Annotated in this window: 53 protein-coding genes and 1 pseudogene; 31 read left to right on the top strand and 23 right to left on the bottom strand. The window is 51.3% G+C overall.

Going from position 1 to position 56,605, the window contains the following annotated elements; genetic code table 11:
- The first annotated feature begins 327 nt into the window (after positions 1–327).
- Together BM231_RS00275 and recQ are read left to right on the top strand one after the other, a co-directional pair.
- Positions 328–798, top strand: a complete 471-nt coding sequence (locus tag BM231_RS00275) for a DM13 domain-containing protein (RefSeq protein ID WP_093515894.1) — start codon at positions 328–330, stop codon at positions 796–798.
- 113 nt (positions 799–911) lie between these two features.
- Complete coding sequence (gene recQ / locus BM231_RS00270) at positions 912–2,738, top strand: DNA helicase RecQ (protein ID WP_208859954.1); 1,827 nt, start codon at positions 912–914, stop codon at positions 2,736–2,738.
- A 71-nt stretch (positions 2,739–2,809) separates the two neighbouring features.
- Here the strand turns inward: recQ and BM231_RS00265 are convergent, their stop codons facing one another.
- Together BM231_RS00265 and BM231_RS00260 are read right to left on the bottom strand one after the other, a co-directional pair.
- Entirely contained in the window at positions 2,810–3,346 is a 537-nt protein-coding gene (locus tag BM231_RS00265) for a hypothetical protein (RefSeq protein ID WP_139226323.1), read from the bottom strand.
- A gap of 246 nt (positions 3,347–3,592) precedes the next feature.
- Positions 3,593–4,507: a permease gene (locus BM231_RS00260; RefSeq protein WP_093515888.1), complete on the bottom strand. Its 915-nt coding sequence runs from the start codon at positions 4,505–4,507 to the stop codon at positions 3,593–3,595.
- Positions 4,508–4,620: 113 nt separating this feature from the next.
- Here BM231_RS00260 and BM231_RS00255 point away from each other — a divergent pair, with 113 nt between their 5' ends.
- From BM231_RS00255 to BM231_RS00240, 4 genes are all read left to right on the top strand, one after another.
- On the top strand, positions 4,621–4,953 hold the full coding sequence (locus BM231_RS00255) for an ArsR/SmtB family transcription factor (RefSeq protein ID WP_063308881.1): 333 nt from the start codon (positions 4,621–4,623) through the stop codon (positions 4,951–4,953).
- A gap of 91 nt (positions 4,954–5,044) precedes the next feature.
- Positions 5,045–5,539 carry a GAF domain-containing protein gene (locus tag BM231_RS00250; protein WP_208859953.1) on the top strand — a complete coding sequence of 165 codons (495 nt, stop codon included), beginning with the start codon at positions 5,045–5,047 and terminating at the stop codon, positions 5,537–5,539.
- Between the two features lie 183 nt (positions 5,540–5,722).
- Entirely contained in the window at positions 5,723–6,085 is a 363-nt protein-coding gene (locus BM231_RS00245; RefSeq protein WP_063308811.1) for a hypothetical protein, read from the top strand.
- On the top strand, positions 6,078–7,310 hold the full coding sequence (locus BM231_RS00240) for an HlyD family secretion protein (RefSeq protein WP_063308810.1): 1,233 nt from the start codon (positions 6,078–6,080) through the stop codon (positions 7,308–7,310). Before BM231_RS00245 ends, BM231_RS00240 begins: the two co-directional genes overlap by 8 nt.
- 13 nt (positions 7,311–7,323) lie before the next feature.
- Here the strand turns inward: BM231_RS00240 and BM231_RS00235 are convergent, their stop codons facing one another.
- The 6 genes from BM231_RS00235 to BM231_RS00205 all read right to left on the bottom strand — a co-directional run bounded on the left by BM231_RS00235 (position 7,324) and on the right by BM231_RS00205 (position 13,342).
- Positions 7,324–7,767, bottom strand: a complete 444-nt coding sequence (locus BM231_RS00235; RefSeq protein ID WP_093515884.1) for a hypothetical protein — start codon at positions 7,765–7,767, stop codon at positions 7,324–7,326.
- On the bottom strand, positions 7,757–8,284 hold the full coding sequence (locus BM231_RS00230; protein WP_208859952.1) for a Panacea domain-containing protein: 528 nt from the start codon (positions 8,282–8,284) through the stop codon (positions 7,757–7,759). Before BM231_RS00230 ends, BM231_RS00235 begins: the two co-directional genes overlap by 11 nt.
- A 177-nt stretch (positions 8,285–8,461) precedes the next feature.
- Complete coding sequence (locus tag BM231_RS00225) at positions 8,462–8,812, bottom strand: hypothetical protein (protein ID WP_093515882.1); 351 nt, start codon at positions 8,810–8,812, stop codon at positions 8,462–8,464.
- Between the two features lie 134 nt (positions 8,813–8,946).
- Complete coding sequence (locus BM231_RS00220) at positions 8,947–9,729, bottom strand: Bax inhibitor-1/YccA family protein (protein WP_093515880.1); 783 nt, start codon at positions 9,727–9,729, stop codon at positions 8,947–8,949.
- A 335-nt stretch (positions 9,730–10,064) separates the two neighbouring features.
- Positions 10,065–12,638, bottom strand: a complete 2,574-nt coding sequence (locus BM231_RS00210) for an ABC transporter permease (protein ID WP_093515876.1) — start codon at positions 12,636–12,638, stop codon at positions 10,065–10,067.
- Complete coding sequence (locus tag BM231_RS00205; RefSeq protein ID WP_093515874.1) at positions 12,635–13,342, bottom strand: ABC transporter ATP-binding protein; 708 nt, start codon at positions 13,340–13,342, stop codon at positions 12,635–12,637. The genes BM231_RS00210 and BM231_RS00205 overlap by 4 nt, the downstream gene beginning before the upstream one ends.
- A 151-nt stretch (positions 13,343–13,493) precedes the next feature.
- On the opposite strand from BM231_RS00205, the gene BM231_RS00200 reads away from it, so the two are divergent.
- The 3 genes from BM231_RS00200 (at position 13,494) to thpR (ending at position 16,230) form a co-directional block, all read left to right on the top strand.
- Positions 13,494–14,174, top strand: coding sequence for an arylesterase (locus tag BM231_RS00200; RefSeq protein ID WP_093515872.1), 681 nt, complete (start codon positions 13,494–13,496; stop codon positions 14,172–14,174).
- A 279-nt stretch (positions 14,175–14,453) separates the two neighbouring features.
- Complete coding sequence (locus tag BM231_RS00195; protein WP_063294454.1) at positions 14,454–15,506, top strand: aldo/keto reductase; 1,053 nt, start codon at positions 14,454–14,456, stop codon at positions 15,504–15,506.
- Positions 15,507–15,693: 187 nt separating this feature from the next.
- Positions 15,694–16,230, top strand: coding sequence for an RNA 2',3'-cyclic phosphodiesterase (gene thpR, locus BM231_RS00190; protein WP_093515870.1), 537 nt, complete (start codon positions 15,694–15,696; stop codon positions 16,228–16,230).
- 61 nt (positions 16,231–16,291) lie between these two features.
- On the opposite strand, the gene BM231_RS00185 is transcribed toward thpR, so the two are convergent.
- On the bottom strand, positions 16,292–16,789 hold the full coding sequence (locus BM231_RS00185) for a hypothetical protein (protein ID WP_093515868.1): 498 nt from the start codon (positions 16,787–16,789) through the stop codon (positions 16,292–16,294).
- Between the two features lie 134 nt (positions 16,790–16,923).
- On the opposite strand from BM231_RS00185, the gene BM231_RS00180 reads away from it, so the two are divergent.
- Positions 16,924–17,337, top strand: a complete 414-nt coding sequence (locus BM231_RS00180) for a DnaJ family domain-containing protein (protein WP_208859951.1) — start codon at positions 16,924–16,926, stop codon at positions 17,335–17,337.
- Positions 17,338–17,368: 31 nt separating this feature from the next.
- On the opposite strand, the gene BM231_RS00175 is transcribed toward BM231_RS00180, so the two are convergent.
- Complete coding sequence (locus BM231_RS00175) at positions 17,369–19,054, bottom strand: acyl-CoA dehydrogenase family protein (protein ID WP_244527127.1); 1,686 nt, start codon at positions 19,052–19,054, stop codon at positions 17,369–17,371.
- A gap of 163 nt (positions 19,055–19,217) precedes the next feature.
- Between BM231_RS00175 and BM231_RS00170 the strand changes: the two genes are divergently transcribed.
- Positions 19,218–20,102, top strand: a complete 885-nt coding sequence (locus tag BM231_RS00170; protein ID WP_093515866.1) for a YihY/virulence factor BrkB family protein — start codon at positions 19,218–19,220, stop codon at positions 20,100–20,102.
- Between the two features lie 2 nt (positions 20,103–20,104).
- On the opposite strand, the gene BM231_RS00165 is transcribed toward BM231_RS00170, so the two are convergent.
- Positions 20,105–20,977 carry a DMT family transporter gene (locus tag BM231_RS00165; protein ID WP_208859950.1) on the bottom strand — a complete coding sequence of 291 codons (873 nt, stop codon included), beginning with the start codon at positions 20,975–20,977 and terminating at the stop codon, positions 20,105–20,107.
- 165 nt (positions 20,978–21,142) lie between these two features.
- Between BM231_RS00165 and BM231_RS00160 the strand changes: the two genes are divergently transcribed.
- Together BM231_RS00160 and BM231_RS00155 are read left to right on the top strand one after the other, a co-directional pair.
- Positions 21,143–23,173 (top strand): methyl-accepting chemotaxis protein, encoded by a 2,031-nt coding sequence (locus tag BM231_RS00160; protein WP_093515864.1) that lies wholly within the window; start codon positions 21,143–21,145, stop codon positions 23,171–23,173.
- A 178-nt stretch (positions 23,174–23,351) separates the two neighbouring features.
- Positions 23,352–24,551, top strand: coding sequence for an NAD(P)/FAD-dependent oxidoreductase (locus BM231_RS00155; RefSeq protein ID WP_093515862.1), 1,200 nt, complete (start codon positions 23,352–23,354; stop codon positions 24,549–24,551).
- 82 nt (positions 24,552–24,633) lie between these two features.
- Here the strand turns inward: BM231_RS00155 and BM231_RS00150 are convergent, their stop codons facing one another.
- A complete protein-coding gene (locus tag BM231_RS00150; RefSeq protein WP_093515860.1) occupies positions 24,634–25,416 on the bottom strand; it encodes an alpha/beta fold hydrolase in 783 nt (260 codons plus the stop codon).
- A gap of 349 nt (positions 25,417–25,765) precedes the next feature.
- Here BM231_RS00150 and BM231_RS00145 point away from each other — a divergent pair, with 349 nt between their 5' ends.
- On the top strand, positions 25,766–26,377 hold the full coding sequence (locus BM231_RS00145) for a L,D-transpeptidase (RefSeq protein WP_093515858.1): 612 nt from the start codon (positions 25,766–25,768) through the stop codon (positions 26,375–26,377).
- Between the two features lie 71 nt (positions 26,378–26,448).
- On the opposite strand, the gene BM231_RS00140 is transcribed toward BM231_RS00145, so the two are convergent.
- The 5 genes from BM231_RS00140 to secA form a co-directional block, all read right to left on the bottom strand.
- On the bottom strand, positions 26,449–27,210 hold the full coding sequence (locus BM231_RS00140) for an SH3 domain-containing protein (RefSeq protein ID WP_093515856.1): 762 nt from the start codon (positions 27,208–27,210) through the stop codon (positions 26,449–26,451).
- Between the two features lie 182 nt (positions 27,211–27,392).
- Positions 27,393–27,998, bottom strand: a complete 606-nt coding sequence (locus BM231_RS00135; RefSeq protein ID WP_093515854.1) for a GyrI-like domain-containing protein — start codon at positions 27,996–27,998, stop codon at positions 27,393–27,395.
- Between the two features lie 10 nt (positions 27,999–28,008).
- On the bottom strand, positions 28,009–28,551 hold the full coding sequence (locus BM231_RS00130) for a PadR family transcriptional regulator (protein ID WP_093515852.1): 543 nt from the start codon (positions 28,549–28,551) through the stop codon (positions 28,009–28,011).
- Positions 28,552–28,649: 98 nt separating this feature from the next.
- Positions 28,650–29,417, bottom strand: a complete 768-nt coding sequence (locus tag BM231_RS00125; protein WP_208859949.1) for a class I SAM-dependent methyltransferase — start codon at positions 29,415–29,417, stop codon at positions 28,650–28,652.
- Between the two features lie 172 nt (positions 29,418–29,589).
- Positions 29,590–32,376 (bottom strand): preprotein translocase subunit SecA, encoded by a 2,787-nt coding sequence (gene secA, locus BM231_RS00120; protein ID WP_093515850.1) that lies wholly within the window; start codon positions 32,374–32,376, stop codon positions 29,590–29,592.
- Between the two features lie 265 nt (positions 32,377–32,641).
- On the opposite strand from secA, the gene BM231_RS00115 reads away from it, so the two are divergent.
- The 5 genes from BM231_RS00115 (at position 32,642) to BM231_RS00095 (ending at position 36,407) form a co-directional block, all read left to right on the top strand.
- A complete protein-coding gene (locus BM231_RS00115; RefSeq protein ID WP_093515848.1) occupies positions 32,642–33,511 on the top strand; it encodes a peptidylprolyl isomerase in 870 nt (289 codons plus the stop codon).
- A gap of 127 nt (positions 33,512–33,638) precedes the next feature.
- Positions 33,639–34,871: a bifunctional glutamate N-acetyltransferase/amino-acid acetyltransferase ArgJ gene (argJ, locus tag BM231_RS00110; RefSeq protein ID WP_093515846.1), complete on the top strand. Its 1,233-nt coding sequence runs from the start codon at positions 33,639–33,641 to the stop codon at positions 34,869–34,871.
- Positions 34,852–35,673: a GNAT family N-acetyltransferase gene (locus BM231_RS00105; protein WP_093515844.1), complete on the top strand. Its 822-nt coding sequence runs from the start codon at positions 34,852–34,854 to the stop codon at positions 35,671–35,673. The genes argJ and BM231_RS00105 overlap by 20 nt, the downstream gene beginning before the upstream one ends.
- 84 nt (positions 35,674–35,757) lie before the next feature.
- Positions 35,758–36,162, top strand: coding sequence for an 8-oxo-dGTP diphosphatase MutT (gene mutT, locus BM231_RS00100; protein WP_093515842.1), 405 nt, complete (start codon positions 35,758–35,760; stop codon positions 36,160–36,162).
- A 29-nt stretch (positions 36,163–36,191) separates the two neighbouring features.
- The gene (locus tag BM231_RS00095) at positions 36,192–36,407 is read left to right on the top strand and encodes a Flp family type IVb pilin (protein ID WP_244527126.1); all 216 of its coding nucleotides are present in this window, start codon (positions 36,192–36,194) and stop codon (positions 36,405–36,407) included.
- Here the strand turns inward: BM231_RS00095 and BM231_RS00090 are convergent, their stop codons facing one another.
- A complete protein-coding gene (locus BM231_RS00090; protein ID WP_093516941.1) occupies positions 36,408–37,292 on the bottom strand; it encodes a methyltransferase domain-containing protein in 885 nt (294 codons plus the stop codon). It lies immediately after the preceding gene.
- Between the two features lie 128 nt (positions 37,293–37,420).
- Between BM231_RS00090 and BM231_RS27315 the strand changes: the two are divergent.
- The 5 genes and pseudogenes from BM231_RS27315 to BM231_RS00070 form a co-directional block, all read left to right on the top strand.
- Positions 37,421–37,678: pseudogene (locus BM231_RS27315) on the top strand (double zinc ribbon domain-containing protein); the annotation flags it as partial.
- 168 nt (positions 37,679–37,846) lie between these two features.
- Positions 37,847–38,266, top strand: a complete 420-nt coding sequence (locus tag BM231_RS27105; protein WP_208859948.1) for a ComF family protein — start codon at positions 37,847–37,849, stop codon at positions 38,264–38,266.
- Between the two features lie 156 nt (positions 38,267–38,422).
- Entirely contained in the window at positions 38,423–38,686 is a 264-nt protein-coding gene (gene grxC / locus BM231_RS00080) for a glutaredoxin 3 (protein ID WP_057463560.1), read from the top strand.
- Positions 38,687–38,734: 48 nt separating this feature from the next.
- A complete protein-coding gene (locus tag BM231_RS00075; RefSeq protein WP_093515838.1) occupies positions 38,735–39,589 on the top strand; it encodes a carbon-nitrogen hydrolase family protein in 855 nt (284 codons plus the stop codon).
- Complete coding sequence (locus BM231_RS00070) at positions 39,586–40,155, top strand: DUF1178 family protein (RefSeq protein ID WP_093515836.1); 570 nt, start codon at positions 39,586–39,588, stop codon at positions 40,153–40,155. Before BM231_RS00075 ends, BM231_RS00070 begins: the two co-directional genes overlap by 4 nt.
- A gap of 75 nt (positions 40,156–40,230) precedes the next feature.
- Here the strand turns inward: BM231_RS00070 and BM231_RS00065 are convergent, their stop codons facing one another.
- From BM231_RS00065 to ubiG, 3 genes are all read right to left on the bottom strand, one after another.
- Entirely contained in the window at positions 40,231–40,800 is a 570-nt protein-coding gene (locus BM231_RS00065) for a phasin family protein (protein ID WP_093515834.1), read from the bottom strand.
- A gap of 221 nt (positions 40,801–41,021) precedes the next feature.
- Positions 41,022–41,735 (bottom strand): alpha/beta fold hydrolase, encoded by a 714-nt coding sequence (locus tag BM231_RS00055; RefSeq protein WP_093515832.1) that lies wholly within the window; start codon positions 41,733–41,735, stop codon positions 41,022–41,024.
- A 26-nt stretch (positions 41,736–41,761) separates the two neighbouring features.
- Positions 41,762–42,538 carry a bifunctional 2-polyprenyl-6-hydroxyphenol methylase/3-demethylubiquinol 3-O-methyltransferase UbiG gene (gene ubiG, locus BM231_RS00050; protein WP_093515830.1) on the bottom strand — a complete coding sequence of 259 codons (777 nt, stop codon included), beginning with the start codon at positions 42,536–42,538 and terminating at the stop codon, positions 41,762–41,764.
- A gap of 156 nt (positions 42,539–42,694) precedes the next feature.
- Here ubiG and BM231_RS00045 point away from each other — a divergent pair, with 156 nt between their 5' ends.
- From BM231_RS00045 to BM231_RS00025, 5 genes are all read left to right on the top strand, one after another.
- Entirely contained in the window at positions 42,695–43,945 is a 1,251-nt protein-coding gene (locus BM231_RS00045; RefSeq protein WP_057463461.1) for an aspartate kinase, read from the top strand.
- A gap of 96 nt (positions 43,946–44,041) precedes the next feature.
- The gene (gene ptsP, locus BM231_RS00040; RefSeq protein WP_093515828.1) at positions 44,042–46,306 is read left to right on the top strand and encodes a phosphoenolpyruvate--protein phosphotransferase; all 2,265 of its coding nucleotides are present in this window, start codon (positions 44,042–44,044) and stop codon (positions 46,304–46,306) included.
- An 84-nt stretch (positions 46,307–46,390) separates the two neighbouring features.
- The gene (gene prfA, locus BM231_RS00035; protein ID WP_057463460.1) at positions 46,391–47,464 is read left to right on the top strand and encodes a peptide chain release factor 1; all 1,074 of its coding nucleotides are present in this window, start codon (positions 46,391–46,393) and stop codon (positions 47,462–47,464) included.
- A complete protein-coding gene (gene prmC / locus BM231_RS00030) occupies positions 47,464–48,348 on the top strand; it encodes a peptide chain release factor N(5)-glutamine methyltransferase (protein WP_093515826.1) in 885 nt (294 codons plus the stop codon). The genes prfA and prmC overlap by 1 nt, the downstream gene beginning before the upstream one ends.
- 409 nt (positions 48,349–48,757) lie before the next feature.
- A complete protein-coding gene (locus BM231_RS00025) occupies positions 48,758–49,489 on the top strand; it encodes a DUF4167 domain-containing protein (RefSeq protein ID WP_093515824.1) in 732 nt (243 codons plus the stop codon).
- Between the two features lie 118 nt (positions 49,490–49,607).
- Here BM231_RS00025 and BM231_RS00020 read toward each other — a convergent pair whose 3' ends face one another.
- The gene (locus BM231_RS00020) at positions 49,608–50,378 is read right to left on the bottom strand and encodes an MOSC domain-containing protein (RefSeq protein WP_093515822.1); all 771 of its coding nucleotides are present in this window, start codon (positions 50,376–50,378) and stop codon (positions 49,608–49,610) included.
- A gap of 207 nt (positions 50,379–50,585) precedes the next feature.
- Between BM231_RS00020 and clpB the strand changes: the two genes are divergently transcribed.
- Together clpB and BM231_RS00010 are read left to right on the top strand one after the other, a co-directional pair.
- Positions 50,586–53,165, top strand: coding sequence for an ATP-dependent chaperone ClpB (gene clpB, locus BM231_RS00015; protein ID WP_093515820.1), 2,580 nt, complete (start codon positions 50,586–50,588; stop codon positions 53,163–53,165).
- A 146-nt stretch (positions 53,166–53,311) separates the two neighbouring features.
- Complete coding sequence (locus tag BM231_RS00010) at positions 53,312–53,911, top strand: DUF998 domain-containing protein (RefSeq protein WP_093515818.1); 600 nt, start codon at positions 53,312–53,314, stop codon at positions 53,909–53,911.
- 44 nt (positions 53,912–53,955) lie between these two features.
- On the opposite strand, the gene BM231_RS00005 is transcribed toward BM231_RS00010, so the two are convergent.
- A complete protein-coding gene (locus BM231_RS00005; protein WP_093515816.1) occupies positions 53,956–55,914 on the bottom strand; it encodes a M23 family metallopeptidase in 1,959 nt (652 codons plus the stop codon).
- Positions 55,915–56,605: the final 691 nt, after the last annotated feature.

The following is a 56,605-nucleotide window of genomic DNA, read 5'->3' as shown; positions in this document are numbered from 1 at the left end:
CAGCATTTAGGTAAATCTACTTGATGAATGTTAAGTCTGTATATTTCATGGATAAACAGGCTAAGGCCTCTGATCTGGATAAGTTGGATAGCTTTAAGCTGTTGAAACTGATTGTGTTTTGTGTGTGGAGGTAGAGTTTTTTGAGGTGAAATAGGCCTTGCTCGGGAAACAATGGGGTCTTCACAGTATTTCACAGTGTTTTGAGATTTTGAGATTGATTACAATGAGGTAGCTTTGTTGCCATCCTCATGTGTGGTTGCTAGACACTTTGATGTGATCGCTTTTATGATCATAATGATTTTGACCTTGTAGACTGAGAGAACTCTTATGATCCGTTTTGTTGCATTGCTTGTTTCGCACACCGTGGTGCTTGTTGTTGGCTTTGCGCTTGGGATCTACTTTCTGCCTATCCTGACTGCGCCGGACTCTCCTGAAACTGCCGTACTGGAGCAGAAGGCTCAAAATGCGCAGTACACTGCGGAGTTCAACCGCGACCAGCGTGGCAGTGACTTCCTACATTGGGGTGAGGGCAAGGTGAGTATCTCTCCGACCATGATTGTTCATCAGGGCCGTCTTGCACCGGGGCCGGATTACAAGGTTTACTTGGTCCCTGAGTTCGTTGAGCACGAAGATGAGTTTCTGCCGGTCAAAGACAACTCTGTGCTGATTGGTGATGTGAAAACCTTCGATGGCTTCCTGCTGGACGTGCCTGAGGGCGTTGATATCGAGAAGTACAACACCGTGCTGGTCTGGTGTGAAACCTTTGGTGAGTTCATCTCCGCAGCGAAGTATCGGTGATCGTCTCTCCGAAGTTTATGTGCCTCGGCAGCAGATAGGGCTTGCGCACTAGGGCCAGACGGGTAGAGGTTAGCGAGTGCCTCTCAATTCCCTTTAAGTAAGTGCTGCTGCTCATGACACCCACGCAAGATATTGTTGCCTCGCCGAATGATGTTCTGAAAAAAGTATTTGGCTACGACGCGTTTCGCGGCAACCAGCAGGTTGTGATTGATAGTGTGATGGCTGGCGAGAGCTGCTGTGTTTTGATGCCGACAGGGGCGGGGAAGTCTCTGTGTTATCAGGTGCCTGCTTTATGTCGCCGTGGAGTGGGCATTGTTGTTTCTCCGCTGATTGCGCTTATGCAGGATCAGATTGCGACATTGCGAGAGCTTGGCGTGCGGGCGACGTCCATCAACTCAGCGCTTTCTCGTGAGGAGGTTCAAGTCGCTTATCGGGATTTGCGGGCTGGGGAGCTGGATCTGCTTTATGTGGCGCCGGAACGGCTGGTGCGGCCTGAGTTTGTTGGTTTGCTGGAAGAGCTGAATCAACGCGGGTTGATTGCGCTGCTGGCGATTGATGAAGCGCACTGTATCAGCCAGTGGGGCCATGACTTCCGCCCTGAGTACCGTGAGCTGACCAATGTACGGGCAAAGCTTGAAGGTGTGCCTTGTCTGGCAGTGACCGCAACGGCGGATGAGCCGACGCGCAAGGACATTCAAGAACGCCTCAATCTGCCGCGCCTGATTTCCTCTGGGTTTGACCGGCCCAACATCACCTACACCGTTGGCATCAAGAGTAATCCGAAGCAGCAGTTGCGGCGTTTCCTGAAGGACCGGCCAGCTGGTGAGAGTGGCATCATTTATTGCCTGTCGCGCAAGAAGGTGGAGGAGACGGCTGCTTGGCTGGTTGATGAGGGCTTTGATGCGCTGCCTTATCATGCGGGCTTTGATAGCTCTGTGCGCGAGGCCAATCAGGATCGCTTCATCAAAGAAGAAGGCATGATCATGGTTGCCACAGTCGCGTTTGGTATGGGCATTGATAAGCCCAACGTGCGGTTTGTGGCACATCTGGACCTTCCCAAGAACATTGAGGCTTATTATCAGGAGACGGGCCGCGCTGGGCGTGATGGCCTGCCGTCTGAGGCGTGGCTGGTCTATGGCATGCAGGATGTTGTGTTCCTGAACCAGATGATTGACCGCAGTGAAGCGCCAGAGAGCCAGAAGCAGATTGAACGGCAGAAGCTGCGATCTTTCCTCGCTTACTGTGAAACGGCGACTTGCCGGCGCTCCGTTCTGCTGCGCTACTTTGGTGATGAGTGTGAGCCTTGTGGCAATTGCGATACCTGTTTGAACCCGCCGAAGACTATGGATGGGACTATTGCCGCGCAGAAGCTGCTCTCCTGCATTTTGCGCACTGGGCAGAGCTTTGGTGCGAACTATGTGATTGATGTTCTGCTTGGCAATGCGAGTGAGCGGATCATCTCACGTGGGCATGACCAGCTGTCGACGTTCAACATTGGCGGTGAGTTCGACAAGATCAAGTGGAACGCCATTGCCCGGCAACTATTGGCTGCCGGTCTGATCTACGCTGATCATGATGCGCATGGGGCTTTGAAGATGACAGCGCTGGGTATGGAGTTCTTGAAGGAACGCCGTACTATTGAGCTGAAGGTGGACCAGCTTGCCAACTCTGCGAAGATGGAACGCCGGGCTAAAACGCCAGCTAGGGCTCAGATTGAGGACATTGCGGATCAGGAGCTGTTCGAGAAACTCCGTGCGCGGCGGATGGAGTTGGCGCGAGAGCGGAATGTTCCGCCATATGTGATCTTCAATGATAAGACCCTGATTGAAATGGCAGTAGAACGCCCGCAGCGGCTTGAGGAGATGTTGGAGATTTCTGGTGTTGGCGAGTCCAAACTGGAACGCTTCGGCCCAGACTTCCTGGAGATCATTCGAGATTAGCAAACAGCCCCTACTAACTTGAATGTTAGTAGGGGCTGAATTGCGTGAGTTGTAGCGTTTCCGGTGTTTTCTTAATCAGTAGATTGAGAAGTTGCTGGACAAGAAAACTCATAGACTGACTTCTCGAAGCCTTTCTTTTTGAATTTTACAAGCCATCCAATATCTGGCGCCCACCAGCTCTCTTGGCTGGTTTGAAGTACGACCTCATTGCGCTTTTTTGAGAAGATTTCTCTTTCAGTTTTCACGCGAAACGCTTCCATGTTGTCAAGGCGAGGCATCTTCTCGGTACCGACAACTGTAAACTTCAATGTTCCCTTTCCCAAAGGATTATCGAAGTTCGCTTCAACTACCTTGCCTGCTTCCAGCGGAAAGAGTTTGTGCAGAGTTGGTCTCAGTTTTGGGTGGAAGCAATCGCCTCCACAGAACGGAGCGAAGATTTTGATAGTCGAAGGTTTGTCTTTTCGCCAAAATTTCAAAGCTGGGAAGGTGTCTGGACCATGAGAACGTGCAGTTTCTCTATAGTTGTCTGTCCCTTCCCACTCGAAAGTACATCCATCAGGTGCAACATGGATTGGCCATTTGAGACTATCATCAAGACCTTTGAGCATTAGTTTTGCAAAGGGATCAAGCTTGAGCTCATTTGTTTCTGCATTGACACTAGAAGTGGCTCCAATGAGGAAAATTGCAGTGATGAGGCAGGATATCTGGTGTTTAATTTTCATAGGTGACAGTACAAGTTGTTAGAGTTGTTCAAGTCTTAAAACCGACTGTCTCATGGGGGGCTTGTCTGGCACTTTCGCTACGCTGCAACACCGAGCAGCTCATGTTGCAGCGTAGACTACTTATGGCAAAACTTAGAAAATCAGCGAGTACAGCACCCCTGCGCTCACTGCCATGCCCAGGATGACGACCAGGAAAGCGGCGATCATCTGGTTTTTGAAGAGGGATTTTAGCAAGATTACCTCCGTCAGGCTAGCGCCTGCGCTGCCGATGATGAGGGCCATGATTGCGCCCAGTCCCATGCCTTTGCCTGCCAATGCTGCAGCGAGGGGGATGACGGCTTCTGCCCTGATGTAGAGCGGGATGCCGATGACAGCGGCCACAGGGATTGCGAGTGGGTTGTCTTCACCTGCCCAAGAGGACACCAGATCTGTTGGCATGAAGCCATAGATCACTGAGCCGATGGCAATGCCGCTGATCAGGTATGGCAGGACCTTCTTGAAGTCTACCCATGTTGATTTCCATACCCTTGCCCATTTGCTTTGAACTGGCGCACTGCCGCCACAGCTGCTTCCGCATGAAGAGGTGGATGGGGCTGCGTATGCTTCTGGTTTCACGAATTTTTCGAAGCCGAGTTTCTCAAGCGTGTAGCCTGCGATGATGGAGACTGCCAATGCGATGGCGAAGTAGAACACTGTAACTTCCAGACCGAAGGTCACCGCGAACAGGCCGATGATAATCGGGTTCAGCAGTGGGCTGGCAAACAGGAACACCATCATGGTGCCAAAGCCGGCTTGTGCTCTGAGCAGACCTTTGAGGAAAGGGATGGTTGAGCAGGAGCAGAATGGGGTGATGACACCCAGCGCTGCTGCTGTGACATAGCCTTTGCCGTTCTGGCTACTGAGGATCTTCTGCACGCGGCTTGGCGGAATGTATTCCTGCAAGATGCCGACGAAGTAGCTGATTGCCAGAAAGAGGATTGTCAGTTCCACAGCAAGGAATGTGAACATTTCCAGGCTGCTTATGAGCATTTCAGAGGACAGTGACATTGGATGTGATCCTTATTACGATATTTCCGGATTTGTCGAAATAATAGAATAATAGGTTTTCATGTCAAGATATTTCTAGTAATATCGAAATATAAGAAATTCTGGTGAATGAGATGGATATCGAAAAAACCGCTAAGGCCTTGAAAGAACTTGGACATGTAACGCGTCTTGCAATTTACAAGCGGCTTGTAAAAGCTGGCTATAAAGGCCTCGCCGTGGGCACATTGCAGGAAGAGCTGGAGATTCCAGGCTCCACACTGTCGCATCATCTGTCTGGTTTGGCCTCTGCAGGCTTGATCAAACAGCGGCGAGAAGGGCGGGTGCTTTACTGTGTTGCTCAGTTTGAGCAGCTGGATGAGGTCCTGCAGTTTTTACGTGCTGAGTGCTGTATCGATGATAAGTTCTATACGGACGACAATGACTTCAAAGAGCTGAAGCGTGGTTGATCTGTGAAAGAGGCTTTGTTGAGTTTCTCTGACTTGATGGTCGGCACCGAGGAGTTACAGTATCTGCATTTCACAATTGCAGGTATTTGAAGTGGTTGATCAGAATGAGTTTGTGCAAGCTATAGCAGAGAGCTCCAGCTTGCAGGAAGCGGCGCAGAAAGCTGGCGCGTTGTTCTCCAAGTTTCCCGGATACAAGCTGTTTACGCTTACGGTGACGCATCCTGAGGGGAGCCATGTGGTACGGTTGTTTTCCAGCGCGGAAGGCTCCTATGGTACCTCCGGCACCAAGCCGATTGAAAAAGAAGGTGGTTGGTATGAGCGCGTGCTTGTGCAGCAGAAGCCGTTTCTTGGCTACACCATCGAGGATGTGAAAGACTACTTTCCTGACCATGAGAAGATTGCTGCCATGGGGCTGGGGGCAACTCTGAATTTGCCAGTGGTGGTATCTGGCGAGGTGATTGGCACGGTGAACCTGCTGGACGCGGACCATGCTTACACTGAAGCAGATGCGGAGAAGAGCTTTGCGTTGTCGCAGGCATTGGCGCCACTCTTTATGAAAGCGCGGGAAGAGCTGGCTGCGGTTTGATTTCAATTCATCTGTTTTCGCTTAGTGGGCCTTTACCTTAAGGCCCGAAACCTTCCATTTTCGCCGAGTTTCTCCCGATTTGTTTCTCTCAGGGTAACCATGAATGGGGCATGAAAGATGCTCCATTTCGTCCGCGTTCTGCGCTGGCACCATGCAACCCCTGAGAGACGAGCGGTACAAGCTATGGCTTCTGGTGGCGAACATGAGCAATTCGCTGGGCACCTCCCTATCTTCATCACTGCACCGGGCAGTACAGATGTTTTGATGGTGGTTACCATCTTCATTGCCATTGGTGCGGTGTTGCTGGCGGGTGTCTTTTACTTCTCCTTGCATGCTTTGCCAGAGAAGATGGCGCACAAATATGGGCGGTCGCATATGCAGATCGTAGCCATATTGGCGGTCCTCGCGCTGTTCACGCACAACAATTATTTTTGGATTGCAGCGTTGTTGCTGGCTGCGATTAACCTGCCGGATTATGAGACGCCGCTTAATACAATCGCCCAAACCTTGCGTAAGACGATAAAGGGGAAGAAACAGAATGATTGAGTTTCTTCTTTGTTCGCTTGTGACGATCCTGCCGGACTATCTGTTTCGTCGCTACAAGCAGGGTAAGCGATTTGGGCATGAGATTACGTTTTTCACGGTTTGGTACGAGTTGCGCTGGGGAATTACATCCGCGTTGATGCTGACCATTGCGCTGATTACTCTGGTGTTCTTCTACCACCCAACGACTTCCAACGTTCTGTCGCTGTACCGTACTGTTTCCATCCTGCCGGAAACCGCAGGGCGGGTGGATTTGGTGGTGGTGGAGAACAACGAGCATGTGAAGGCCGGACAGCTGCTGTTTACGCTGGATTCTTCCACTGAGAAGGCGCAGGTCGATACGGCACAGAGTGAGGTGGATGAGATTGATGCTGAGATTCAGCTGGCGAATTCTGAGCTGATCAGTGCGGAAGCTATGATCTCTCAGGCACAGGGTGCTTATAATCAGGCCGTCAGCGAGCTGGAGCGGACACTGGATTTGCAGCGACGCAATTCTGATGTGGTGACGCAGAAAGAAATTGATACGCGCGAAAATCAGGTGGTTGTGCGGAAAGGGCAGCTGGATGCGGCTGTTGCGAACCGGGATATCGTGCAGACGAAGATCAGTGTTTCCCTACCAGCACGGCGGACTAGCGCGATTGCGCGGCTGCATCAGGCGGAGTCTGCCTACAATAAGAAGTTCGTTTATGCTGGCGTCGATGGTGTGATCACGCAGTTTATTCTTCAGCCGGGTGATATTGTAAGCCCGATCCTGCGTCCTGCAGGTATTCTCGTGCCTTCTACGACTGGGTATGGACGGTTTCAGGCGGGCTTTGGGCAGATTACTGCTTCTGTGATCAAGGTTGGTATGGCGGCAGAGATTACCTGCGCCTCGCGTCCGTTTGAGGTTATTCCAATGGTCGTGGTGGACACGCAGGACTTTATCTCCTCAGGTCAATTCCGCCCGACGGATCAGCTGGTGGATGCGCAGGATGTTGCGCGTCCGGGAACCTTGCTGGTGATCATGGAGCCGCTTTATCCCGGTGATACGAATGGTATTCCTCCCGGCAGCAAGTGCATTGCCAATGCTTACAGCAATTATGGCGAACAGATTGCGGCGGGTGAGTTTGGCTTCTGGGGAGGGCTTTATTATCACATGGTGGATGCGACCTCGATCATGCATGCGCTGATCTTGCGGTTCCAGGCGCTTGCCTTCCCCGTCAAGGTGCTGGTGCTATCTGGTCATTAGAGCGGATGGGGCACTATTTTCGAGCGCCTACAAAGATGCCCGTGAGCACCATGCCGACAAGGCCGATAACGGTGGTCGCGGTGCTGCCGACGAGGAACTCCAGCACGCTGTCGGCCAGAATGAAGGAGTTGCCGTAGACGTTCTTGAAGCCTGACAGCACGAGGATGAGCGCCACGGTGCCGCAATACACGCACATGAACCAGTAGGCTTTGCCTGCGTAGGGTTTGATGAGTGCGTCCAGCTCCTGCTTGGTCGCGAGCCGTGACTTGAGCTCCATCAGCTCGTTTTGAAGCAGGGTGTTGTCGTCAGACAGAGCCTGACGGTCTTTCAGCAGCTGCTCGAACCCGATCTTGGCGGGAGGGTCCACCTCAATAGGCAGCTTGGAGACTGCTGCGTCGATGTCATCGACGGTGAGCGGCTTTTCGAGTGTTTCATCGAATACATCATTAGGCGGCATTGATCCGACCCGCTGTTTGTATGGACTGCTCTTCTTCTGCATGAGAGCGGCCCGCTAAGGCGAGTTTGATGTAATATTGCCGGGTGCGTTCTGTATCAATTTCTGCGTTTCTCCCTTTTTCAAAGTAGGCATGAGCCCACGGAGAGTTCGCTTGATGGGTGAGATCTGACAGTTGTTGTGGTGTGTAGTTGCGGTACTTCTTCCAAACGTGATCGATGATGTCCTGCTCGCTGCCGCTGACCCGACCCGTAACGATCTGGCCGGTGACGGGGTCAGCGATTTCACAATTGGGGCCTTTGTGCCCGCCTTCCTTTATGAAATCCCATATCTGCCGAAACACTGGGCCATTTTTCCAAGCTTGTGGAGCTGAGTTCACCAATGGCTCACCATTGATAGCAAGGTTCCACCCGTTTGCGATGGCAACGAGCTTTTGAATGTACATCTGAGATGGGTATTCAGAGCTGCCTCGGCGTCTCAGAAATTCATTGGCGATGGCACAAGGCGAGTGTCTTGGCATTTTTTGCCCCTACAAATGCTGTTGGAACAAGCAGAAAATTGCTTAGAAAAACATATGGTACGCTACGTTAAGAAAATAAAACCTCTTATTGATCTTGGCTAGTGAAATTTGGTTGTACCCCTGAAAACTAAGCGGTTACGTTGTGGTTATCTGTGCGTGTTGGATGCATTTAACTGGCTATAAATCAGGGAATACAGCTTTTACGACTGCGGATTGTAGCTGGTGATGTTTCCGGTGATTTGAGTCGGCGTACCAGCGCTTATTCGGGAATGTGGAGTTGTAAACGTTGTTTCGTTTCTCTCTGGCCCGATTGATTATGTAGCTAAATGGTGACCGTAAAACATAGGCAATTACTGCAGGTATCAGTAAAACTGGCAGGTAGATGGCGGCAGCGATGGTGGCGATGACAGCCACAATGCTTGCGCTCATATGGTAGCGTTCGGCCTTCGTTGGGTTGGTTTTGTGAAAATCTCTGAACTGAAAAACCTTGCGTTCATACCAATGGAACAGTGAGAGCGGTCCGAACATTTGGTGTCCTGCAGTCTGGGTATGTTTCTGATGCCAGCTTGAAGCCTATATCTGCAGTGTCACTTGGCCAAGAAAAAAGCCCGGGGCGGGTGCCTCGGGCTTTTTCTGATTTGTACGCCTGATGGCTGCTGCGATTACTCGCGGTTGCCGAACAGGGACAGAAGCATCATGAACAGGTTGATGAAGTCCAGGTACAGACGCAGCGCGCCCATAATGGCTTTCTTGCCTGCTACTTCGCTGTCATCAACAGCTGCATACATTTCCTTGATCTGCTGGGTGTCGTAGGCGGTGAGGCCTGCGAATACCAGAACGCCAACCACGGAGATTGCGAACTGCAGAGCAGAAGACGCAAGGAAGAGGTTGACCACAGACGCGATGATGATGCCGATCAGGCCCATGAACAAGAAGGAACCCCAAGCGGAGAGGTCTTTCTTGGTGGTGTAGCCGAACAGGCTCAGCGCGCCAAAGGAAGCTGCAGAGATGAAGAATACACGAGCGATGGAGTTGCCGGTGTAAACGATGAAGATCGATGAGAGAGAAACACCCATCAATGCTGCAAATGCCCAGAAGGTCATTTGTGCGGCGGATGCGCTCATCTTATTGATCCGTGCGCTCAGGAAGAACACGAAACCAAGTGGAGCAAGCATAACAACCCATTTCAGTGGGCTACCGTACAGTGCAACACCAAGGCTGGTGAGCAAGGTATTACCCATCTGAGCTGCTGCCATAGATGGATCAGTCGTCGTCGCCATCATTGAGGTGAGCAGTGCAAGCACACCGGTGATTGTCACACCGACTGCCATGTAGTTGTAAACGCGAAGCATGTAGGCGCGCAGACCAGCGTCAAATGCGGCTGCATTGGCATGAGAGCCAGCCATTCCATACCGCGTAGAATTATTGCGGTCGAAGGTCGCCATGTGGATCCTCTCTCTTGTTAAACACGTGTTCGCTGTTGGGCATACCAAACAGCACGGGTGACTGACCCGAGTTACATATCAGCAAATATGGTAGGAAAAAGGGCGTAAGACAAGAGTGCACCCTGCCGATTTTTGTAAAATCGCCACTTAAAGCAAGGTCTTTTGGTATAAACTTGGTAAAACCGGACCCTACTATTAACCAGTTGTAATGTTGCTGGCGGTCCAAGACCTTAGCCGGAAAATAGAAGAGTTGGTCTGTTAACTCATACTTCTGAGAGATGTGGACTGCATCTGCGTCGATCAACGTCTTTTTACTTGATGCAGTCCACGGAGTTTTACAGATTTCGTAAAACGGGTGCAGGTTTTTCTCCCAACACTCTCCAAGTGCCCAGCAAACCGAAGCCTACTGTGAAAGTAAGAGCGCCGATGATGGCGGTGATGGCCGTTACGGGCAGAAGGGTGAAGCTGCCTTCCATCACACCTGTGATGATGAAGTAAGCCGCCAGCGAGCCTGTAAACAGGGCAAAGATTGCAGTGGTGCCACCAAGGATCAGGTATTCCAGAATGTATGCCTTGATGAGACGGCCACGTGTGGCGCCCAGTGTTTTCAAAATAACAGCATCATAAATGCGGCTTTGATGGCCTGCTGCCAATGCACCAGCCAAAACCAGTACACTTGCGAGGAGTGTGATGGAGGAGGCTCCTCGAATGGCCCATGCGAGCTGACCGACAAGGTCATTCACCTGTGCGATCGCATCTTTCACTCTGATTGACGTGATCGTTGGGAAGGCTTGTGTAACTTCCTTTAGCAGATCAAGTTCTTGCTGCAGAGTTGCTTCGCCCGGCCAGCCTACGGTTGCCAGATGGGTATGAGGCGCGCCTGCGAAAGTGTTTGGTGAGAAGATCATCACGAAGTTGATGGACATACTTTCCCAGTCCACCGTACGGAAGTTCGCAATTTTCGCAGAGATCTGGCGTCCAAGTACGTTGACGGTGATTTTATCGCCAACACTCAGGCCCAGCTCGCGGGCGTTGTCGTCAGAGAAGGAGACAAGCGGCTCGCCAGTGTAATCCTTTGGCCACCATTCGCCTGCTGTCACGACGGAGTTTTCTGGCAGAGTTTCGGAATATGTGATGCCGCGGTCACCACGCAAGATCCACTCCGCTTCTGGTGGGGCGGGATAGTCTGAGGCAGGGATGCCTCTCAGCGCCACGATGTTTCCGCGCAGCATTGGAACTGCGTTGAACTCGGTGCCTGTTGCCTTTTCGGTGATGAGAGCTTCGAAGGCATCTTTTTCGTGGTTTTGAATATCGACGAAGAAGAAGCTTGGTGCTTGCTCCTGTGCTGCCTGATTGAGCTCGCGGCGTAAGTTGCCATCAATCAGAGCCAAAGCGACGAGCAGTGACAGGCCGAGGCCAAGTGACAGGACGACAGATGGTGTCAGCGCGCCGGGGCGGTAGATGTTTGTGACTGCCAGACGCAGCTCTGTTGAGCGGACTGTTGGCACCTTACGCGCTGCTGCCATGATGAGGCGGGCGACCACGAGCAACAGCAGATATGTGCCAGTACATGCGCCGATGAAGATGATTGCGATGGTTTTGTCGTAGGCCATGACAAGTGCGAGGCCTGCCAGCAGAACCAAGGTTACAGCAGCGCCAGCGATATACAGCGGCTTTGGATAGCGGCTGCGGGTGCTTACCTCATCACGAAACAGTACGGTTGGTGCTATGTCGTGGGCTCTGCCAAGTGGCCAAAGAGCAAAGGCGAGGGCGGTGAGATAACCGTATGCCATGCCGAGCAGCAGCTGAAGCGGATAGACTGCTTGTACAGCGTTGATTGGCAGGATGGATTGCAGCGCTGCCATAGCCACAAGCGGGATCAGAGCACCCAGTGCCATGCCGATGAAAATGCCTATCGTAGCGAGGACCATCATCTGAATGAGATAGACCTTGAAGACAAAGCCGCCTGATGCGCCGAGACATTTGAAGCTGGCAATGACTTCACGGCGGGTATCCATGTAGCTGCGCACAGCGTTGGCCACACCAACACCGCCAACCACGAGGGACGTGATGCCGATGAGCGTGAGGAACTGGGCGAAGCGCTGGATGTTCCTTTGCAGGCTTGGAGCGGCTTCCAGCTTGGAGCGAATGCGCCATCCAGCATCAGGGAACTGACTGTTTGTCTGATCAATAGCTTGCTGGAGCTGATCCTCTGGCACGTTGTCGCCCATGCGGACGCGGTATGTGTAGTTGACCAATGAGCCAGGGCGGATCAGACCAGTGTCTTGTAATGCTTCCTGAGAGATGAGGAGGCGCGGGCCGACTGTCATACCCGAGGAGAGCTTGTCCGGTTCCAGCTCTATGGTGTCAGCGATGCGGAACTCAGTTTTGCCGACGGCAATCTGATCACCAACTTCCAGACCAAGGCGTGCCAGCAGGGCCACTTCGGCCACAGCATTGCGCAGGCCTTCTGTTCTGCCGTTGATGGTAGCTTGCAGTTCTTTGCCGGAGGCGAGGTCAAAGTCACCGATAAGCGGGTAGGGATTATCAACCGCCTTCAGCTCGACCAGTGTCTGATTGCCTGCGGTGTCCGTACGGGCCATAGCTCGCAGGCTGGATACTCTGGAAATATCGCCCATGCTTTGCAGGTGTGCGAGTTGGTCTGGAGTTGCTTCGCGGTGGATGAGAGAGAATGCGAGATCGCCGCCAAGAATAGCCTGACCTTCCGCTGAGATCCCCTCTGTCAGCGCACGGGAGAAGGAGGCAACGCCAGCGATGGCAGCCACACCCAGTGCGATACAGGCGATGAAGACGTAGAATCCTTTGAGGCCGCCCCGCATTTCGCGCAGGGCAAAACGCGCTGCAAGGCGAAAGCCGGGCTGGAAGCCGTTTGAGTTGGATTGGCTCATTGGGCGCGTACCTCACGCACTGCAGGGCCTTCTTCCTCAACCGTGCCGGAATGCACCCGGATTTTGCGCTGACAGCGGTCTGCCAGAGATGGGTCGTGTGTGACGAGGACGAGTGTGGTGTTCTTGCGTTCCTGCGCGTTGAACATCAGCTCAATGATCTGCTCACCCGTGGTTTCATCCAGATTGCCTGTTGGCTCGTCTGCGATCAGAATTTCAGGATTAGTGACGAGGGCACGGGCTACGGCAACACGCTGCTGCTCACCACCAGAAAGCTGAGTTGGGTAGTGGTTGAGGCGGTGGCCAAGGCCGACAGCTTCCAACTCTTCTTTTGCACGGTCAAATGCTTTGGGGTCACCGGAAAGCTCAAGGGGGACGGCGACATTTTCTAGTGCGGTCATATTCGGGACCAGGTGGAAGGACTGGAAGATGATGCCGACATTTTGACCACGGAAACGGGCGAGTTCATCCTCGCTCATTGTGCCGAGTTCTTGCCCTGCGGCTTTGACGGTGCCTTTGTCTGCGCGTTCCAGACCAGCCATTACCATGAGCAGGGTTGATTTGCCTGAGCCGGATGGCCCAACAAGCCCGACGCTTTCGCCGGTGCTGATAGAAAGATCAATGCCTTTGAGAATATGGGTGCGGCCTGCGCCGTGGCCCAGGCTGAGGTGAACGCCGTTTAAGTCTAATGCCGGATTACCTGTCATTCTTCCACCTTGATGTGCAGGCGATGCAAATCCCTGAATTACATCTTATAATAAATTCGTTGGCGGCTCTTGTCGCAGCCGCACTTGGGAAGCATATGGGTAGGGTGGATTGCATCGTCCAGCTCGGTTTGAAAAAATCTAAGGTATTTGAATGTCTGGATCACGAAAAGTTGAAGCTAAATCTGGTGTGCTGCGTTTTTTCAGTGGTGCTGTCATTGCGCTGGGCCTTGCGTTTGCAGGTGCTTCCACCGGAATGGCGCAGGATGGAGCCGAGCCAGTGAAGCTGGTTGCCTTTGGCGATAGCCTGACGGCTGGTTATCAGTTGCCACCTGAAGACGCCTTTCCCGTAAAGCTGGAGAAGGCCCTACAAGAGCGGGGCTACAACATCACGATAGTGAATGCTGGTGTCTCTGGTGATACCAGTTCTGGTGGTCTTTCACGGTTGGACTGGTCCGTCGGTGATGACGTAGACGGTGTGATTCTTGAGCTCGGGGCAAACGATGCGTTGCGTGGGTTGGATCCTTCAATAACGCGCAAAAATCTGGATGCGATGCTTGCTCAGCTGGTGTCACGCGATATTCCGGTGCTGCTTGCTGGTATGATGGCGCCGCCTAATCTGGGTGACCAATACGGTCAGGAGTTCAACTCCATTTATGGTGATCTTGCCGAGAAGCATGATGCATTGCTTTATCCGTTCTTTCTGGATGGTGTGGCAGCGGAACCTGAGTTGAACCTTGGTGACGGCATGCATCCTACAGGTGAAGGTGTTTCGATCATTGTCGAAAAAATTCTGCCTTCTGTTGAACTGCTCATCGAACAGACTAAATCTTAGCGGCTGATGATCTTCCGTTTCAGGCTGGAACGCTGAGTCTGCTTTAAAGTATTGACTTGCTATGCCTTCCTGTCGGAAAAACACCTCCTACTTTTCGAAGATGCGCTTAGCGATGCTTGCTATGCCACTTCCTCTGCTGACCTCCATCCATGAGGCAGATTTAGCAAAACAGAATTCAGGGCAGAATCCATTGTCTTTGGACGAGGCTGGATCATTGTCCTTTGTGCTCGGTAGGGGCATGAAAAAGAAAAGCAGCTTGGGGCTGCAAACGGGGAATACATGGAATTTCGTAAATTGGGGCGTACAGACCTCGACGTCTCCAGCATCTGTCTTGGTACGATGACATGGGGTGAACAAAATACCGAAGCTGAAGGCCACGCTCAAATGGATTATTCCTTGGAGCAGGGCATTAATTTCTTTGATACTGCAGAGCTTTACGCCGTACCGCCGAAGCCGGAAACCAAGGGCCGGACTGAAGAAATTATTGGTACATGGTTCAAGAAAACCGGCAATCGCGACAAGGTTGTTCTGGCAACCAAGGTTGTTGGTCGTTCTGTTCAGGACTGGCACCGTGAAGATGGTTCTACGAGCCAGCTTTCCCGCGCGCAGATCATGGAAGCAGTGGATGCCAGCCTGAAGCGTTTGCAGACAGATTACATCGATCTGTACCAGCTGCATTGGCCAGACCGCAATGTGTCCGGTTTCGGTTCTGTCAGTAATATTTGGCAGGCGGTGGACCCGGCTGAAGACGAAAATGCGATCCATGAAACCCTTGAGGTTATGCAGGAGCTCGTGAAGGCGGGTAAAATCCGCCATGTAGGTCTTTCCAACGAAAGCCCATGGGGCACCATGAAGTTTGTGCAGGAATCTGAAGAGCGTGGTTTGCCGCGAATTCAGTCTATCCAGAATGCGTACTCTCTGGTGAACCGTCTGTTTGAAGTGGGTGGCGCTGAGATTGCTCATCGCGAGAATGTTGGCCTTTTGGCATACTCCTCTCTGGCGCAAGGTTATCTGACCGGCAAGTACCGTAATGGCGCCTTGCCAGCTGGCGCGCGTAAGACGCTGTTCAAGCGCCTTGGTCGTTACGAAAATCCATTTGGCCAGCAGGCAATTGATGCATATTGCGATTTGGCTGCTGAGCTCGGCGTTGATCCGGCGATCATGGCGCTTGCGTTTGCTCATTCTCGTTCATTCGTGACCTCCGTGATCATTGGTGCGACGAACATGGAGCAGTTGGCGACAGATATTCGTGCGATTGACTTTGAGATGACTGAAGAGATCGTGGCGCGGATTAATGATATCCACCTGCAGTACACCAATCCTTGCCCGTAATCGGCAGGTAGATTGCATCAATCTGTTTTAAGAAGAATGTGCCGGAGCCTTGTATAGGCTTCGGCATTTTTCGTTTTGAAAGAGTGGAAAGAAAATCCCCAGATGTTCGTAGAGCTGTGATTTTCTGCTTGTACTCTGGCGTTAAACGTGAGCTAATTTATTATCTGCATTAGTGGAGGGTCCTGATATGCCTCGCCTTTTCACTGGCCTAGAGCTGCCTTCGGGCACCGGGATGATGTTGAGCCTTATGCGCGGAGGGCTGCGCGGCGCTCGATGGATCGACCCAGAAAACTACCACATTACATTACGGTTTATAGGAGACATCGATGATCGCATTGCCGATGAAGTTACCTATGAGCTGGCCCGAGTGCATCGTGCTCCATTGACGATTAAGCTGACCGGGCTTGGATCGTTTGGGGGAGCCAAACCACACGCGCTTTGGGCTCGCGTTGAACCCACTCAGGAGCTGGCGGAGCTTCAAGCTGAGCAGGAGCGCATCTTGCAACGGCTGGGCCTACAGGCAGCTCGGCGCAAATATATGCCACATGTGACATTGGCTCGGTTGAGAGGGACATCCCCTGCTGAGCTGGCACATTGGCTTGAGATGCGGGGTGAGTTCTCAGCGCCTGCATTCACCGCTGGGCGGTTCGTGCTCTTCTCAGCAAAAGCGGCAGTTGGTGGAGGGCCGTATCTGGTGGAAGAAAGCTACCCTCTGGCTGCCTGATTTGGTGGATTGATGATGGGAGAGGCGTACTGTTGGTACGCGTCTTTATAAATAGCTTCGCTCAGGGCAGGTAGGAGGATACGTTCTCTACAATCTGACTGCTCTGTTGCTCCAGTCGCCATGAGGTTTGGTGTACTAAGCCTGCTGCTGAGTGGGTTCCTGTCAGCTGATAAATGTCTTTGTTTAGGAAGGCGAGCAAGTCGTCCAGTTCCTGACGAGGGACATAGCTGAGGACGCCGGCTACATGCGCGTAAGTCAATGAGGCTGGCTTAGCTGGAATTGTAGTATCGGCTGTTTTTACTCGATACCGGATCAGCTTTGATTTGGGTTCAAGCCGAACAAGCCTTGATTTTGCTTTTAGCGGTTTCAGAGCGGACTTTGCTGCATAGCGGATGAGTTTGCTATCGGCGGAAATTGGTTTCAATGCATTGTTAGAAGGTGCGCTGATTTGGGTGAGACCAGGACCAATGGCGCGTGTCTGCGTCAATGCCCAAGTGCTGCCAGCTAATACCAGTGCTGAGCCCGCGATAAGACTTGCAAAAATAAGAAGCCGCAACATCGCGCTCTCCAGTTCAATATAAATTAAATAAAAATTTAACTAAAATGTACCGTGTAAATTGCATAATGCAACCGGAGATCGTGAATTTATTAGCGTAAAGTTAAAATCGATAATTTGGTGCGATTGTAAGTTAATTGAATTCAGCAAAAATAATTAGAAAAATTGTGAATGAACATGTTGCAGCCACAGTCATCAGAGAAATTGATCTAAGAAAAACAAAGGATAGAGGTCTGTTTATGGGAATGGATCGACTAATCGAGCAACAAATTCGCCGATCACAGATGAATGGTTCTATGGATCGCCTTGAAGGTGCGGGAAAACCTATTCCCAGAAGGTCCGGGACAAATTTCGCTCAAAGTGCACAAATGAGTGTGGTGAATGGAGCTGGTGGTAGCATTCAGGGAGAACTGAAACTGCGCCGTGAGATCTCCACATTGGAAGATCAGCTTAAAGCTGCGACCAAGACTGATGAGCGATTTGAAATAAGAAAGACGCTTATGGATAAGCGCCTTGAACTCTCAGTGTATGAAGAAGCGCGACGGAAATAATCGCGCTTCCTATTCTTATTGGGAAAACGCTCTACAGTTCGGTTTCATCCAACAGACGGCGTGCGATTACCTGTGCCTGAATTTCTGCAGCTCCCTCAAATATTGAGAGAATTCGTGCATCGCAAAGTACGCGAGAGATCGGGTATTCTTGCGCAAAGCCGTTGCCGCCGTGGATCTGCAATGCGTTGTCTGCTGCAGCCCAAGCCACGCGTGCGCCGAGTAGTTTCGCCATACCTGCTTCCAGATCACAGCGTCTGCCACTGTCTTTCTCCCAAGCGGAGAAGTAGGTGAGCTGACGCGCAATCATGGTTTCGCAGGCGATGATGGCGAGTTTGTCGGATACGCGTGGGAAGTTGATCAGTGATTTGCCAAACTGGATACGCTCTTGCGCATAGCGCAGGCCAAGATCCAGAGCGCATTGAGCCACACCGATTGCGCGAGCAGCGGTTTGGATGCGGGCAGATTCGAACGTCTGCATGAGCTGCTTGAAGCCTTGCCCCTCAACCTGACCCAGTAGGTTTTCGTCTTTGACTTCAAAGCCGTCAAAGGCGATTTCGTATTCCTTCATGCCGCGATAGCCGAGCACTTCAATCTCACCACCTGTCATGCCTTCCGCCGGGAAGGGCTCTTCATCTGTTCCACGTGGCTTTTCCGCGATGAACATGGACAGACCTTTGTATCCAGGCTCTTCCGGCTTGGTGCGGGTGAGCAGTGTCATAATGTCGGCGCGGACCGGGTGGGTGATCCATGTTTTGTTGCCGGAGACCTTCCATGTGTCGCCGTCTTTAACCGCACGCGTTTTTAACGACGCGAGGTCTGAGCCGGTGTTTGGCTCGGTGAAGACGGCTGTTGGCAGTGTTTCGCCAGAGGCGATGCGTGGGAGCCACTTTGCTTTCTGCTCTTCCGTGCCACCGCCCAGAATGAGTTCTGCTGCGATTTCGGAGCGGGTGCCTAGGGAACCTACGCCGATATAGGCGCGGGAGAGTTCCTCAGAGACCACGCACATGGATTCTTTACCGAGGCCCATGCCGCCGAATTCTTCAGGAATTGTCAGGCCGAATACGCCCATCTCAGCCATCTCGTTGATGATCTCAAGAGGGATGTATTCGTTTTTCAGGTGCCATTCGTGAGCAAACGGAGTGACCTTTGCTTCCGCGAACTTGCGCATCTCTTCGCGAATTTGCTCATAGGTCTCATCCAGTCCAGTCGCACCGATAGTGGACTGGCCTTCCGCATGCTGCATGAGTTCTGCTAGACGCGTGCGCAGGGCTGGTTGGGTGCCGTCCGCAATGACTGCTTCAACAGCTTCTGTGTAATGACTGTTTGCTTCACTGCGGCTGATGCCCAGATCGGAGAGGCGAAGGATTTCGCCCTGACTCATTGGCAGACCGCCAAAGACTTGTGCGGTGTATTCTGCAAGGCCAATGCGCAGGATCAGGCTTTCCACTTCGCCGAAGGTGCCTTCGGTTTCCAGCCGTTCGCCGTATGCGTTGAGTTGCTTGAGGGCTTCCACATAAGTTGCAAGCCAGGCAAGACCGTGGGTGGCGCGCTGTTCCTGCTCCATGAGAGCGGAGGCGATGCGACCATCCTTCAATACGCGCAGTTTTACGTTTTTGCGCGCGATGCCAAGCAGAGCTTCAAGAGATTTTAGCGCCTGAGCACGTGTTTCTTTCGATGGTGCGACTGCTTGTTCTATTGTATTCACCGTTTCCGACACGGCTTGCCTCCCTCAATCCACTCGGTCATTGTGCACTGCAAACTTAAATGGGATGTATATTTGTGCAATGCCCCAAAGGTGGGAGCTTTCTTCATGAATATTTCTTGAAGTCCCGTCTATTATCTAACTTGAAACTTTCAGTGAGACAGACCAGATCAGTTTTATGAAGAAACGTGGCCTTTGGGGAAAATCGTATCAGGTACTTGCAGATGCTCTCGGGCATTTCAACTCTGATGATGGCTATGCAGTGGCGAGCCATGTGGCTTTGTCATCGTTGATGGCTCTGTTCCCTTTCCTGATTTTTGTGGCGGCGTTCTCTGGCTTTCTCGGCCTGAACTCGGTTGCGCAAAGTGCGACGGAGCTGATTTTTGATGTCTGGCCTGAGCGGGTGGCTGGTCCGGTTTCCGGTGAGATTAAAGCTGTTCTGACACAACCGCGTGGTGATTTGTTGACCTTCGGTGTGGTTGTCACGCTGTGGTTCTCCTCCAATGGCGTTGAAGCCATGCGAGTCGGGTTGAACCGTGCTTATCGGGTTCGAGATACTCGAAGCTGGTTCTTCTGCCGGACACAGTCCATTCTGGCGGTTCTGATTGGTACCGCTGTTTTGATGGTTTCAACGTTCCTGATCGTGTTTGGTCCGCTGGCTTGGGAATGGGCTGTTCATCTTGCGCCGGTTATGGAGCAGTTCAGCTATAAGGCGAATATCGTCCGTTATGGCATTACGTCTCTGCTGCTGCTGTTTGCTCTTTTGACAGCTCATATGTATCTGCCGGCTGGTCGTCGAAGTTTCTTTGAAGTGTTGCCTGGTATCATACTGACCATGATCCTCTGGATCATCGCGGGTACAGCTTTTGGCGCTTATCTGGCACGGTGGGCGAACTATGTGTCTTTGTATGCTGGTCTTGCTGGTATCATGACGGCTATCATCTTTATGTATCTGACAGCCGTCATCTTTATTCTGGGTGGCGAGTTTAATGCAGCGCTGATGCGTGTGCGCCGTGTGAACCAGCGTGTTGAGGCTGGCCCTTGTTCTGATACCGAGGGCTGAGCTTAAGCCTTCTGCTTTGGTCGACAAACAGCGATTGCTACTACAACGATGGCCATGCCAATCAGCTGAATGATGTTGAGCGTCTCTCCGAAAAGGAAATAGCTTTCAACGGCTGCCGCGACAGGTGTCAGGTAGAACAGTGTTGCTGTCGTTGATGCGGCTCCGTGCTGGAGCAGGTACATGAGCAACAGAACAGCACCCACTGACAGCACAATTACCAACCATGCCAATGCGAAGATCAGATCACCAGACCAGGTGATGACCCAGCTTTCAGTCATGGATAGAGGCAGCGTTATGAGCAGTGCACCGAAATACTGGTAGAAGATGCCTGTGACCAGATCCGTGTTTGTTGGCTGACGCTTTTGCCATGTGGTGCCGAAGGCGATGCCAAGGGTTGCCACAAAGGCAGCTGTCACAGTCCAAAGAGGGATCTGCGCAACGCCACTTCCCATCTTGGGTAAGATCACCAGTACAATGCCGACAAATCCGGCTGCAAGGCCGATCCATTGGCGTGGCGTCACATCTTCCTTCAGCAGGAAATAGGCGAGAGTGCCGGTGATGAAGGGCTGCAGACCGGTGATAAGAGCAGTTACGCCTGCTGGCATACCGTTGTCGATAGCCCAAAATACTCCAGCGAGATAGATGCCATGTACCAGCATGCCGGTAACGACAGCGTGGAGGACCTGCTTACCCGTTAGTGCAAAGCTTCTGCCAGATAACCAGACAATCATGCCCATCAACGGCAGGACGAGCAGAAAGCGGAGACTCAAGAACGCGAAAGGTTCTGAATAGGGCGCTCCGAGGCGGGCACCGATGAAGCCGGTGGACCAGAGCAAAACGAAAATAATGGGAACTAGTTTGGTAAGCGAGAGCAATGGTGTGTCTTATTTTTATGCGTCTTTAGCACATGACGCTGGGTGGGGTTAGCAACAAAATCATTTGTGCGATGCATTATTTGTAATCTTTAAACGATTTGAACTTATACCTGTGAGGAATAATTAAAAATACTATTAGTAATTTTATCGGTCTAGGGGTCTCCGATGCGAGTAAATTGGACGCGGGCTATTTCTTCTACGGGGAATAAAGTTTTCTCGTTAACTCGAAATGTAAGTATTCGGTTTCGGGCAATTGCTCTTGGTATTCTGACACTTATCGGATTTGGTGGTGTTGGCTTTGTTTATCTTTGGAGCCAGCAGCAAACGGAGGCTGCCTTTCTGCAGTCGAAAGAATACACCGAACTTGCTGAGCTGAGCCAGACGATTGCAATTACCGCAGGTGTGCTGCAATCGACACAAAAAGATTATGAAAATGTGCCGAGCGACAGCCTGAAAAGTCGATTCGACACGTTGGTTGGTGAAGCGCAGACTGAGTTGCAGGAACTGAGTACTCTTCCGGTTGCCATGGATTACTTCCTCGAAATTTCCGATGCGCGGGATACCGTTGATGCAATCAGTGGTGCCTTTGAGATGTTGCACGGCTATCAGTCCACGCTTGGATATGATGCTGACCGTGGTTTGCAGAAAGAATTGTCAGCCACGCTTTCTCAGGCAGAAGCCGCCGTTAAGCAAAAGCATAGACGCAGCAAAGACCCTAATACGCTGAAGCTGATGCATACGTTTAGTGACCTGTCGCGGGCGCAGCTGGATTATGCGTTGACCGGCAGTCAAAACTCCCTCGGCGCGTTTGAAGTGGCCTTCTCCCGTTATGAACGCACCATTCCTCGAGCGCAGATTGACCCGGCTGTTGCTGAGAAGGTTAAAACCAATATGGTGGCCTATCAGAAAGCATTTGAGGCTTACTCAAAGGCCTATGATAAGCGAGCAACAAGTTCTGAGTTGCTTGCGAACCTGTTTGACCTTTTGCCACCACGTCTGGATGACTTGAAGAGCGCTGCTGTGCAGGGCGCAAATGATGCGCAGGCACGTCTGACAGCGACAACTCAGCAAACCAATCTTTATCTGGGCATTGCAGTTGGTGGCATTGCGCTGACCCTCTTCATCCTTGGTTCGCTGCTGATTTTCGGTATTTTGCGTAATCTGAATGCACTGCGTAATGCTATGGCGTTGCTTGCTAAGAATGATTTGTCAGCCGTTATTCCTCTCAATAAAGGCGGTAGGGAAATCTCCGCCATGGCGCAGACGCTGCAGGTGTTCCGCGACAATATTGAGGAGCGGCGCAAGCTGCAGGATCATCAAGATAATGAAAATGCTGAGAAACAGGCCCGTGCCGAGCAAGTCGATAATCTCATTGTTGGCTTCGAGCAAACCGTTGCTGAAGCGCTAAGTAGTCTGCACAGCGCTGCGGATGGGCTTGGTGAGGCGTCTAATGATGTGGGCTCTGCTGCGGACAACGTATCGAAAGAAGCCGTATCTGCAGGTCGTGCCGTTGAGAGTGCTGCTGAGAATGTCTCCAGTGCATCTGCCGCAACTGAAGAGCTGGCCATGTCTATCAACGAGATTGCTGGACAGGCTGAGCAATCAACGAGCGTTGCAGACCGTGCGGTTGAAGGTTCCAAGGCAACTGCAGAAACCATGAATCTGTTAAGTGATGCCGCAAACCGTATCGGTGAAGCTGTTGGGCTCATTCGTGATATTGCGAACCAGACCAACCTGCTTGCTTTGAACGCGACCATTGAAGCGGCCCGTGCAGGTGAGCACGGCAAAGGCTTTGCTGTAGTGGCGTCTGAAGTGAAGATGCTGGCAAACCAGACTTCTCAGGCAACCGAAGAAATTGCACAACAGGTTGGTTCCATTCAGGAGGCCTCAGCGGAAGCGGTTGGTGCTATTGGTGATGTGAGTGATGTTATTCACGAAATGAGCCAGATCGCAGCGGCTGTTGCGGCATCTGTTGAGCAGCAGAACGCAGCTATTCAGTCGATTACTGAGAATGTGGCGAATGCGACGCAGAGCTCTCAGGAAGGGGCAAGTGCAATGCAGATGGTTGAAAATGCGTCCAGCAATGCACGTAGCACTGGCGGGACAGTGTCTGATCTTGCCGATGCGCTTTCTCGTCAGGCGGATCACATCAACAATACTGTTGGTGCATTCCTTGAAAAAGTGCGTGCTGCCTAACGCACTTTTCAGAGATACGACCTTAAGATCTTCACAAATTTTCATTTTAAATGTGGCGCTTGCTCTGGTTTTTGCCAGAACTAAGCGCCACATTGCTTTTGCGGTACGGGTTTGTTGAGCAAAGCAGACAGCACGGATCTGTTGTGGTGTTTTTCTGCGGCTAATACGGGTTTTGAGAATGATAAATAAGATTGTTGTGGTGGGTGCTGGACAAGCAGGTGTGCAGGCCGCGCAAACTCTTCGGCAAAAGGGATATGAAGGTGAGCTTGTGATGCTTGGAAACGAGCCTCAGCCGCCTTATCAACGCCCGCCGCTCTCCAAGAAATTTCTGAGTGGGGATGTCGAGCCGGATGCGCTGTTTATTCGTCCTGAAGCGTTTTATGAGGCCAACAACATCGATCTGAAAGTCAATGCGCATGTCGAAAGCATTGATCTGGAAAAGAAGAGTGTCACGCTGGCAAGCGGTGAAGAGCTGAGCTGGGACAAGTTGCTGCTTGCAACCGGAACCCGCGCTCGCGACCTGCCATTGCCGGGTGCTGAGCTGGAAGGCGTCGTGACGCTTCGCTCTATTGGTGATGTTGAGCTCATCAAGCAACTCTTTGTACCGGGTAAGAAACTGGTTGTTATCGGTGGTGGTTATATCGGTCTGGAGGTGACGGCTGTTGCAAAAAGCATGGGGCTTGATGTTGTTGTGCTGGAAGCGCAGGAACGCCTGCTGAAACGTGTGGTTTCGCCTGACATCTCATCGTTCTTCCATGGTTTGCATTCCGGCAACGGCGCCGAACTTTTTTGCGGAACCGGAGTGACTAGCATTGAAGGGACTGACGGCAAGGTTTCTTCCGTGAAACTTGCTGATGGCAGTGAGATTTCGTGTGATTTGGTGCTTTCTGCTGTTGGCGCCGTGCCGAATGCGGAGCTTGCTGAAGCAGCTGGTCTGGATGTGGATGACGGTATTCTGGTTGATGGAGCGGGACAGACCTCTCACGAGGATGTTTATGCCTGTGGTGATTGTGTTCGCTTCTTCTCAGAGCGCTATGGTCGCAGCATTCGTCTGGAGAGCGTTCAGAATGCGATTGATCAGGCCAAGGCAGTTGCTGTTGCATTGACTGATCCAGACCATGATCACAGTCATGATTATGATCCTCTGCCGTGGTTCTGGTCTGACCAGCATCATATCAAACTGCAGATTGCCGGTTTGTCTAATGGATACGATGAGGCTGTGCTTGTTGGGAATATAAGTTCCGACAGCTTCTATGTCGCGTATCTGGAAAAAGGCAAGCTGATTGCAGTTGATAGCATCAACCATCCGCGCTCTCACATGATGGCGCGTCGGGTGATTGGGCAGGAGTGGAAAGACGGACTGCTTCCACCTGCTTAATCCAGTGATTTTAAAAGCGTGCCAGAGAGATCACCGGCACGCTCTTTTTGTCAAAGCCCAGCACTAAGGTGGGATGTTGGCTTTAACGGGTGTTCTCCAGAATTAGCCGGATCACTTCCTGCGGGATCTCCATGTGAACCATGTGGCCGACACGATCGAAAACGTGGCAGGCGATTGGTCCTGGCAGTTTATGGCATTGGCGGGTTGGCAAGATCTTGTCCTGCGTGCCCCAGACCACCTTGATTGGCATTGGCAGTTCGTCGAGTTTACCAGTTGGCAGTACGCCCTGACTTTCACCTTCCAAGATAAGGCCTGATACAGCTTTGAGTGCTTCGGCCGCACCCGGAGTGGAACGCTGCATGGCCACATAGTCTGCCAATTTCTTCGGAAGCTCGAAGTCAAGGCCGACAAACTGTTCCAGCAGCACTTGTTGTTCTGCTTCTGTTTGGCCAACTGCGTATCGGCGTAGAAGCTTTGCGTTGATCTCTGGGCCAAATCCGCCCGGAGCAAGCAAAGTGAGGCTTGCAATGCGTTCTGGGCTGCGCATGGCGATCAGTGTTGCAATTGCACCGCCCATGCTGTGGCCGACCAAATGTACGCGGTCGAGCTTCAGCGCATCGAGAGACTTCACGACGGCTTTTGCTGAGCCCACTGCGTTGCATGGTTCAAAGTCGGCCAGTGCCCGCCCGTGAGCCGGAAGGTCAAACGCGATTGTGCGGCGTTTGTTTTCTAACTGGACTTGAATGTTGCGCCATGTGCTGGCGTCGCCACCAAAACCATGGATGAAAATAATTGGTTCTGCACTTTCAGGGCCAAAGGCGGTGAAAGGCAGGCAGGTTACATCTTGGATACTATCGATATTCATATAAGGCCTCCCATTGGGCGTATTATATGCCCCTTTCATTCAGAGGTTTACCTGTGACTTTGGCTAAGGCAGGATTTTTTTATCAGCTGATGAACCGATAGAATTGGGCGGAAATATCGCTCGGCATGAGAAAAATTGAAAAAAGTGAAACAAATGACCCGCGGAAGTGAGGTTTTGCTTGGATATCGATTATCAGATGTTGATAATCAGTCTCAATTTGAAACATATGGAAACTCAGAGGGCCGAGAATTTTTTTTGGTAGAGTTTGTTCTTTCTCGGTGCTGATTTATTTTTAAAATTCGACAGGTCCCGCAGGGTCAGGGGCTATCGCCAATTTCAGGGGGTGACGATGCGAGGACATCTTCGCAAGGGAATATTTGCTGTCATTTGTACGTTGGTTAGCTTTGTGTTTGTAGCACCAGCAAGCGCGGGCAAGCTGTGGAATCCAGACACACGCCAATGGGACATCTTCCCGGATTCTCCTGCCATGGCATCCAACTCAGCTCGCCGTAAGTTCAAGCGCAAGCTGATCACGTACCGCACTAATGAGAAGCCAGGTACCATTATCATTGATACCGAAAAGCGCTATCTCTACCACGTGCAGGAAAGTGGCAAAGCGATGCGTTATGGCATCGGCGTTGGCCGTGAAGGTTTTGAGTGGAATGGTACCGAGCGTATCACCCGCAAAGCAAAATGGCCGGGTTGGACACCACCGGAAGAAATGCGCCGTCGCGAAGCGAAAAAAGGCCGTACTCTTCCACGTTACATGAAGGGTGGTCCAGACAACCCATTGGGTGCTCGTGCGCTGTATCTGGGTGCTACCATCTACCGTATCCACGGTACCACTGAGGACTGGAGTATCGGTCGCGCTGTTTCCTCCGGTTGTATCCGCATGTTCAATGAAGATGTTTCCTATCTTTATGACAATGTGGATATCGGTGCCAAGGTTGTCGTGAACTAAGTCACGAATGACACGCGAAGCGAATTGAACCCGGGGCAACCCGGGTTTTTTGTTGGGCAGATGGGTGTGGCTCAGTGGTAGCCATCTGAGACTGGTCGGCAGCATCCTTTGAGTGTTACAGGTTTTTGCCCCAGCTGTGTGATGGTGGCGACAGCTTCGCCCCAAACAAAGGAATCCAGTGGTGTGAAGGTGCATTGCTTTTCGGAGATGGTCATTTGTAGATCGATGCTTTCATTGCCCGCCTGAAGCAAGGTTGCGTTCTTGTCTTTCTCGGCCTTCACCGACTGGAATGGGACGCGGTGAAGCAAGCCGATGATGTTCGAATAAGTTACGACATCAGAGTTCCACTCAATGCTCCAAGAAGGCTCAGTTCCTCCGCAGACGCCAAGCACTGGAAGATCTGTCCCGGTGAATGGTACGGGTACGGCGGTTCTCAGCTTTTTGGCTTCTACCCAACCTTCGATCTCTCCGAGGCTGACATGTTGCCAGCGTAGGTCGTCAACCTGCTTTTGCTCGCCGTTAGAGTTGAGGATGGTATCTCCAGGCAGCTGAACAATAATGGCTGCTTCGTCTGATGGGGCATCATAGATGGAGAGCAGGACGCCAAGACTCTGGTCTACCTGACTGTAATAGCCTGGTTTCACTTCGGAGGATTGGCTGGTCGTTGGTTGTTCAGAGGCCGCATCTGAGACTGGTGCCTGGTCTTGTTGCGGAGAAGGGGGCGTTTCTGACTGTGCTGCAGTTGGTCGTGAGAGTACTCCCATCAACATACCACTCACTAACATCAATGTTAGAAACCTGTGAAATGCATTCCCCAAGATATCTGAGGCCATCTTTTGCTCCTGAGACGCGGAGGTTGAGAACCCCGCTACCACACGTTTTTTGTTTTCTCAGGATTGTAGCGGAGTATCGCCTAGAAAATATTAAGCTGTAAGGCTATGGTATTTATTGTTATTTTTAATTCAGCTAGTTGTTTGTGCTCAGGAGAGCCAGACACAAGGCTCTGAAAGGGTATCTAGATCACAGGTTGTCTGATGATTGTTTTTCTCTTTTCCGGTGCTGTTCGTGTCGCATCATCAAGGTAGATCTCATGATGGTGTCCGTTTGGTTTCAGGCCATTTTCCGGCAGGAATTCCTGATAGAGTTTTGCGCTGATGTTGCGTAGGTCTTCATAAGGGCCCTTGTGAAGGATCTGGACTGAGCGACCTTCTGTCATAATTTCTCTGCGCAGCGTTGCGGGTTTCTCTCCAAGCCGCCCGACTGCAGTTTCTACGCCTTGAGCGAAAAGGGCGTCATCGGTCCAATGAGGCAGAACGATCATCAAACGCCATTTCAACTTGTCTCTATTACCGGTGATGAGGTCATTCATATCGTCGGCCCACCACAGGCATTCCAGAGGTGGTTCCGCAAAGCGTTTTCCCATCCGCTTCTTCGCATCACGTTTGATGGGATAGATCACGGTGAAAAGCCATTTGATTGCTTGAGCGAAGGATGCCCCTTCAGGGTTCCCGCTGCCATCGATCACAGCGAACTGCATATCAGGAACATCGACAAACGAAAAATGGTCGCTTGGCGGGCGGTATAGGTCATACAGTCTGTCTCTGAAATCGGTCGTGGTCATCGTTGTGTCCTCATGTGTTCCATGGTTTGCAGGTCATGTAATCCAGAGTTTTCTGCAGCCAGTCTGCCTCTGACTTGAGTTGAGCGATGGAGTAATCAAAGAGGGCTTCGACGTGATCAGGTAAAGGCTGCTGGTCTAATTGGATGCCTTCAATTCGGATGAGTTCTATTTGGATTGCTTTGCTACGCTGACTTAAGGCATCTAGGGCCTGTTCTCGTTGCAGTGCTGGCCAGTGGACCATGCCCATGAGTAGCGATGAATATGTTGGGCGAACTGTAGTGATGGCTGAGAGCGTCTGTGTAACGAGTGCTTCTTGACCAGCCTCGGTCATGAGGAAGCTCTTCTTAGCTTTGGCTCCAGTGGGCTTCTCTGAGGTGACGAGGCCTTTCTTCTCAAGCTTACCCAATACGAAGTAAATGGAAGAGAAGCCGATTTGCGTCCACTCGCGCATGCCGCGCTGCTCGATGACCTGTTCCAGCTCATAGCCATGGCGGGGCATCTCGGAGACAAGGCCGAGGACGAGGAGTTCGCTGTCAGTGAGGCTCTCAGACATGCTATTCTAACATTAGAATAAGATTGTATTCTAGTACTAGAATGATGGTGTTGAATCGTCAATATCTGGCTTTTCGGAGGGCTATGTGCGGAGTGAGGCTAATGCTTGCGTGTTACCATAACCAACATGTTGTCGCGCAGGCTCACATGTTGTCGGTAGAGTAGGAGGCAGCGACAGTTAAACTCGCTTTCGCGCTTTTGGAAGTACTCGGCATAGCGATGAATGTCGTGGCGGTTCACATCCTCGATCATGTAGACGCCGTGGTTTGCAAGCAGGTCTTTGACGTTCTCGAAGAAGACAATCCCCGCCTCATAATGATGCAGACCATCATCAATGATCAGGTCGTAGGGCTCTGGCTGTGCGTTGCTTTTGAAGCTTGCGATACTTTCCGGGTTGGTCTGATCGACCTGATAGGTCTGAATGCGTGTATCGGAAAACAGGCATTTCTCGTCGATATCTAGGCCCGTAATTTCTGCGTGAGGGAAATAGTCTCTCCAGACACGAAGGGAGGCTCCCGGTTTGCCTTCCTTGCCCATGTTGGAGAGGCAGCTGGTGTCGTTGGTGCCGATGCCACATTCCAGCACGTTTGTGATCTTGTCGCGGCAATGATCGAAAATCATGCTGTAAAAATCGGTGTAGGTGTGAGGCTCCCAGTTGAACTGGGTGGTTTCCGGGCAGTTGGTGCCTTTGTCACTGCCGTACACGTCGCAGAGTTGAGCCAGATAGCTGTTTCTTGCAGGTGCGTAGAACGCTTCGATACGCTGGCCGAGATGCTCTTCGACGGATGCTCGTGTTCTTTCCAGTTTGGTTTTTGGGGTGAGCTGTCGAAGGACCTTGTTAAAATCGAGCGTGCTTGAAGTGTTCATGTTTTGCCGCTTCTTACAAATTGGAGCTGAAAGAAGCGTAGATTAGCATTCTCAGGCTTTGGGAATACTCCCGCCTTTCTGGTGCAGATTTCCTTGGTGTGAAGGGGGAAGCTAACCTGTAATAAAAAAGGGCCGCCGAAGCAGCCCTTTCTTGAACTTGATTAATGTCGGATCAGACAAGTGCGCCGTGGCAATGCTTGTACTTTTTGCCAGATCCACATGGACAAGGCTCATTACGACCTACACGGCCCCATGTTTCAGGGTCATCGGATTCACGACCGTCTGGTGCAGATGCTGCACGTGCTTCAGCCAGTTGGCGGTCTGCTTCCATCATCTCGTCTTCACCAGTCAAAGGATTGGTGTGATGAGCTTCCATGTGGGAAGGCATCTGTGGTGTTTCTGGAGCCTGTTGCTGAACCAACTCAACCATCATCAGCTGTGATGTGGTTGTCTGGCGCAGAGTGCTCAGCATGTTTTCAAAGAGAGTAAAGGACTCTGTTTTGTATTCCTGAAGTGGATCACGCTGTGCGTAACCGCGCAGACCAACTGCGGAGCGCAGGTGATCAAGGTTTGCCAGATGCTCACGCCACAAGTTGTCGATGGTTTGCAGGAGAACTGCGCGCTCGATCTGACGCATAACGTCAGGACCGTAGTTTGCAGCCTTACCCGCCATCACTTGGTTGGCTTCCTTCTTCAGGCGCGCGGTGACTTCTTCGTCTGCAATGCCTTCCTCGTTTGCCCATTCAATAATTGGCAGGTCGAGGTTCAGCTTAGTGCGTGCTTCTTCCTGAAGGCCTTCAGTGTCCCACTGCTCAGGGTAAGCGCGTTCTGGAATGTGTGCTGCGACGAGGTCTTCAACGAACTCTTCGCGCATTTCTGCCACAGCTTCCTGAGTGACTTCAGGGTCCATCATTTCGAGGCGCTGATCGAAGACCACTTTACGTTGGTCGTTCATCACGTCATCGAACTTCAGCAGGTTTTTACGAATGTCGAAGTTGCGAGCTTCCACTTTCTGCTGTGCTTTTTCCAGCGCCTTGTTGATCCAAGGGTGAACGATTGCTTCGCCATCCTGCAAACCAAGCTTCTGAAGCATGGAGTCCATACGCTCAGAGCCAAAGATGCGCATCAGATCATCCTGCAGAGACAAGAAGAACTTGGAGTGTCCAGGGTCACCCTGACGACCAGAACGACCGCGCAGCTGGTTATCAATGCGGCGGCTTTCGTGACGTTCGGTTGCTACAACGTAGAGGCCGCCAGCCTGAAGTGCTTTTTGCTTGAGCGCTTCAACTTCTTTTTTGATGGCGTCTTCTTTTGCAGTGCGTTCAGCACCCTCTGGCATGTCACCCAGTTCGTTTGCGATACGCATTTCAACGTTACCACCGAGCTGGATGTCCGTACCACGACCTGCCATGTTGGTTGCAATGGTCACAGCGCCCGGCACACCTGCCTGTGCGATGATGCTCGCTTCCTGTTCATGGTAACGCGCGTTCAGAACTGCAAAGACCTTCTGATTGCCAGCAGACTTTGCGTAATCAGCCAATGCTTTTGGATCTGAAACGTCGATCTGCTTGTAATCGTGCTTCATCAGCAGATCTGCAAGCAACTCAGATTTCTCAATGGAGGTGGTGCCAACAAGAACAGGCTGACCACGCCCATGACAGTCATCAACCAGTTCCATGATCGCGTTGTATTTTTCGGCAACGGTGCGGTAAACCTCATCGTCATCATCGATACGCAGCACAGGAACGTTGGTTGGAATGTCAACAACATCCAGACTGTAGATGTCCATGAATTCTTCCGCTTCGGTCATTGCTGTACCGGTCATACCGGCCAGTTTGTCGTACATGCGGAAGTAGTTCTGGAATGTGATGGATGCGAGTGTCTGGTTCTCTGGCTGGATTGCAGCTTTTTCTTTTGCTTCCAGTGCCTGGTGCAGACCTTCTGAGAAGCGACGACCAGGCATCATACGGCCAGTGAATTCATCAATGATCACAACTTCATCGTCACGGACAATATAATCTTTGTCACGCTGGAAAAGTTTGTGAGCCTTCAGGCCTTGCTGCAAATGGTGAACTGCTGTGACGTTTTCCACATCATAAAGCGAATCGCCTTTGAGGAGTCCAGCTTCAGACAAGAGTTGCTCTAGCTTCTCGTTACCTGCTTCAGTGAAGGTTGCGGAGCGAGCTTTCTCGTCAATCTCAAAATCTTCATCAACGAGATGAGGAATGAAGGCATCGATTGCATTGTAGAAATCGGTGCGGTCTTCCAGAGGGCCGGAGATGATGAGAGGTGTACGTGCTTCATCAACAAGGATGGAGTCGACCTCATCCACGATCGCAAAATGGTGCGGACGCTGCACCATGGACTCGCGATCATACTTCATGTTGTCACGAAGATAATCGAAGCCGAACTCGTTGTTCGTTCCATATGTGACGTCTGCTGCATAAGCGGCTTTGCGCTCTTCATCAGAAATACCATGGACAATCAGGCCAGTTGTCAGCCCGAGGAAGCGGTAGATCTGACCCATCCACTCAACGTCACGAGAGGCGAGGTAGTCGTTCACTGTTACGACGTGAACACCCTTACCAGTCAAGGCGTTAAGGTATACTGGAGCAGTTGCCACAAGGGTTTTACCCTCACCGGTACGCATCTCAGTAATTTCACCAGCATGGAGAACCATGCCGCCGATAAGCTGCACATCGTACTGACGAAGGCCAAGAACACGGCGAGAGGCTTCACGGACAACAGCAAAAGCAGGAGCGAGAAGATCGTCCAGCTTTGCTCCGTTCGCAAGCTGCTCACGGAACTCGTCCGTTTTGGCTCTTAGCTGATCATCCGTCAGAGCTTCCATTTCTGGCTCTAAAGCATTGATATCATCTACTTTAGGCTTGAGTGTCTTGATCCGACGGTCGTTAGCAGAACCAAATATTTTTCGAGCGAGTGCGCCGAGCCCCACCATGTGGCGGTCCTTCCTCTTTTGGGCGCGCCGGTTGTTTCACGTCGCGGCCGGGCCCTAAAAAACTTCACATTCGTGATCTATCCAGTCAAAACTCTGTGGTTCTGACATGAGTCACAGCATATTAAGCACCTGCGCGTAAAAAGCAGGCGACAGAGAGATAAGAGTGGGCTCTAAGGTTGTCAACGGCAGTTGCCGTCGCAACATAAAGCTTTGTTGTTTTGCAACTCTTTTTAAACTCTCCATAAACAGGAAAGAAAGAGATCTTATGCTTCGTAAATTTACAGGGATCCTTGGTAACTCCGTTGCAGTTGCCGCACTGGCCGTTAGTCTGAATGTTGCTCAGGCGCAGGATGCAGACACTGCACCTGATCTGGACAAGCCAGTTGCCAAGGTCGGAAGCAGCGTTATTACAGAAGCAGATCTTGCTTATGCAGCTCAGGATTACGCGCAGCAATTGCAGCGTGTTCCACCAACCGAATGGCGCAAGGTTTTGACCGATGTGCTGGTTGAGATGAACCTGCTTGCAGAAGCTGGCGCAGAAGAAAAACTTGCAGAAACTGATGATTTTAAACGCTTAATGGCATTTGAGCGCACGCGCGCGCTGCGCAATGCGTATTTCCAGAAGTACATTCAGAGCGCTATTACCGAAGACGAAGTTAAGGCTGCTTATGAGGCTGAGTATGCCAACTATCAGGGTGCTCCAGAGATTAATGCAGCGCACATCCTTGTAGAAAAAGAAGATGAAGCAAAGGACATCATCAAGCAGCTTGAAGGTGGTGCGGACTTTGCTGAGCTTGCAAAGGAAAAGTCCACTGGTCCTTCCGGCCCTAACGGTGGTGACCTTGGTTTCTTCGGAAAAGGCCAGATGGTTCCTGAGTTCGAAACAGCTGCTTTTGCTTTGAAAGCGGGTGAGTTCACAAAAGAGCCTGTGCAAACACAGTTCGGTTACCACGTTATTCTGAACAAGGAAGCACGTACACAGTCTGCTCCAGCCTTTGAAACAGCTGAAGGTCAGATCCGCCAGGAGCTGGTTCTGACGAAATTCCGTGAGGTGCTTGAAGAGCTGAAAGCCAAGAACACTGTGGAAATCATCGGTGCGGATGCTGATGAGCCAAAAGCTGAAGAAAGCAAATAATAGGCCTGTGCTTACTAGCTCTGCTGATTATTGAAATAAAACATCTTGTTTTTGTAGCCCCGGATGGCTTAGGCCTTCCGGGGCTACTTTTTTGCTGTAAAGGCACTGTTTTCTTCGGGAGGTTTTCATGTCCGCGACCATTTCTCCGCTCGCACCCACGTCCTATCCTGACCTTCCGGAGGTTAGAGGTGTTCGACTGGCGACAGCTGCTGCCGGTTTGAAGTATGAAGGACGTACCGATGTTCTTCTTGCTGTGTTTGACGAGCCTGCGCAGATTGCGGGCGTGTTCACGACATCTAAATGCACGAGTGCTCCGGTTGACTGGTGCAAGCAGAACCTTTCCAAGGGCGTTGCGCGGGCGATCATGGTCAATTCCGGGAATGCGAATGCGTTTACGGGCAAGAAGGGGCTCGCATCTGTTGAGCTTTCTGCGGACATTCTTTCAAAAGCCTCCGGGTTTGCTGCTGATGAGCTGTATCTGGCGTCCACTGGTGTGATTGGTGAGCCGCTGCCGGCTGAGAAGTTTGCTGGTGTGGCGGATGGTCTGGTGGCTGATGCTGTTGCCAACAAGTGGATGGACGCGGCTAAGGCGATCATGACCACGGACACTTACCCTAAGATGAGCACTCGTCGCGTGAAGCTGGGTGATGCGACTGTTACGTTGAACGGTATTGCTAAAGGCGCCGGTATGATTGCGCCTGATATGGCAACTATGCTTGGCTTCCTGTTCACTGACGCTCCGATTAAAGCGTCTGCTTTGCAGAGCTCGCTTTCTGAGTGTGTGGGCGGTTCCTTTAACTCTATTACGGTTGATAGTGATACCTCCACCTCTGATACTGTGCTGTTGGCAGCTACTGGTTCTGCCGGGGGTGACTGGATTGAAGATGCTGCGGATCCACGCCTTGTGGAGTTCCGTGAGGCTCTCTCCAGCATGATGCTTGAGCTGGCTCAGATGATCGTTCGTGATGGGGAAGGTGCGACCAAGTTTGTTGAAGTGCGGGTGGAAGGTGCGGAGAGTGCAACTTCTGCAAAGCGGATCGCTATGGCGATTGCAAACTCTCCTTTGATGAAAACTGCATTTGCTGGTGAAGATGCGAACTGGGGCCGTGTCGTGATGGCTGTTGGCAAGGCGGGTGAGCCTGCTGACCGTGATAAGCTGGCAATCTGGTTTGGCGACATTCGTGTTGCGGTTGAAGGAGAGCGTGACCCAGACTACAGCGAAGAAGAAGCGTCTGCTGTCATGAAAGAAGACGAGATCATCCTGAAGGTTGATCTTGGTATTGGAAATGGCGGTGCGACTGTCTGGACATGTGATCTCACCAAGGAATATGTGGCAATCAATGGTGACTACAGAAGCTAAGCGGGTTCAACCTCGCCAACCGAACTGCGATTTGGAAACAGTCTTGAAGCTGGAGCAGGCAAATCTGAACTGCTTTCCCAGCCTCATGGCGCATCATGACGGGAGCTGGATCTCCCGTCTCTCACCAGGTGGTAGTGCACGTCGCAACAACTCTCTGAACTTCTATGATGCCCAGGATGGTGATGAAGCTGAGAGCCGTCTGGATGCTGCGCGCGCGCGCTTCAAGCGACTTGAGACGCCATTCCATGTTCGCTGGACGCCTTTGGTTCCAACAGAAGTGGATCAAGTGCTGACTTCTCAGAATTATGCTCGCGTTGTTGAAACTCTGGTGCTGTCACGATCCATCTGGGGGCTTGGCGATACTGAGGTGCCTGCAGGGTACAAGCTTGCCGAGGTTTCATTAGGTGAGTGGATTTCTAATTACGCGCAAGTTTCGGGCGCTAAGCGTGGAGAGCCTTTGAGCGAAACCGTGCAGGCACTTCATGATGTGCTTTCCAGAGTGACTGTTGAATTGATTGGGTTGGTGCTGGAAACCGAAGACGGTGTTCCTGCAGCTGTTCTGCTTGGTGTGGTGGATGGCGATCTACTCGGCATCTTTAGTGTGAAGACGGCTGAAGCGTTTCGTCGTCAGGGGCTGGCTTACGCTTTGATGTGCGAAGTACAGAGTCTTGGGGCTAAGCGCGGTGCGGAAACTGCCTGGTTGCAAGTGGTGGCAGATAATACTGCTGCTGTAGAGCTCTACGATTCCCTCGGGTATCGAGAAGCCTATGCTTATCACTATTGCAAAGATGCCCAGCCTTAAGAAAAACAGTAAAATTTCACTCGGGACCTTTGGTATGGTTTCCAAAAGGTTTTCAGAGTGGTCCTTTGTGAAACGGGAAAATAAATGAAAATTGTGATGGTTGCGGCGTGTGCCTTGATTGATGCTGATAACCGCATTCTGCTTGCTCAGCGCCCTGAGGGCAAATCAATGGCGGGTTTCTGGGAGTTTCCGGGTGGGAAGATCGAAGCCGGTGAGACACCAGAGGACTGTTTGATCCGTGAATTATCTGAGGAACTGGAAATTACAGTTAAAAAAGAGTGCCTTGCTCCCCTAAGTTTCGCGAGCCACACTTACGAAGATTTTCATCTGCTGATGCCACTTTACGTTTGTAGGCGCTGGTCGGGCACACCTCACGGGGCAGAGGGGCAAAACCTGAAATGGGTACGGGCAGTGCGTTTACGTGATTATGAAATGCCACCAGCAGATGAGCCGTTGATCCCGCATCTAATCGACCTTGTGTCTTATTAGCGGGAGATCACGGAGAACAAGAGGCAGTAATGGCGTTGAATGAGAAAGCGTATCACAATCAAAAGTGTGGATTTACGATTGCTCATATGACCGAAGACGAGCGCGGAGCCGCTGCAGTTGAATACGCCATTCTTGCTGGTTTGATTGTTCTTGCTATTGTTGCAGCTGCTACAGCAATTGGGGCAACGATTTCTGATAATTTCCAATTTTTGGCTGACACAATCGCTTCGGTAGTTTCCAACTAATCAGGACTTTATCTCTTTTGTACCAAGAGCTTCGGCCAGGCTGTGCTTTGCAGAGCCGGGCTTTAGTGGTTTCTGCTGAGATTCATGCGGTGCCCAGCCAGACAGGGATGCGAAGGTGAAGGTTGCACGGATACGACCATCTGCATCTGAGTAATCCCGCGCATAGATCTCTGCCGCTTTCATGAAGACCTTCTTGCTTGTCGGTGTCTTCAAGCGTTCTTTGAGTGGGTTGGTTGCGCCCATTGCTCGCAGGTCTCTGATCAAATCAAACATGGTGTCGTATCTGACGGTTAGCCGATCTATGTCGGTTACTGGGAGTGCGAAGCCTGCGCGTTGGAGGAGGCTGCCCAGATCTCTTGTGTCTGCAAATGGGATGACGCGTGGCGATACGCCTTCACTTACTTCCATTTCGGCGCGCATCAGACAATCACGTAGTTCAGCGAGCGTGTCAGTCCCTAATAACAGGCCGAGAAAAAGACCATCTGGTTTCAAGGCGCGTTTAATTTGGACGAGTGTTCCTGGAAGATCGTCGAGCATCTGCAAGTTAAGTGAAGACACAATCAGGTCCAAGCTTTCCGGTGCGAAAGGCAGGACTGCATCATCCAAAATCAAATCAGGCTCAGACAGATTTGGGTCTGCATCGAACAGATCAGCTCGCAGCAAGTGTTTGATTTTTCCTGATGCTTTCAGTGCTTCAAAAATGTGCCCGGTGTGACCGCCGAGATCAACTCCGCAATTAAACTCTCTGCTGATGAACTCCAGACGATCTTGTAAATCTGCGGCAGCCGCTTTCATCAAGAAATCAGCGCCTTCTTGCGCTCTCTTCAATGCTGTCATGCGACGTTGTGCAATGAGTTTACGATCGAAGAGAGTGTGTTCGCTCATGAGGGCGCCTTTGGCCAGATTGTGCTGCGTGTGCACTATTGGAAATTATAACCCCATTGAACATGGAGTGATGTTCGACGGAGGCTTTGTTAGCTTATTTCTTCTGCAGGTATATACGGTGAGCACAGATGAGCGACAAGTTTTCTTCTCTGGAGTGGTTGCCTGATGCAGTGGATAGAGCTGAGCAACCTCTCAAACCCAGCTTACGCAATATTAAGGTGGCCTCTCACTTACGGCGGGGGTTACACTTTGTTCTGGATGCTCTGTTTCCTCATAGTTGCCCGATTTGCACCGATTTGGTTCAGGGTGAAGGTGGTTTGTGTCTTTCTTGTTGGCAGACACTGGAATTGATTTCGCCTCCTTATTGTGAGCGGCTTGGTGTGCCGTTGCATTATGAGTTGGGACCGAACGCCTGGAGTGCTACTGCTCTTGTTAATCCACCTGATTATGATCGAGCCCGGGCCGCAGCCCTCTATAATGGGCCCGCACGAGAATTGGTGAAGCGGTTCAAATTTTATGGAGAGATACGGTTATCGAAGTTTCTTGCCAGGTGTATGCTCAATGCAGCGGCAGAACTTGTCGAAGCTGAGAGCTTTCTTGTTCCGGTTCCCCTCCATAGTTCGCGATTGCGAGAGCGTACCTATAATCAATCCGCCTTGCTGGTGAAGGACGTTGGTCGTCATTTGTCGGGACAGGTGCTTCTTGACGGTTTAGTTCGAACAAGGCGCACCAACCAGCAAGTTGGGCTCAAACGAGGGGCAAGGACAGCCAATGTAAAAGGTGCCTTTGCAATTGCCGATCATTTTCTGCCAAAGGTATCTGGTGCTCATGTGGTGCTGGTTGATGATGTATTGACGACTGGGGCAACCGTTGAAGAATGTGCTCGGGTTTTGAAAGCTGCAGGTGCGGAACAGGTTGATGTACTTGTTTTTGCTCTGGTCGATCCTGAAAATATGTCTGATGATAGTGATTGAGAGTTGTTGAAAGGCTGTTTCAGCCTATGCGATATAACGAAGTGATCAACTTGAGTTGAGGTGGTCTTGCGGTTTACTTGGTCGTGAGCCATATAAACTTCAGTTTTGATGGCTGAATTTCTATTGGCCTTCGCTGTGTATCCAAAGGACAAGAATATGGCTCAAGTTACTATCTACACCCGTGATATGTGCGGCTTCTGTGCTCGTGCAAAAAGACTTCTTGATGAGAAGGGTGTTGATTATAAAGAATTTAACTACAGCGAAGATCCAACGATCCGTAAGGAAATGATTGCCAAAGCAAATGGTGCAAACACATTCCCGCAGATCTTTATCGGATCTGAGCATATTGGCGGTTGTGATGACCTGTTTGCATTGGAGCGTCGCGGACACCTCGATGGTCTGCTGAGTGTTGGTCTTTAAAGAAGCTTAGGAAGCGTATTGCAAACTACGCTTTGAAAGTGAGAGTTGATGACAAGTTTTGTGGCTGCATGTGTCCAGATGAGAACGGGACGTAACCCGTTCCAAAATCTTGATGTCTGTGAGGCGTTGATAAGAGAAGCTGCTGCTGAAGGCGCGGTTTATGTGCAAACGCCTGAGATGACCAATGTGCTGGAACGTAGCCGCAAAGCGCAACTTGCTGCCTCCAGTTTCGAAAGTGATGATCCATTTTTGAAACAACTGAGCTCGCTTGCTGATGAATTGAATATCTGGATCCATATTGGATCTCTGGCAATTCGGCTTGAAGATGACAAGCTGGCCAACCGCGGCTTTATGATTTCTCCTGAAGGCGAGATCACCGCTCGTTATGATAAAATCCATATGTTCGATGTGGATCTGCCAAACGGAGAAAGCTGGCGTGAGTCTGAAAGCTACAGCGCAGGCAATGTGTCTCCGGTTGTTGATCTAGGTGTGGCCAAGCTTGGTATGGCGATTTGCTATGATATTCGTCAGCCCGCTCTTTTCCGCGAGCAATCCAAGGCTGGAGCGCAGGTTTTGACTGGTCCGGCTGCTTTCACCAAGCAAACTGGTGAAGCGCACTGGCATGTGCTGCAACGTGCGCGCGCGATTGAGAATGGTGCCTTTGTGGTGACGGCTGCACAAGGTGGAACACATGAAGATGATCGCCAGACCTATGGTCATAGCTTAATGATTGACCCTTGGGGCAAAGTGATTGCAGAGCTTGATCATGATGAACCGGGCGTTTTGCTGGGTGAACTTGAAATGGCAAAAGTGGATGAAGCGCGTCGACGTATTCCTGCTATCGAAAATGCACGTGAGTTTTCCGTTGCGACTGTTTCCCTCAATGGGGAGATGGTTAGTTGATTAACTACTCACTTGCCTGCGACGATGGGCATGAATTTGACGGATGGTTCCGGAATTCTGGCGATTACGACAAGCAAAAAGAGTTGGGGCTGGTCACGTGCCCGTTTTGTGATAGTGCATCAATCCATAAACGCTTGATGGCGCCGAATGTTTCTACTTCGAGAAGCCAGAAAAAGGCGCAGGTCGAACATCAGGTTTCAAAAGCTGTTGCTGCCGCGCAGGCTAAAGCTACAGAAAAGGCCGCGAGTGAACAGAAGGTAGGTGGTGGAGCTGCCCCAGCGAGTTCTGATCAGCCTGTTGCTACGGCAACCCCAGCTGTTGATCTGCAAAAGGTTCCTGAGAAAGCCAAGGAACTGGTGGAGGCACTGCGAGAGTTCCGCAAGCAGGTTGTGACCAACTCAGAATATGTTGGCGATAAGTTTGCCGAGGAAGCACGCAAGATCCACTACGGCGAAACCGAAGAGCGCGGTATCTATGGAGAAACTACTCCCGACGATGCGCAGGAGCTTTTGGAAGAGGGTATTGAACTGATGCCGCTTCCGGTGTTGCCAGAAGACCGCAACTGAATTTTCCATGCTGCCGTGGCAGTAAAACGAAAGGCGCCTCGTTTAGCAGGGCGCCTTTTTTATTCTGTGGCTCAATCAGGCTGACACGTCTTTTCTACCCGGGGCTCGGGGGGAAGACGGTTTATCCGCGCTCTTTGTCCGACTGCGTGTGCTTGCTGATTTGCGAGGCACTCTGCGGCGAGGTTTAGCCGGTACTTTTGTTGGAGCGGCCTGTGCCATTGCTTTCAGATCATCAATGCTCGTCAAAGCTTCTGATGTTGCCTTCTGCGTTTTGGAAACCGTGCCCTTCATTGTGGAGGACATCTGGTTCATCTGGCGGGCGCCTTCCTGACGGCAATCTTCAAAAGCTTCCTGCATGAAGTCGCTGGCAAGTTTTGAGAACTCAATGCCAGTTGGACAATCCCAGATCTCCTGAACGAAATCCGTGTTGGCTTTCATGCGCTTGTTAAAGAAGGACATGTTTGCGTGCATGATTGCCTGATAGTTCTCAAGCATGGACTTGTTGTTGGAAATTGCGTGCTCCAACGCTGTGTTGGAAAGTTGGTCTCCACCCTGCGCCCAAAACCAGCCTTGCCAAGGCAGTCCATCTGTCGCAACGGTCCAGCGGTCCATTGCTTCCTTCATTTCTTTGTCGATGTTTAACATCGTGTCTCCTCCGGACTTTGATCAAGTTCTCGGGCGGCGATCTAGGTCTTGAGACAATATCTTTCGAGCGATCAGGGAAGTTGGAAGAAGCTCGTTTGCCGGTAACTTACGCCGCGTACACCCTCCTGTTTATAGGCGCTAATATTGGCAAAATGATATTCTGGATTCTAAGGGATTTCAGCGGCTTTTTTCTGAAGAACTAGTTAAATTTGCAGGCGTAGCTACACATCCAACCAGTCTTGAATGAGTTCGCTGGTATGGACCGGGTGTTCCAGTGTAGACAGATGACCGCAATCCGGGATGATGTGTAGCTTGCTGTTTGGTATTGCGTCATGCATTTCGCGGCATCTATCCAGCGGAAGCAAACTGTCTTCTTCGCCTGCAACGATCATCGTCGGGCACTGAATTGCCGGGAGGTCTGCTCTTTGATCTCGGCGGTTGATGATAGCGTTTTGCTGCTTCAGGAAATTATCAGTACCAATGTCAGCAGCCATATCGAATACCACTTGTCGAAGCGCTGTGTCGTCGTGGCGGGCAGGGTGGACGAGTTGAGGGTACTGCATGGAGGCGATTTTGTGGAAGCCTCCCTTCCTCGCAATCTCCATCTGCGTATGGCGAAGTTGCGTCTGGGAGGCAGTGTCGTCTCTGGCGTTGGTGTTTATGAGCGCAAGACGGCTGATACGTTCAGGCGCCAGTCGAATCACCTCCAGAGCGACGTAACCACCCATGGACATGCCGAGGAGAGCGAATTTTTCTGGGGTGTGATCCAGCAGTCTTTGTGCCATGGCCTCTATGGAGTCCATGGCGCAGGTTTCGGCAATGATGATTGGGCGCTCTTTCAGAGAATTAATCTGAGGGCCAAACAAAGTGCCGGTGCTGGTGAGGCCGGGAATGAAAACGACAGTTTCGGCAGGTGCTGTTTCTGGTATTTTCATTCTCCTTAGTCATTGGATGCCAGCTGTTACTCTGGCTTCTGAGCTATTACCATGTAGTTTACATCCAGATCGGTTGTTCTGGACCAACTGTCTGTCAATGGATTGAAGCTCACACCGCAGCGCTCGTAAATGTTCATGCCAGATTCATTGAGGGGTGCTTCCAGTTCTTCCGGGCGAACCAGCTTCTCATATTGGTGGGTGCCTTTTGGCAACCAGCGAAGAACGCGTTCTGCTGCGACAATCGCGAGGGCATAGGCTTTCAGAGTTCTGTTGATAGTTGCAACGAACATCATTCCACCAGGACGCACAAGATCTGCACAGGAGTTCATGAACAGTGGAACATCTGCAACATGTTCCACGACTTCCATGTTGAGCACGATGTCGAACTGCTCCCCAGCTTCCACCAGAGATTCAGCAGTTTGCGCACGGTAGTCGATATCAAGGCCGGATTGCTGTGCATGAAGTGTGGCTACTTTGATGTTGGTTTCAGAGGCATCTGCTCCAACAACGGTTGCGCCCATGCGAGCCATTGGCTCAGCGAGTAGGCCACCGCCGCAGCCGATATCTAAAATCCGTAGACCTTCTAATGCCTTAGGGGATGTTTCATCCCGACCAAAATGGTCACAAGCGTATTCTTTGATATAGGAGATGCGAACTGGGCTGAATTTGTGGAGAGGGCGAAATTTTCCAGTCGGATCCCACCATTCCGATGCAATTGATGAGAAATGCGCAACTTCCGCCGGGTCGATTGTGGTTTGTGCCGGGTTTTTGGCGGCGTTGCTTGGTTTTTGCGCGGTGCTCATAGCTCAACTCTCCACTTTCATACCGGTACTGGTGGGTCTAATCGCGGTTTTTGTCAAGCCGCTGGTTGCGATAGAAGGGCGCTAGTTGTATGGATTAGCGCCGTTTGTAGTGATGATCGGTTCATCACAAAGGCCCTCGGAGGAATTTGGGAAGCGATGGCCCGTTTGGTTATGAAGTTTGGCGGCACCTCCGTTGCCGACCTAGAGCGTATTAGAAATGTTGCGCGGCATGTAAAGCGTGAAGTGGAAGCAGGCAACCAGGTTGCTGTTGTCGTGTCCGCTATGGCTGGCGTGACGAATACCTTGGTCGGTTATACAAGAGATGCTGCAGCGCTGCATGATGCGCGTGAGTACGATGCGGTTGTTGCCTCTGGTGAGCAGGTAACTTCTGGCTTGTTGGCGATTGTGCTGCAAGACATGGGTGTGGAAGCGCGGTCCTGGCAAGGATGGCAGATTCCTATCCGTACGAATGAAGCCCATGGCGCAGCGCGTATTGAGAGTATTGAAGGTCAAACTCTCATTGAACGCCTGGAGCGTGGACAGGTTGCTGTTTGTGCCGGTTTCCAAGGCGTTGCCCCGGACAACAGGCTGGCGACACTTGGACGTGGTGGTTCTGATACCAGTGCAGTGGCAATTGCTGCTGCCATTCAGGCAGACCGCTGTGATATCTACACGGATGTGGACGGTGTTTATACGACCGACCCGCGTGTGGTGGCCAAGGCAACCCGTTTGGAACGTGTTGCATTTGAAGAGATGCTGGAAATGGCTTCTCTTGGTGCAAAGGTTTTGCAGGTCCGTTCTGTTGAGATGGCGATGGTTCACGGCGTTCGTACGTTTGTACGTTCCAGCTTTGATGATCCGGATGCCCCGCAGATTAGCGCTGATGGAACACCTGTAGGTACACTTATTTGCGACGAGGACGAGATTTTGGAACAACAAGTCGTCACTGGCATCGCTTACTCAAAAGACGAAGCACAGATTTCTATCCGCAACGTTGCTGACAAACCTGGCATTGCGTCCAGAGTGTTTGGCCCGTTGGCAGAAGGCAACATCAACGTAGACATGATCGTTCAGAACATCTCCCCAGATGGAAAGACGACCGATATCACCTTTACCGTTCCAGAGAGCGATTACGAGCGTGCGCGCAAGGTAATTGAGGAGAACGTCGAGGAAATTGGCTTCGAGAATATCGAAGGCGCTACTGATGTTGTAAAAGTTTCCGTAATCGGCATGGGTATGCGTTCGCATGCCGGTGTTGCAGCCCAGTGTTTTGAAGGCCTGGCTGAGAAGGGGATTAACATCCGCGCGATTACGACATCTGAGATTAAAATCTCAGTTCTGATCGATTCCGCGTATACGGAACTTGCGGTTCGTACTCTCCATTCGCTATACGGACTTGACGGCTAGGTATCCTACTGTCGAGAATATTGTTGTGTCTTGGACAACTTCCAAGGCACAACGTGGCCTGTTAAAAGGCCAGCAGAATTATAGGTAGGGCGGAGCATGCGCAGCAGCTTGGCCGGACCGCGCGTACTCCTCCGTAAGCTTCGTGAAGTGATGGCGGAGCCGATTAATGCGCAGGAACGGCTCGACAAGATTGTACGTCTGATCGCGGCAAACGTGGTTGCGGAAGTGTGTTCCGTGTACATTTTGCGCGCGGATGGGGTTCTTGAGCTGTATGCAACAGAGGGCCTCAATAAGGATGCGGTTCACCATACTTCTCTGAAGGTTGGTGAGGGTCTTGTTGGCTTGATTTCTTCTGATGCCAGACCGCTGAACCTACCAAATGCGCAGGCGCACCCGGCGTTTGCCTATCGTCCGGAAACGGGCGAAGAGAATTATAACTCTTTCCTTGGTGTGCCGATCCTGCGTGCAGGACGTACGCTTGGCGTGCTTGTTGTTCAGAACAAAGACCACCGGACCTACTTTGAAGACGAAGTAGAAGCCCTGCAGACAACTGCGATGGTAATCGCAGAAATGGTCGCGGCGGGTGAGCTGGAAGCGATTGCGCAGCAAGGCACAACGATTGATGTGATCCGTCCGATGCATCTGAAGGGTGTCGCCCTTGCTGATGGCATCGGCCTTGGACATGTGGTTCTGCATGAACCGCGTGTGGTTATCACCAATCTGATTGCCGAGGATGCGGACACTGAAAAGAAGCGCCTCGAAGAATCTGTTACGCGCTTACGTCAGTCGCTTGATCATATGCTGGCAAGCGGTGAGTTTTCTCAGCACGGTGAGCACCGTGAAGTTCTGGAAGCTTATCGGATGTTTGCCTATGACCGTGGCTGGATCCGGAAGATTGATGAAGCAATCCGCAATGGTTTGACGGCTGAAGCTGCTGTTGAGAAAGTTCAGAGCGATACACGCGCTCAGATGCTCCGGCAGACAGATCCGTATTTGCGTGAGCGTCTGCATGATCTTGATGATCTGGCGCACCGCCTCATTCGGGAGCTGATGGGCAAGAACCACAGCGGCGAAGATGATCTGCCGAAAGATGCAATCATCATTGCGCGTAATATGGGTGCAGCTGAGCTGCTGGACTACGATCGGGATCGCATTCGCGGTCTTGTTCTGGAAGAAAGCGGCCCGACAAGTCACGTCACCATTGTTGCGCGTGCGCTTGGCATTCCGACAGTTGGGCAGGTTGAAGACATTGTTTCCTTAGTGGAAGCGACTGATGCCATCATCGTGGATGGTGAGATCGGCCAGATCTTCCTTCGTCCAGCCAATGATGTTGAACAAGCTTTTGCTGATAAAGTTCGACTGCGCTCCAAGCGTCAGGAGATTTACCGTCAGCTTCGTGATGAGCCGACCGTTACCAAAGATGGTGTGGACGTTAAGCTTCAGCTGAATGCTGGCTTGCTGGTTGATTTGCCAAGTATGGAAGATGCTGGCGCTGATGGTGTTGGTCTTTTCCGTACTGAGTTGCAGTTTATGGTTGCCTCTGCTTTCCCACGAATGCAGGAGCAGCACACACTGTATTCCAAGGTGCTGGATGCCGCTGGTGACAAGCCAGTTACTTTCCGCTCTCTGGATATTGGCGGTGATAAAGTTCTGCCTTACCTGCGTTTGGCGCAGGAAGAGAACCCTGCGATGGGTTGGCGTGCAATTCGCTTTGGGCTGGATCGTCCGGGTTTGTTGCGTACCCAGATCAGGGCAATGTTGCATGCAGGGGCAGGGCGCTCCTTGCGCATCATGTTCCCTATGGTGGCTGATGTTTCTGAATTTCAGCAGGCACGGGATTACGTTGAGCGTGAGCTGAAGCACTTGCGTCAGCATGGCCATGATACGCCAAAAGAGCTGAAGCTTGGTGTCATGCTGGAAGTTCCAGCGCTGCTCTATCAGCTTGAAGAGATCTACAAGGAAGTGGATTTCGTCTCTGTTGGTTCCAACGATCTGTTCCAGTTTTTCTACGCGGTTGATCGTGGCAACACACTGGTTGCGGAGCGGTTTGAAGCTCTGTCTCCTAGCTTCCTACGGGCGCTGCGTAAGATTGTCGTTATTGGCGATAAGATGGATACGCCGGTTACCCTTTGTGGTGAGCTTGGCGGCCAACCCCTTGCTGCGATGGCTTTGCTGGCGATCGGATATAGAAATCTCTCTATGTCGCCGGCTTCTATTGGTCCTGTTAAGGCGATGTTACGCTCTTTGGATCTATCAGCACTTTCAGAAGAGTTGCTGAAACAATTGGAAGCGGGTAAAGGGACGGACGACATTCGCGAGTTCCTGGCGAACTTTGCATCCGAAAATAATATTCCGGTATAAGCAGCATAGATTTCGATTGCCGCAGACCCGAGAGGCTGTCGCGCTTTTAAATTAGCTGCCTAACGCTTGAGGAGTTGCCGCGAAATGCTGGCACCAGAAAAACTAGACACACTGCTAGCACGCTTTGAAGGTATTGAGGCCGAGATGGCATCTGGTCCTGCACCGGATGTATATATCAAGCTTTCAAGGGACTATGCGGAACTCGATCCAATTGTGAAGTCCATTCGTGAACTTCGCAAAGCCGAGGGTGATCTGGAAGGTGCGGAAGCACTGTTGGCAGACCCTGAAAGCGATGCGGAGATGAAAGAACTTGCACAGCTTGAGCGTGATGAGCTGACAGGCGTTGTCGAAGAGCTGACCCAGCAAGTTCGCATTGGGCTTTTGCCAAAAGACAAAGCCGATTCTCACGACGTTATTCTTGAAGTGCGCGCCGGTACAGGTGGTGACGAGGCTGCGCTGTTTGCTGGTGATCTCTTCCGTATGTATCAGCGCTTTGCAGACAATAATGGCTGGAAAGTTGAAGTGATGTCCTCTTCTGAAGGGGACATGGGCGGTTTCAAAGAAATCGTGGCGGCTGTAACTGGTCAGGAAGTGTTTGGTAAGCTGAAGTTTGAGTCCGGTGTTCACCGTGTGCAGCGTGTGCCTGAGACTGAATCCGGTGGCCGTATTCACACATCCGCAGCGACAGTTGCGGTTCTTCCGCAGGCTGAAGAAGTGGACGTGGAGATCAATCCTGCTGATTTGCGCATCGATACCTACCGTGCATCAGGCGCAGGTGGTCAGCACGTGAACACGACCGACTCTGCTGTTCGTATTGTGCACAACCCGACCGGGATTGTGGTTGCAGTGCAGGATGAGCGGTCTCAGCATAAGAACAAAGACCGCGCGATGAAGTTGCTGCGGGCGAAGATCTACGATGTGGAGCGTGAGCGTGCTGCGAATGAGCGGACTGAGGCCCGCCGTGTTCAGGTTGGTTCCGGTGATCGTTCTGAGCGTATCCGTACCTACAACTTCCCTCAGGGTCGTGTGACTGATCACCGTATTGGTTTGACGTTGTATAAGCTTGACCAGATGATCGCAGGCGAAGCTACGGGTGAAGTGATTGATGCTCTGATTATGGACCATCAAGCGAACTTGCTCGCCGATGAAGGACTTTAATGTCCGGCCTCTTCGATAATTTCGACCTCAAAAATGTGCAGGCTTTGTACCTAGCGGTGCGGAGCCTGTTTCGTGATGCAGACCTGGCTGAGGCAGATTTGGATGCACGTGTCCTTGTTGCAGAAGCCCTTGAAATTGAGCCGAGAAACCTGATTCTGGAGTATGATCAGGTGATCAAGCCAGAGACACTGGCGGTTGTTTCCCGATATGTGGAAGAACGCCTTGCTGGAAAGCCGGTGGGGCGTGTTCTGGGTAAGCGGGAGTTTTGGGGGCTGGAGTTTTCGTTGTCTCCGGCAACATTGGAGCCACGGCCAGACACGGAAACGCTGGTTGAAACTGCGATTGCGTTCTGTCAGGCCCATGGCGGCTTGGAAAAAGAATGGGTTTTTGCAGATATCGGAACTGGCACAGGAGCAGTTGCGATTGCGCTCCTGACTGAATTACCCAATGCAATTTGTCTTGCTGTTGATATCAGTGAAGAGGCTTTGGAGACTGCGCGACAAAACGCAGCAAACAACAAGGTTCTTGACCGATTTATCCCTGTTCGCGGTTCTTATCTGGATACACTGAGCGGATCTTTTGATTTTATTGTGAGTAACCCACCGTACATTCGCAGCTCTGTAATTGAAGGGTTGAGCCATGAAGTTAAGCAGCATGACCCTATGCTGGCGCTTGATGGTGGAGTGGATGGTCTTACTGCCTATAAAGAATTGATAGGTAACGCTAAACGAGTTCTTAAGAGAAATAGTGGACTCCTAATGGAGATCGGGTTTGATCAAGCCGATGAGCTTTCAACTCTTGCAAGGGAACTTGTGGGGCTGGAGGCTCGTTGTGAACAGGATCTGGCCGGTCAACCAAGGGTCGTTGTTGTAGTTTTTCCATGATTGGCGAAGAATTCAATTATCTGGAAAAAAGCCCTTGGAAAATACGTCGGAACGAGATAGTTTCATCTCGCCGACAAGCGATACCAGCTAAAAGCTGAAAACGATGGGGATGGGCACTCACTGACCGTGAGACGAGCCTGGCAGAGACGTCGGTTGATAGTTTCAAAGCAGACAGTTGAGCAACCCCTCGTATCGTTGAACTGAGAGAGCAATGCATTTGTGTTGCTGCGATCAGATGTCGGATATCGCATTGAAGCAGTTATACGATCGAATGCGATTGCATTTCGATGTTGGTGGCCTTTGTGCTCATCAACACGCAGGCTTATTAACGGCATTTGGAATCCGGGAGATCTTACTCCCATGAACCTCGCAGTAGGTTCGATTGCTATTCCGGAAAGTTAACGGCAGAATGAGACCAGGAAATCAGAATAACAAGCGCATGCGTGGACGGGGGCGTAAGGCTCCAAATCCATTGACACGTACTTTTGAGTCAAATGGACCGGATGTTAAAATCCGAGGTACCGCATTGCACGTTGCTGAAAAATACCAGCAACTTGCGCGTGATGCTCAGGCCTCCGGGGACCGTGTAACCTCCGAGAACTACTATCAGCATGCAGAGCACTACCAGCGCATCGTCGCTGCTGCTCAACCCCAAAGCACACAGACTGCTGCTCCTTCTGCGCGTACAGAAGATGAAGCTGCACCTGCTGCTGTTGAAACTCCAACCGCTGTGGCAGCGACCGAAGAGCAAGAGGTTGCAGTTGCAGCCCCTCAGCCTGTAATCGGTCTCGATACGCCTCAGCCGTTTATCGAAACAGCTCCAGCGGCTGACGAGAATGCAGAAGCTTCGGGAGACGCATCTGCACCAGCTGACGAAGACGATGGCAAAGCACGTCGTCGTGTTCGTGGTACTCGTGGTCGCGGTGTTCGTCGTACACCATCTTCATCCTCTGCAAGTGCACCAGCACCTGCTGAGGCAACAGAAGGTGGCGATGACGAAGCAGCTTCTAAGCCACGCCGTACGCCTCGTGCTCGCACTCCTCGTGCAGCTCGTTCACAGCGTACTCGTGCACCACGTGTTCCTGCAGAGGACGCACCAGCACCTGCGGCTTTGGAAACAACCGGAGACGGTGAAAGCTAAGCACGTCTGACGATGTGCTTGCTAGTTCACTGGTTTGCCGGAGATATATGAAAAACCCCGCTCAAAAGGCGGGGTTTTCTTTTTTGCTGACGGACGAATAGCTCGTTGTGGCGCTGGCTTACTCGACGATGAGCGTGTCACCGACAGAGAGCGCGCCGTTGTTGAGCACTTCCAGATAGATGCCGACATCCATATGACCCAACGAGCCATGAAGTGCCTTGTTGATGTTGGTGTCACGCTCGGCTGTGACTGGATTTACATCCACGGCAGCGCAGCGGCGGGTACGTTTTGCGAACTTGAATTCTACGCCTGAGCTGGAGCGGATCTTTTTGTCGGCCCAATTGAACTCCTCGTAGGCTGGCAGGCCCTCAACATAGATGTTTGCGCGGAAGCGTTTTGGATCGATTTCGACGCCCATTGTCTCGGAGAGAGCTTTCACGCTGGCCAGATTCACGACATGCACGAAGTTTTCTGCCGTATCAGTGAAGGCATGGTCGTCTGCGTGGCGGACCTTGAGCGGGCCAATGGCTTTTTCTCCCATGCGTGCAGTGAAATAGGCTGCGAGTGCTTCCTGTCCTTCAGCTGTTTCCAGCGAGAGCGTGACGTCATCGGTGTCAGGCTTGGACAGAGTGATGCTTTTGTTTTCCAGATCGTATGTGCATTTGACCTGCGCCACGTCTTCGTAACGAACCAGCACCAGAAATTTGCTTTTTGAAATGTGCTGTGGGGCTGCTGGATCAAAACCGCATGGACCATTTTCAATCGCGTAGGCACGATCCAGCGGGAAGACAGCTCCGGCTTCTACTGTGGTGGTCTGAAGTGGGTGAGCCGTAAGGCCTTTAACTGGATGTGTTGCGAGTGCGGTGATATGCGCAGGCGAAAAAGTCATATTAAATTCCGTTGTTTAAGCTATTCGAAACTATGAGGAACAAAGGATTGTGGCAAGATCTTGCGAGGACCCTCTTTTGTCGGCAGTTTGAACTACTATATGAAGAGTGCAGGGGGAAGTCTCCTGCTTCGGGTGCTCTTTATGAGGCTCGGATCCTCCCAAAATGCTTCGTCATGCTTCGGGTGACACGGCACATAGGAGTTATATATGGACTTTGAGAAATACACCGACCGTGCGCGTGGGTTCATTCAGTCTGCGCAAACATACGCTCTAGGACAAGGGCATCAACAGTTTACTCCCGCACATATTTTAAAGGTCTTACTGGATGACAGTGAGGGCATGTCTGCTGGTCTTATTGAACGGGCCGGAGGACGTGTGCAGGATGTCCGTCTACAGATTGAGACTGATCTCGCCGCGCTTCCTAAAGTGAGTGGTGGTAACGGGCAGCTGTACCTGGCGCCTGAAACGGCCCGTCTTTTTGAGCAAGCTCAGAAAATAGCGGAGAAAGCAGGCGACAGTTATGTCACTGTTGAGCGGCTGCTGCTTGCGCTTGCTATGGATAAAGACAGCAAAGCAGGGAAGGCACTTGCGCAAGGTGGCGTCACGCCAAACGCTTTGAATGAAGCTATCAATGACGTACGCAAGGGCCGGACTGCGGATTCTGCATCCGCTGAAAACCAGTACGACGCTCTTAAGAAGTTTGCTCAGGATCTGACTGAAGCTGCCCGTGAAGGTAAGCTCGATCCTGTGATTGGGCGCGATGAAGAAATCCGCCGTGCCATTCAGGTTCTTTCCCGCCGGACCAAAAACAATCCGGTTCTGATTGGTGAGCCTGGCGTTGGTAAAACCGCAATTGCTGAAGGTCTTGCACTGCGCATCGTCAATGGCGACGTGCCGGAAAGCCTGAAAGACAAAGAGCTACTTGCTCTTGATATGGGCGCATTGATCGCTGGCGCGAAATATCGCGGTGAATTTGAAGAACGCCTGAAGGGTGTTTTGAATGAGGTGCAAGCCGCTGCGGGTGGTGTGATCCTCTTTATTGATGAAATGCATACGTTGGTTGGGGCAGGGAAGACAGATGGAGCGATGGACGCTTCCAATCTTCTCAAACCTGCGCTGGCGCGTGGTGAGCTGCACTGTGTTGGTGCGACTACGCTTGATGAATACCGCAAGCATGTTGAAAAGGACGCGGCGTTGGCTCGTCGGTTCCAACCTGTGTTTGTAAGTGAGCCAACGGTTGAAGATACGATCTCTATTCTGCGAGGCATCAAGGAGAAGTATGAACTTCACCACGGCGTTCGCATTTCAGATAGTGCGATTGTTTCTGCGGCAACGCTGTCTAACCGTTACATCACGGACCGTTTCCTGCCGGATAAGGCAATTGACCTTGTTGACGAAGCTGCCAGTCGCTTGCGCATGCAGGTGGATTCCAAGCCAGAAGAGCTGGATGAGTTGGATCGTCGGATCATTCAATTGAAAATCGAGCGGGAAGCACTCAAGAAAGAAGATGATGATGCCACGAAGGATCGGCTTCAGCGTCTTGAAAAAGAGTTGGTTGATCTGGAAGAGGAATCCAATGCACTGACGCAACGCTGGCAATCTGAAAAAGATAAGCTGAGCGGTGAGCAGAAAATCAAAGAGCAGCTAGATGAAGCGCGCACGGAACTGGAGCAGGCGCAGCGTATTGGCAATTTGGCTAAAGCGGGCGAGCTTGCTTACGGCGTTATTCCTGATCTGGAAAAGAAGCTTTTGAATGCCCAGACAGCTGAAGATGTCGACAACACCATGCTCAACGAGACTGTAAGCAGTGAAAGCATTGCCCAGATCGTGTCTCGCTGGACCGGGATTCCCGTCGATAAGATGCTGGAAGGCGAACGTGAGAAGCTGCTTCGTATGGAAGATGAATTGGCCAAACGTGTTGTTGGACAGCAGGAAGCCGTTCATGCAGTTTCCACTGCTGTGCGCCGGTCTCGTGCCGGTTTGCAAGACCCGCACAGGCCAATTGGTTCTTTCATGTTCCTTGGCCCAACTGGTGTTGGTAAAACCGAGCTAACCAAAGCGCTTGCCAGCTATCTCTTTGATGATGAGACAGCCATGGTGCGCGTGGACATGTCTGAGTTCATGGAAAAGCACAGTGTTGCTCGTTTGATCGGTGCGCCTCCGGGCTATGTTGGTTATGAGGAAGGTGGTGTTCTGACAGAAGCCGTGCGCCGCCGGCCATATCAGGTAGTGCTGTTTGATGAAGTTGAAAAAGCACATGGCGATGTGTTCAATGTTCTGCTTCAGGTACTGGATGATGGCCGTCTGACGGACGGGCAAGGCCGTACTGTGGACTTCCGCAATACGCTGATAATCATGACATCGAACCTTGGTTCAGAATTTTTGGCGTCCCAGGGAGAAGGTGAAGATGCTGAGGCTGTTCGTGGTCCGGTGATGGATGCGGTGAAAGCGCACTTCCGCCCTGAATTCCTGAACCGTCTGGATGAGATTATTCTGTTCCATCGCTTGCAACGGACTCAGATGTCCCGGATCGTTGAAATTCAACTGGCCCGCTTGCAGAAGTTGCTGGACGACCGGAAAATGGAACTTGAGCTTGATGATGGTGCTATGGGTTGGCTTGCCGAAAAAGGGTACGATCCGGCTTATGGTGCACGCCCTTTGAAGCGCGTGATTCAAAAGCAGGTTCAGGATCCGCTGGCAGAGATGCTTTTGGCTGGTTCAATTTCTGACGGTCAGAGCATCAGAGTTTCTGCAGGAACAGACAGGCTACTTTTTGAAACGGCCTGACAGGTTTGATCATGAGTTAAAGAAGAGGGCCGGATTTTCCGGCCCTTTTTGTTGGGCATTCCATAGAGGCTTTTCTAACGCATGCTTTTTGTGCTTAGTTCTGTAGATTGAAGTTGGGGCACTAAATTTCTTGGTTGGTGGTGGCTATGAGTAAAACTGGTTTTGCGATTTCGTTTGTGGCCCTAAGCTATCTCTGGCTTATGGCAGCCGTTGCAATTGGCGGGGCAACCTATCCAGATTACAGCCATAGTTCTCAGTTCATGAGTGAGCTTGGGGCAACTGGTGCTCCTTTTGGAGCTGCTATGAACCTTTGGGGTTTCGCGATGGTTGAGCTGCTTCTTTTACCCTGCCTTGTGATTTGCTTTTCTCACCTTATGCGTCGTCGCGCTGAACGTTTTGGTTTGGTGATTTTTGCGGGCTATCCAATACTGATTGCTGTTGCAGCTTTCTTTCCGTGTGATTTTGAATGCAGTGCTGCTGATCCAACCCAAAGTCAGCTCATTCACATGGCTGCTAGTTTTTTCGCCTACTTCTGTGCTGTTGTTGGTCTTAGTATATTGTCTGGAGCAGTCTACGAGAGGCCTTTTTGGGTTTTGCCCTGCCTGATCCTAATGGCGATGCTCTTCAGTCTCTCTATTGAAACTGCTGTCAGTGGCCTCATGCAACGTGCGTTGGAGACTGGCATTTATCTCTGGTTTTTCGTGATTCTGATGCGCAAGCGTCATCATAAAGAGCAAGCAGCTTGACGTTACTTGCTCTTTAATAGTGAGAGGCTTTTGGTGAACTAAGGTCAGTTCCGTAGTGAAGCGACGCGCTGACTTGGACGACCTGTCTCCATCAGAGCATTGATGCGGTCGCGTTCGCGCTTGAAGTTCTCAAGCACCTGAGCTTCAAGGATGCGGCCTTGCGGTACTTTGATCTTCAGGGAGTTCACGAAGCGGCCATTCACCTTCACTTCATAGTGGAGGTGGTTACCCGTTGAAAGACCGGTTGTTCCTACATAGCCAATAACAGAACCCTGTCTGATCTTCTGGCCTTTTTGAATGCCAGAACCAAAGCCGGTCATGTGGTTATATGTGGTGACATAGCCATTAGCGTGTTTGATCTCGACACGTTTGCCATATCCGCCAGACCAAGCTGCTTTTTGGATTACACCGTCGCCAGCTGCAAAGATTGCGGTGCCGCGAGGAGCTGCCCAGTCTGTGCCAGTGTGCAAACGGCGGGTTTTCAGCACTGGATGGCGGCGCATGCCGAAGCCAGATGTAAAGCGGCCTGCCGCGATTGGTTTACGGAGCAAGAACTGCTTCGCGCTCTGGCCGTTCTCATCATAATAATCGACGACACCATCGTCCGGTGTGCGGAAACGGTAGAAGCGGTGAGAGCGACCATTCACGGTGATGGATGTATAAAGAATTTCGGAGGCGCCAGTGGTCTGGTCTGCATCAAGGCCATAGAAGACGCTCATCTCATCACCGCTTTTTACGGAGGCATTGAAGTCAACGCTATAAGAGTAGATGCGAACGAGTTCTTTTATGAGAGATGTTGGGACGTCGTTATCAAGACCAGTCTGGTAGATCGAGTCATAATAGGTGGCACGAGGACCAACGGAATTCTGCTGCTGTGATGTGAATGCGTCTGCGGCCATCTGCGTGGATGGCTCTGGTGCTACAACAAATTCGCCTTCATCGTTTGGAGCAATGGTTCCCACATGGCGCTGATCTTCATAGATGCTAACGCGGACAAGGATTCCGTCGTCTTCTTCAATCTGGTCCGTGTTGAGGGACAGGCGGAAAATCTGGCCAGCTTTGATTGTGTCGATACCAAAGTTTTCGGTAAACGCTTTGATATAGCCTTCTGCTTCTTTCTCCGAAGCCTCCCCATCCAGCAGAATGTCAATAAAGTCAGTCTGGGTCAGGATCGGAACAATGCGTTCTTCGATCTGATTGGCCTGGGAGATTTTGCGAGATTTGGGCTGGAAGGAGACGTTTTCTTCTGTGATGCGGACTTCGATATTTTCAAATGACTGTTCTGAAAGAGGGGCAAAGCCTGCATTGAAGTCTTCGAGGCTCGGGATGGCTGCAATGTCGGTGGAATTGTCCAACATGAACATCGCTGCTTTTTTAACCTGTTCCTGAACAGCTTCTTCTTTATGATCCGGAAGGGCCACCATGCTCATAGCTTCCAGTGGGAAGTCGCGTTGAGAAATGGATACTTCACCTTCAATGTCGGCACCATAGATCGCATCACTGGCGACCTGTAGCGGAGCGACCTGTTCTCCCTGATACATAGTGATCGGGTCGAACGGTGGAATGTCTGCAGCTGTTTCCTGTTTCTTGATGTTCTCAAGGCTTGCGCTGACGAGCGCATATGGCTTGGCTTTTACGTGGTCACGGCCTTCGCTGCGGGTCACTGTATTCACTTCAATGATCTGCCGGTTGGAGAAGCCGTCGGTTGCGGAACTCAGGCGGTCACCTTTTCCGCTGGAATTACGCTGTGGTGCCAGGTCTGCTGAGTTGCTTGCGGGGGCTTTCGCTGTCTTATAGGTGTACTGGCCATCTAGCGCGGCCATCAACGCACCACCCATTAATACAATGGAGGTCATGCCGGTCAGGATCGTCCCGATCAACCAGCGGCCATTAAGCCGTGCGGGCTGGTCAGACGAACTTGCAAGGCTGTCCACCATCAAAGCAGGTTCATTGCCAAGATTGACGGAAGGCCTTCCATTAGTATGGAACCTACCAGAATTCATCGAGCTACTTATCTTTCCCCAAATCGGCAGAGATGCCATCTGCAGCAGAGTTCTGCATCACGTGTTTACGATTGATAGACAATGCTGAAGATGGGAACAACTGATGAAAGACAAATACGGCTGGATTTTGTCGCTGATACTATGAAAAATTATAGAAAAAATGGATTTGGCGAGAAAATAATGAATTTGGCTGGCAAACCACGATTTTAAGCACCATATAAATACAGGGTTTGCGATTATTGAAAAAGTTTCCCCAGTCCTGTGAAAATTTTGAAGTTTTCTCTCAGGGCTCGTTGACAGGGTCAGCTCATATCCCTATAACCCGCTTCACGCCACCGGGGCGGGCCACTGAGGCGTCGGTTCGGAGGCACAAAAACAGAAGGATTTACGGGGTTTTTAAGAGATCAGGTAAGTCTGGATATTGAGGCGCAAGTCTCCGTTCATTGACAATTGAATACGGAAGAAGAAAGAGAAACGTGGACGGCGGTTATTCGCGAGTGTTTTGGTAACAAGGCACTGTTACGGAATAACTGACTTAGTTTACGTTTTTCAGAACACCAAAGATTTGGATTTCGGTCTAAATTATTTGCGTGTTCCTCGTCTATTAATTGGCCATTTATGGTCGGTTAGATTTGAGTACAGAAACGTGATTTAAGTTGGGATTAATATTCAGTAAAACCTGAGAGTTTGA

It is taken from the genome of Pseudovibrio ascidiaceicola (genome assembly GCF_900114245.1).
GTDB classification, from domain to species: domain Bacteria; phylum Pseudomonadota; class Alphaproteobacteria; order Rhizobiales; family Stappiaceae; genus Pseudovibrio; species Pseudovibrio ascidiaceicola.
The sequence above is the reverse complement of the archived record's forward strand: the minus strand, read 5'-3'. Positions and strand labels throughout refer to the sequence as shown.

What these genes read in the sequence shown, in the direction of transcription:
- BM231_RS00275 (WP_093515894.1), top strand. Translation starts at nt 328, where the DNA reads ATGATCCGTTTTGTTGCATTGCTTGTTTCGCACACCGTGGTGCTTGTT.
- recQ (WP_208859954.1), top strand. Translation starts at nt 912, where the DNA reads ATGACACCCACGCAAGATATTGTTGCCTCGCCGAATGATGTTCTGAAA.
- BM231_RS00265 (WP_139226323.1), bottom strand. Translation starts at nt 3,346, where the DNA reads ATGCTCAAAGGTCTTGATGATAGTCTCAAATGGCCAATCCATGTTGCA.
- BM231_RS00260 (WP_093515888.1), bottom strand. Translation starts at nt 4,507, where the DNA reads ATGTCACTGTCCTCTGAAATGCTCATAAGCAGCCTGGAAATGTTCACA.
- BM231_RS00255 (WP_063308881.1), top strand. Translation starts at nt 4,621, where the DNA reads ATGGATATCGAAAAAACCGCTAAGGCCTTGAAAGAACTTGGACATGTA.
- BM231_RS00245 (WP_063308811.1), top strand. Translation starts at nt 5,723, where the DNA reads ATGGCTTCTGGTGGCGAACATGAGCAATTCGCTGGGCACCTCCCTATC.
- BM231_RS00240 (WP_063308810.1), top strand. Translation starts at nt 6,078, where the DNA reads ATGATTGAGTTTCTTCTTTGTTCGCTTGTGACGATCCTGCCGGACTAT.
- BM231_RS00235 (WP_093515884.1), bottom strand. Translation starts at nt 7,767, where the DNA reads ATGCCGCCTAATGATGTATTCGATGAAACACTCGAAAAGCCGCTCACC.
- BM231_RS00230 (WP_208859952.1), bottom strand. Translation starts at nt 8,284, where the DNA reads ATGCCAAGACACTCGCCTTGTGCCATCGCCAATGAATTTCTGAGACGC.
- BM231_RS00225 (WP_093515882.1), bottom strand. Translation starts at nt 8,812, where the DNA reads ATGTTCGGACCGCTCTCACTGTTCCATTGGTATGAACGCAAGGTTTTT.
- BM231_RS00220 (WP_093515880.1), bottom strand. Translation starts at nt 9,729, where the DNA reads ATGGCGACCTTCGACCGCAATAATTCTACGCGGTATGGAATGGCTGGC.
- BM231_RS00210 (WP_093515876.1), bottom strand. Translation starts at nt 12,638, where the DNA reads ATGAGCCAATCCAACTCAAACGGCTTCCAGCCCGGCTTTCGCCTTGCA.
- BM231_RS00205 (WP_093515874.1), bottom strand. Translation starts at nt 13,342, where the DNA reads ATGACAGGTAATCCGGCATTAGACTTAAACGGCGTTCACCTCAGCCTG.
- BM231_RS00200 (WP_093515872.1), top strand. Translation starts at nt 13,494, where the DNA reads ATGTCTGGATCACGAAAAGTTGAAGCTAAATCTGGTGTGCTGCGTTTT.
- BM231_RS00195 (WP_063294454.1), top strand. Translation starts at nt 14,454, where the DNA reads ATGGAATTTCGTAAATTGGGGCGTACAGACCTCGACGTCTCCAGCATC.
- thpR (WP_093515870.1), top strand. Translation starts at nt 15,694, where the DNA reads ATGCCTCGCCTTTTCACTGGCCTAGAGCTGCCTTCGGGCACCGGGATG.
- BM231_RS00185 (WP_093515868.1), bottom strand. Translation starts at nt 16,789, where the DNA reads ATGTTGCGGCTTCTTATTTTTGCAAGTCTTATCGCGGGCTCAGCACTG.
- BM231_RS00170 (WP_093515866.1), top strand. Translation starts at nt 19,218, where the DNA reads ATGAAGAAACGTGGCCTTTGGGGAAAATCGTATCAGGTACTTGCAGAT.
- BM231_RS00160 (WP_093515864.1), top strand. Translation starts at nt 21,143, where the DNA reads ATGCGAGTAAATTGGACGCGGGCTATTTCTTCTACGGGGAATAAAGTT.
- BM231_RS00155 (WP_093515862.1), top strand. Translation starts at nt 23,352, where the DNA reads ATGATAAATAAGATTGTTGTGGTGGGTGCTGGACAAGCAGGTGTGCAG.
- BM231_RS00150 (WP_093515860.1), bottom strand. Translation starts at nt 25,416, where the DNA reads ATGAATATCGATAGTATCCAAGATGTAACCTGCCTGCCTTTCACCGCC.
- BM231_RS00145 (WP_093515858.1), top strand. Translation starts at nt 25,766, where the DNA reads ATGCGAGGACATCTTCGCAAGGGAATATTTGCTGTCATTTGTACGTTG.
- BM231_RS00140 (WP_093515856.1), bottom strand. Translation starts at nt 27,210, where the DNA reads ATGGCCTCAGATATCTTGGGGAATGCATTTCACAGGTTTCTAACATTG.
- BM231_RS00135 (WP_093515854.1), bottom strand. Translation starts at nt 27,998, where the DNA reads ATGACCACGACCGATTTCAGAGACAGACTGTATGACCTATACCGCCCG.
- BM231_RS00130 (WP_093515852.1), bottom strand. Translation starts at nt 28,551, where the DNA reads ATGTCTGAGAGCCTCACTGACAGCGAACTCCTCGTCCTCGGCCTTGTC.
- BM231_RS00125 (WP_208859949.1), bottom strand. Translation starts at nt 29,417, where the DNA reads ATGAACACTTCAAGCACGCTCGATTTTAACAAGGTCCTTCGACAGCTC.
- secA (WP_093515850.1), bottom strand. Translation starts at nt 32,376, where the DNA reads ATGGTGGGGCTCGGCGCACTCGCTCGAAAAATATTTGGTTCTGCTAAC.
- BM231_RS00115 (WP_093515848.1), top strand. Translation starts at nt 32,642, where the DNA reads ATGCTTCGTAAATTTACAGGGATCCTTGGTAACTCCGTTGCAGTTGCC.
- argJ (WP_093515846.1), top strand. Translation starts at nt 33,639, where the DNA reads ATGTCCGCGACCATTTCTCCGCTCGCACCCACGTCCTATCCTGACCTT.
- BM231_RS00105 (WP_093515844.1), top strand. Translation starts at nt 34,852, where the DNA reads ATGGTGACTACAGAAGCTAAGCGGGTTCAACCTCGCCAACCGAACTGC.
- mutT (WP_093515842.1), top strand. Translation starts at nt 35,758, where the DNA reads ATGAAAATTGTGATGGTTGCGGCGTGTGCCTTGATTGATGCTGATAAC.
- BM231_RS00095 (WP_244527126.1), top strand. Translation starts at nt 36,192, where the DNA reads ATGGCGTTGAATGAGAAAGCGTATCACAATCAAAAGTGTGGATTTACG.
- BM231_RS00090 (WP_093516941.1), bottom strand. Translation starts at nt 37,292, where the DNA reads ATGAGCGAACACACTCTCTTCGATCGTAAACTCATTGCACAACGTCGC.
- BM231_RS27105 (WP_208859948.1), top strand. Translation starts at nt 37,847, where the DNA reads ATGCTCAATGCAGCGGCAGAACTTGTCGAAGCTGAGAGCTTTCTTGTT.
- grxC (WP_057463560.1), top strand. Translation starts at nt 38,423, where the DNA reads ATGGCTCAAGTTACTATCTACACCCGTGATATGTGCGGCTTCTGTGCT.
- BM231_RS00075 (WP_093515838.1), top strand. Translation starts at nt 38,735, where the DNA reads ATGACAAGTTTTGTGGCTGCATGTGTCCAGATGAGAACGGGACGTAAC.
- BM231_RS00065 (WP_093515834.1), bottom strand. Translation starts at nt 40,800, where the DNA reads ATGTTAAACATCGACAAAGAAATGAAGGAAGCAATGGACCGCTGGACC.
- BM231_RS00055 (WP_093515832.1), bottom strand. Translation starts at nt 41,735, where the DNA reads ATGAAAATACCAGAAACAGCACCTGCCGAAACTGTCGTTTTCATTCCC.
- ubiG (WP_093515830.1), bottom strand. Translation starts at nt 42,538, where the DNA reads ATGAGCACCGCGCAAAAACCAAGCAACGCCGCCAAAAACCCGGCACAA.
- BM231_RS00045 (WP_057463461.1), top strand. Translation starts at nt 42,695, where the DNA reads ATGGCCCGTTTGGTTATGAAGTTTGGCGGCACCTCCGTTGCCGACCTA.
- ptsP (WP_093515828.1), top strand. Translation starts at nt 44,042, where the DNA reads ATGCGCAGCAGCTTGGCCGGACCGCGCGTACTCCTCCGTAAGCTTCGT.
- prfA (WP_057463460.1), top strand. Translation starts at nt 46,391, where the DNA reads ATGCTGGCACCAGAAAAACTAGACACACTGCTAGCACGCTTTGAAGGT.
- prmC (WP_093515826.1), top strand. Translation starts at nt 47,464, where the DNA reads ATGTCCGGCCTCTTCGATAATTTCGACCTCAAAAATGTGCAGGCTTTG.
- BM231_RS00025 (WP_093515824.1), top strand. Translation starts at nt 48,758, where the DNA reads ATGAGACCAGGAAATCAGAATAACAAGCGCATGCGTGGACGGGGGCGT.
- BM231_RS00020 (WP_093515822.1), bottom strand. Translation starts at nt 50,378, where the DNA reads ATGACTTTTTCGCCTGCGCATATCACCGCACTCGCAACACATCCAGTT.
- clpB (WP_093515820.1), top strand. Translation starts at nt 50,586, where the DNA reads ATGGACTTTGAGAAATACACCGACCGTGCGCGTGGGTTCATTCAGTCT.
- BM231_RS00010 (WP_093515818.1), top strand. Translation starts at nt 53,312, where the DNA reads ATGAGTAAAACTGGTTTTGCGATTTCGTTTGTGGCCCTAAGCTATCTC.
- BM231_RS00005 (WP_093515816.1), bottom strand. Translation starts at nt 55,914, where the DNA reads ATGAATTCTGGTAGGTTCCATACTAATGGAAGGCCTTCCGTCAATCTT.